59 protein-coding genes (1 of these 59 cut by a window edge) are annotated in these 54766 nt (G+C 73.1%); 33 read left to right on the top strand and 26 right to left on the bottom strand.

Going from position 1 to position 54766, the window contains the following annotated elements; translation table 11 throughout:
* On the top strand, positions 1–537 hold the 3' portion of the coding sequence (locus tag E4623_RS14110) for a mismatch-specific DNA-glycosylase (RefSeq protein ID WP_134767203.1). It extends 42 nt beyond the left edge of the window; 537 of the gene's 579 nt are visible here — the last part of the coding sequence; its start codon lies off the left edge, out of view; the stop codon is at positions 535–537.
* Positions 538–553: 16 nt separating this feature from the next.
* On the opposite strand, the gene E4623_RS14105 is transcribed toward E4623_RS14110, so the two are convergent.
* Complete coding sequence (locus tag E4623_RS14105; protein WP_134767202.1) at positions 554–1816, bottom strand: glucose-1-phosphate adenylyltransferase; 1263 nt, start codon at positions 1814–1816, stop codon at positions 554–556.
* Positions 1817–1901: 85 nt separating this feature from the next.
* On the opposite strand from E4623_RS14105, the gene E4623_RS14100 reads away from it, so the two are divergent.
* Together E4623_RS14100 and glgA are read left to right on the top strand one after the other, a co-directional pair.
* Positions 1902–2756, top strand: a complete 855-nt coding sequence (locus tag E4623_RS14100) for a family 16 glycosylhydrolase (RefSeq protein WP_167736646.1) — start codon at positions 1902–1904, stop codon at positions 2754–2756.
* A gap of 42 nt (positions 2757–2798) precedes the next feature.
* Entirely contained in the window at positions 2799–3986 is a 1188-nt protein-coding gene (gene glgA, locus E4623_RS14095) for a glycogen synthase (protein ID WP_134767200.1), read from the top strand.
* On the opposite strand, the gene E4623_RS14090 is transcribed toward glgA, so the two are convergent.
* The 5 genes from E4623_RS14090 to E4623_RS14070 all read right to left on the bottom strand — a co-directional run bounded on the left by E4623_RS14090 (position 3931) and on the right by E4623_RS14070 (position 6909).
* Complete coding sequence (locus tag E4623_RS14090) at positions 3931–4431, bottom strand: hypothetical protein (protein ID WP_134767199.1); 501 nt, start codon at positions 4429–4431, stop codon at positions 3931–3933. The genes glgA and E4623_RS14090 overlap by 56 nt on opposite strands.
* 203 nt (positions 4432–4634) lie before the next feature.
* Positions 4635–5342: a hypothetical protein gene (locus tag E4623_RS14085; RefSeq protein WP_134767198.1), complete on the bottom strand. Its 708-nt coding sequence runs from the start codon at positions 5340–5342 to the stop codon at positions 4635–4637.
* Between the two features lie 31 nt (positions 5343–5373).
* On the bottom strand, positions 5374–6039 hold the full coding sequence (locus tag E4623_RS14080; RefSeq protein ID WP_134767197.1) for a SprT-like domain-containing protein: 666 nt from the start codon (positions 6037–6039) through the stop codon (positions 5374–5376).
* A 10-nt stretch (positions 6040–6049) separates the two neighbouring features.
* Positions 6050–6721, bottom strand: coding sequence for an alpha/beta fold hydrolase (locus E4623_RS14075; RefSeq protein WP_134767196.1), 672 nt, complete (start codon positions 6719–6721; stop codon positions 6050–6052).
* Positions 6721–6909, bottom strand: a complete 189-nt coding sequence (locus E4623_RS14070; protein WP_134767195.1) for a hypothetical protein — start codon at positions 6907–6909, stop codon at positions 6721–6723. The genes E4623_RS14075 and E4623_RS14070 overlap by 1 nt, the downstream gene beginning before the upstream one ends.
* 18 nt (positions 6910–6927) lie before the next feature.
* Here E4623_RS14070 and E4623_RS14065 point away from each other — a divergent pair, with 18 nt between their 5' ends.
* Positions 6928–7551 (top strand): hypothetical protein, encoded by a 624-nt coding sequence (locus E4623_RS14065; protein WP_134767194.1) that lies wholly within the window; start codon positions 6928–6930, stop codon positions 7549–7551.
* A gap of 21 nt (positions 7552–7572) precedes the next feature.
* Here the strand turns inward: E4623_RS14065 and E4623_RS14060 are convergent, their stop codons facing one another.
* Both E4623_RS14060 and E4623_RS14055 read right to left on the bottom strand, forming a co-directional pair.
* Positions 7573–7908 (bottom strand): TraR/DksA C4-type zinc finger protein, encoded by a 336-nt coding sequence (locus E4623_RS14060; RefSeq protein WP_134767193.1) that lies wholly within the window; start codon positions 7906–7908, stop codon positions 7573–7575.
* 5 nt (positions 7909–7913) lie between these two features.
* Complete coding sequence (locus tag E4623_RS14055) at positions 7914–8903, bottom strand: NERD domain-containing protein (RefSeq protein WP_134767192.1); 990 nt, start codon at positions 8901–8903, stop codon at positions 7914–7916.
* 174 nt (positions 8904–9077) lie between these two features.
* Between E4623_RS14055 and E4623_RS14050 the strand changes: the two genes are divergently transcribed.
* Complete coding sequence (locus E4623_RS14050) at positions 9078–9755, top strand: hypothetical protein (RefSeq protein WP_134767191.1); 678 nt, start codon at positions 9078–9080, stop codon at positions 9753–9755.
* Positions 9756–9782: 27 nt separating this feature from the next.
* Here the strand turns inward: E4623_RS14050 and E4623_RS22680 are convergent, their stop codons facing one another.
* Complete coding sequence (locus E4623_RS22680; RefSeq protein WP_167736644.1) at positions 9783–11012, bottom strand: hypothetical protein; 1230 nt, start codon at positions 11010–11012, stop codon at positions 9783–9785.
* Positions 11013–11225: 213 nt separating this feature from the next.
* On the opposite strand from E4623_RS22680, the gene E4623_RS14045 reads away from it, so the two are divergent.
* Both E4623_RS14045 and E4623_RS14040 read left to right on the top strand, forming a co-directional pair.
* Entirely contained in the window at positions 11226–11792 is a 567-nt protein-coding gene (locus E4623_RS14045) for a PadR family transcriptional regulator (protein ID WP_348537297.1), read from the top strand.
* Positions 11771–13339, top strand: a complete 1569-nt coding sequence (locus E4623_RS14040; RefSeq protein ID WP_134767189.1) for a DHA2 family efflux MFS transporter permease subunit — start codon at positions 11771–11773, stop codon at positions 13337–13339. The genes E4623_RS14045 and E4623_RS14040 overlap by 22 nt, the downstream gene beginning before the upstream one ends.
* Before the next feature lie 102 nt (positions 13340–13441).
* Here E4623_RS14040 and E4623_RS14035 read toward each other — a convergent pair whose 3' ends face one another.
* Together E4623_RS14035 and E4623_RS14030 are read right to left on the bottom strand one after the other, a co-directional pair.
* Positions 13442–14038: a dual specificity protein phosphatase family protein gene (locus E4623_RS14035; protein ID WP_134767188.1), complete on the bottom strand. Its 597-nt coding sequence runs from the start codon at positions 14036–14038 to the stop codon at positions 13442–13444.
* Positions 14039–14229: 191 nt separating this feature from the next.
* Positions 14230–15261, bottom strand: coding sequence for an ADP-ribosylglycohydrolase family protein (locus tag E4623_RS14030; protein ID WP_134767187.1), 1032 nt, complete (start codon positions 15259–15261; stop codon positions 14230–14232).
* Positions 15262–15342: 81 nt separating this feature from the next.
* Here E4623_RS14030 and E4623_RS14025 point away from each other — a divergent pair, with 81 nt between their 5' ends.
* From E4623_RS14025 to E4623_RS14005, 5 genes are all read left to right on the top strand, one after another.
* Positions 15343–16092, top strand: a complete 750-nt coding sequence (locus tag E4623_RS14025) for an NUDIX hydrolase (protein WP_209020693.1) — start codon at positions 15343–15345, stop codon at positions 16090–16092.
* Complete coding sequence (locus tag E4623_RS14020) at positions 16089–17585, top strand: SIR2 family protein (protein ID WP_134767186.1); 1497 nt, start codon at positions 16089–16091, stop codon at positions 17583–17585. Before E4623_RS14025 ends, E4623_RS14020 begins: the two co-directional genes overlap by 4 nt.
* Before the next feature lie 787 nt (positions 17586–18372).
* Positions 18373–18813, top strand: coding sequence for a hypothetical protein (locus E4623_RS14015; RefSeq protein WP_134767185.1), 441 nt, complete (start codon positions 18373–18375; stop codon positions 18811–18813).
* 44 nt (positions 18814–18857) lie between these two features.
* Positions 18858–19085 carry a hypothetical protein gene (locus E4623_RS14010; RefSeq protein ID WP_134767184.1) on the top strand — a complete coding sequence of 76 codons (228 nt, stop codon included), beginning with the start codon at positions 18858–18860 and terminating at the stop codon, positions 19083–19085.
* Entirely contained in the window at positions 19082–19465 is a 384-nt protein-coding gene (locus E4623_RS14005; protein WP_134767183.1) for a type II toxin-antitoxin system VapC family toxin, read from the top strand. The genes E4623_RS14010 and E4623_RS14005 overlap by 4 nt, the downstream gene beginning before the upstream one ends.
* A gap of 446 nt (positions 19466–19911) precedes the next feature.
* Here E4623_RS14005 and E4623_RS14000 read toward each other — a convergent pair whose 3' ends face one another.
* The 3 genes from E4623_RS14000 to E4623_RS13990 form a co-directional block, all read right to left on the bottom strand.
* Complete coding sequence (locus E4623_RS14000) at positions 19912–22848, bottom strand: vitamin B12-dependent ribonucleotide reductase (protein WP_134767182.1); 2937 nt, start codon at positions 22846–22848, stop codon at positions 19912–19914.
* 172 nt (positions 22849–23020) lie between these two features.
* A complete protein-coding gene (gene nrdR / locus E4623_RS13995; RefSeq protein WP_134767181.1) occupies positions 23021–23503 on the bottom strand; it encodes a transcriptional regulator NrdR in 483 nt (160 codons plus the stop codon).
* A 241-nt stretch (positions 23504–23744) separates the two neighbouring features.
* A complete protein-coding gene (locus E4623_RS13990) occupies positions 23745–24239 on the bottom strand; it encodes a mismatch-specific DNA-glycosylase (RefSeq protein WP_167736642.1) in 495 nt (164 codons plus the stop codon).
* 86 nt (positions 24240–24325) lie between these two features.
* Between E4623_RS13990 and E4623_RS13985 the strand changes: the two genes are divergently transcribed.
* The 3 genes from E4623_RS13985 (at position 24326) to E4623_RS13975 (ending at position 26736) form a co-directional block, all read left to right on the top strand.
* A complete protein-coding gene (locus tag E4623_RS13985; RefSeq protein WP_134767179.1) occupies positions 24326–25618 on the top strand; it encodes a nucleoside transporter C-terminal domain-containing protein in 1293 nt (430 codons plus the stop codon).
* Between the two features lie 80 nt (positions 25619–25698).
* Complete coding sequence (locus E4623_RS13980) at positions 25699–26088, top strand: hypothetical protein (protein WP_134767178.1); 390 nt, start codon at positions 25699–25701, stop codon at positions 26086–26088.
* 126 nt (positions 26089–26214) lie between these two features.
* A complete protein-coding gene (locus tag E4623_RS13975; protein WP_134767177.1) occupies positions 26215–26736 on the top strand; it encodes a hypothetical protein in 522 nt (173 codons plus the stop codon).
* A 142-nt stretch (positions 26737–26878) separates the two neighbouring features.
* Here E4623_RS13975 and E4623_RS13970 read toward each other — a convergent pair whose 3' ends face one another.
* Positions 26879–27211 (bottom strand): LysM peptidoglycan-binding domain-containing protein, encoded by a 333-nt coding sequence (locus tag E4623_RS13970; RefSeq protein ID WP_134767176.1) that lies wholly within the window; start codon positions 27209–27211, stop codon positions 26879–26881.
* Between the two features lie 278 nt (positions 27212–27489).
* Between E4623_RS13970 and lexA the strand changes: the two genes are divergently transcribed.
* Together lexA and E4623_RS13960 are read left to right on the top strand one after the other, a co-directional pair.
* Positions 27490–28218: a transcriptional repressor LexA gene (gene lexA, locus E4623_RS13965; RefSeq protein WP_134767175.1), complete on the top strand. Its 729-nt coding sequence runs from the start codon at positions 27490–27492 to the stop codon at positions 28216–28218.
* A 145-nt stretch (positions 28219–28363) separates the two neighbouring features.
* Complete coding sequence (locus E4623_RS13960) at positions 28364–29959, top strand: MXAN_6640 family putative metalloprotease (RefSeq protein WP_167736640.1); 1596 nt, start codon at positions 28364–28366, stop codon at positions 29957–29959.
* Between the two features lie 120 nt (positions 29960–30079).
* Here E4623_RS13960 and E4623_RS13955 read toward each other — a convergent pair whose 3' ends face one another.
* Positions 30080–32065, bottom strand: a complete 1986-nt coding sequence (locus E4623_RS13955) for an ATP-dependent DNA helicase (protein ID WP_134767173.1) — start codon at positions 32063–32065, stop codon at positions 30080–30082.
* A 193-nt stretch (positions 32066–32258) separates the two neighbouring features.
* Between E4623_RS13955 and E4623_RS13950 the strand changes: the two genes are divergently transcribed.
* Positions 32259–33236 (top strand): sugar phosphate isomerase/epimerase, encoded by a 978-nt coding sequence (locus E4623_RS13950; protein ID WP_134767172.1) that lies wholly within the window; start codon positions 32259–32261, stop codon positions 33234–33236.
* A 63-nt stretch (positions 33237–33299) separates the two neighbouring features.
* Here the strand turns inward: E4623_RS13950 and hflX are convergent, their stop codons facing one another.
* A complete protein-coding gene (gene hflX, locus E4623_RS13945) occupies positions 33300–34799 on the bottom strand; it encodes a GTPase HflX (protein ID WP_134767171.1) in 1500 nt (499 codons plus the stop codon).
* A 124-nt stretch (positions 34800–34923) separates the two neighbouring features.
* On the opposite strand from hflX, the gene E4623_RS13940 reads away from it, so the two are divergent.
* The 3 genes from E4623_RS13940 (at position 34924) to E4623_RS13930 (ending at position 36668) form a co-directional block, all read left to right on the top strand.
* Positions 34924–35511 (top strand): nucleoside/nucleotide kinase family protein, encoded by a 588-nt coding sequence (locus E4623_RS13940; protein ID WP_134767170.1) that lies wholly within the window; start codon positions 34924–34926, stop codon positions 35509–35511.
* Positions 35512–35637: 126 nt separating this feature from the next.
* Positions 35638–36027, top strand: coding sequence for a hypothetical protein (locus E4623_RS13935; RefSeq protein ID WP_134767169.1), 390 nt, complete (start codon positions 35638–35640; stop codon positions 36025–36027).
* The gene (locus E4623_RS13930; RefSeq protein WP_134767168.1) at positions 36027–36668 is read left to right on the top strand and encodes a vWA domain-containing protein; all 642 of its coding nucleotides are present in this window, start codon (positions 36027–36029) and stop codon (positions 36666–36668) included. Before E4623_RS13935 ends, E4623_RS13930 begins: the two co-directional genes overlap by 1 nt.
* Before the next feature lie 43 nt (positions 36669–36711).
* Here the strand turns inward: E4623_RS13930 and E4623_RS13925 are convergent, their stop codons facing one another.
* From E4623_RS13925 to ggt, 4 genes are all read right to left on the bottom strand, one after another.
* Positions 36712–37488, bottom strand: coding sequence for an SDR family NAD(P)-dependent oxidoreductase (locus tag E4623_RS13925; RefSeq protein WP_134767167.1), 777 nt, complete (start codon positions 37486–37488; stop codon positions 36712–36714).
* A gap of 76 nt (positions 37489–37564) precedes the next feature.
* Positions 37565–38392: a diaminopimelate epimerase gene (gene dapF, locus E4623_RS13920; protein WP_134767166.1), complete on the bottom strand. Its 828-nt coding sequence runs from the start codon at positions 38390–38392 to the stop codon at positions 37565–37567.
* The gene (locus tag E4623_RS13915; RefSeq protein ID WP_209020692.1) at positions 38385–39038 is read right to left on the bottom strand and encodes an MSMEG_1061 family FMN-dependent PPOX-type flavoprotein; all 654 of its coding nucleotides are present in this window, start codon (positions 39036–39038) and stop codon (positions 38385–38387) included. The genes dapF and E4623_RS13915 overlap by 8 nt, the downstream gene beginning before the upstream one ends.
* Before the next feature lie 59 nt (positions 39039–39097).
* Positions 39098–40987 (bottom strand): gamma-glutamyltransferase, encoded by a 1890-nt coding sequence (gene ggt / locus E4623_RS13910; RefSeq protein WP_134767165.1) that lies wholly within the window; start codon positions 40985–40987, stop codon positions 39098–39100.
* Positions 40988–41153: 166 nt separating this feature from the next.
* Between ggt and E4623_RS13905 the strand changes: the two genes are divergently transcribed.
* Complete coding sequence (locus tag E4623_RS13905) at positions 41154–42716, top strand: M20/M25/M40 family metallo-hydrolase (protein ID WP_134767164.1); 1563 nt, start codon at positions 41154–41156, stop codon at positions 42714–42716.
* Positions 42717–42748: 32 nt separating this feature from the next.
* Here the strand turns inward: E4623_RS13905 and E4623_RS13900 are convergent, their stop codons facing one another.
* The 3 genes from E4623_RS13900 to E4623_RS13890 form a co-directional block, all read right to left on the bottom strand.
* Positions 42749–44209 carry an MDR family MFS transporter gene (locus E4623_RS13900; RefSeq protein ID WP_134767163.1) on the bottom strand — a complete coding sequence of 487 codons (1461 nt, stop codon included), beginning with the start codon at positions 44207–44209 and terminating at the stop codon, positions 42749–42751.
* 120 nt (positions 44210–44329) lie between these two features.
* The gene (locus E4623_RS13895; RefSeq protein ID WP_134767162.1) at positions 44330–44878 is read right to left on the bottom strand and encodes a dihydrofolate reductase family protein; all 549 of its coding nucleotides are present in this window, start codon (positions 44876–44878) and stop codon (positions 44330–44332) included.
* Entirely contained in the window at positions 44875–45798 is a 924-nt protein-coding gene (locus E4623_RS13890) for a helix-turn-helix domain-containing protein (protein WP_245155077.1), read from the bottom strand. The genes E4623_RS13895 and E4623_RS13890 overlap by 4 nt, the downstream gene beginning before the upstream one ends.
* Before the next feature lie 102 nt (positions 45799–45900).
* On the opposite strand from E4623_RS13890, the gene E4623_RS13885 reads away from it, so the two are divergent.
* Genes E4623_RS13885 through E4623_RS13875 form a run of 3 tightly spaced genes read left to right on the top strand, consistent with a single transcriptional unit; the run spans position 45901 to position 47751 of the window.
* A complete protein-coding gene (locus tag E4623_RS13885) occupies positions 45901–46515 on the top strand; it encodes a dihydrofolate reductase family protein (RefSeq protein WP_134767161.1) in 615 nt (204 codons plus the stop codon).
* On the top strand, positions 46512–47045 hold the full coding sequence (locus E4623_RS13880; protein WP_134767160.1) for an adenylate kinase: 534 nt from the start codon (positions 46512–46514) through the stop codon (positions 47043–47045). Before E4623_RS13885 ends, E4623_RS13880 begins: the two co-directional genes overlap by 4 nt.
* 31 nt (positions 47046–47076) lie before the next feature.
* Positions 47077–47751, top strand: a complete 675-nt coding sequence (locus E4623_RS13875; RefSeq protein ID WP_134767159.1) for a Clp protease N-terminal domain-containing protein — start codon at positions 47077–47079, stop codon at positions 47749–47751.
* Between the two features lie 68 nt (positions 47752–47819).
* Here the strand turns inward: E4623_RS13875 and miaA are convergent, their stop codons facing one another.
* Positions 47820–48764, bottom strand: a complete 945-nt coding sequence (gene miaA, locus E4623_RS13870) for a tRNA (adenosine(37)-N6)-dimethylallyltransferase MiaA (protein WP_134767158.1) — start codon at positions 48762–48764, stop codon at positions 47820–47822.
* A gap of 64 nt (positions 48765–48828) precedes the next feature.
* Here miaA and E4623_RS13865 point away from each other — a divergent pair, with 64 nt between their 5' ends.
* The 6 genes from E4623_RS13865 to E4623_RS13845 all read left to right on the top strand — a co-directional run bounded on the left by E4623_RS13865 (position 48829) and on the right by E4623_RS13845 (position 51095).
* Positions 48829–49032, top strand: a complete 204-nt coding sequence (locus E4623_RS13865) for an antitoxin (protein WP_134767157.1) — start codon at positions 48829–48831, stop codon at positions 49030–49032.
* Positions 49029–49193, top strand: coding sequence for a hypothetical protein (locus tag E4623_RS22675; RefSeq protein ID WP_167736638.1), 165 nt, complete (start codon positions 49029–49031; stop codon positions 49191–49193). The genes E4623_RS13865 and E4623_RS22675 overlap by 4 nt, the downstream gene beginning before the upstream one ends.
* Positions 49190–49723 (top strand): NUDIX domain-containing protein, encoded by a 534-nt coding sequence (locus E4623_RS13860; protein WP_209020691.1) that lies wholly within the window; start codon positions 49190–49192, stop codon positions 49721–49723. The genes E4623_RS22675 and E4623_RS13860 overlap by 4 nt, the downstream gene beginning before the upstream one ends.
* An 87-nt stretch (positions 49724–49810) precedes the next feature.
* Complete coding sequence (locus tag E4623_RS13855; RefSeq protein WP_134767156.1) at positions 49811–50086, top strand: hypothetical protein; 276 nt, start codon at positions 49811–49813, stop codon at positions 50084–50086.
* Positions 50083–50349 (top strand): hypothetical protein, encoded by a 267-nt coding sequence (locus tag E4623_RS13850; protein WP_134767155.1) that lies wholly within the window; start codon positions 50083–50085, stop codon positions 50347–50349. Before E4623_RS13855 ends, E4623_RS13850 begins: the two co-directional genes overlap by 4 nt.
* Before the next feature lie 8 nt (positions 50350–50357).
* Positions 50358–51095, top strand: a complete 738-nt coding sequence (locus E4623_RS13845; RefSeq protein WP_134767154.1) for a peptidase E — start codon at positions 50358–50360, stop codon at positions 51093–51095.
* Between the two features lie 88 nt (positions 51096–51183).
* On the opposite strand, the gene miaB is transcribed toward E4623_RS13845, so the two are convergent.
* Positions 51184–52656: a tRNA (N6-isopentenyl adenosine(37)-C2)-methylthiotransferase MiaB gene (miaB, locus tag E4623_RS13840; protein WP_134767153.1), complete on the bottom strand. Its 1473-nt coding sequence runs from the start codon at positions 52654–52656 to the stop codon at positions 51184–51186.
* Positions 52657–52887: 231 nt separating this feature from the next.
* Between miaB and E4623_RS13835 the strand changes: the two genes are divergently transcribed.
* Together E4623_RS13835 and E4623_RS13830 are read left to right on the top strand one after the other, a co-directional pair.
* Entirely contained in the window at positions 52888–53616 is a 729-nt protein-coding gene (locus E4623_RS13835) for an amino acid ABC transporter ATP-binding protein (RefSeq protein ID WP_209020717.1), read from the top strand.
* A gap of 60 nt (positions 53617–53676) precedes the next feature.
* Positions 53677–54513: a glutamate ABC transporter substrate-binding protein gene (locus E4623_RS13830; protein WP_245155076.1), complete on the top strand. Its 837-nt coding sequence runs from the start codon at positions 53677–53679 to the stop codon at positions 54511–54513.
* The last annotated feature ends 253 nt before the right edge of the window (positions 54514–54766 follow it).

The raw sequence follows: 54766 nt of genomic DNA, 5'->3' as shown, positions 1-54766 counted from the left end.
GAGGTACCCGATCTGCTCCCCGCCCACGGGACGCCGCTGCGGCTGCTCTTCGTCGGGATCAACCCCGGCCTGTGGACCGCCGCCACCGCGACGCACTTCGCCCACCCCGGCAACCGCTTCTACCCCGCACTGCTCCGCGGTGGCGTCGTCGACCGGCGGATCGACCCCGCGGCCGGGATGACCGACGCCGACCGCGACCACCTCCGGTCCCGCGGGATCGGCATCACGAACGTCGTGCGCCGGGCCACGGCGAAGGCGTCCGACCTGACCTCCGAGGAGCTGCGAGCCGGCGGCGCCGAGCTCGCCGACCTGGTCCGTCGCGCCCACCCCGCCGTCGTCGCGATCGCCGGCATCACCGCCTACCGGACGGCGTTCGGGGTCCCGAGGGCGACGCCGGGGCGCCAGCCGGAGCCGTTCGAGGGTGCCGCGCTCTGGGTGGTGCCCAACCCGAGCGGCCTCAACGCGCACGAGACGGTCGAGTCGCTCGCCGCGGCGTACGCCGAGCCGGCCCGGGCCGCGGGGGTCGCGGCCGGCTGACCCGTGCGAGGTCGGGTCAGTGCGGGAAGGCCTGGTCCTTGCCGAGCACGGTCAACCCGTCCTCGACCACGAAGCCACGGGCGGCGTCCTCCTCGCGGTCCACACCGATCCGGGCGCCGGGCGGGACGACGACGTTCTTGTCGAGGATCGCGTTGCGGACGACGGCACCCTCGCCCACGTGCACGCCGTTGAGGAGCACCGAGCCGTCGACCTGCGCGCCGCCGAGCACCCGGACGGCGGGCGAGAGGACCGAGCGGGTGACGGTGCCGCCGCTGACGACGACGCCGGGCGAGAGCACGGCCTCGTCGGTGCGGGCCGGGGTGCCGTCGGCGCCCTGGACGATCTTGACCGGCGGCTGCGGGCCGTAGGAGGTGTAGATCGGCCAGTCGAAGTTGTAGAGGTTGAAGACCGGCAGCGGCGAGACGACGTCCATGTGGGCGGCGTAGTAGGAGCCGAGCGTCCCGACGTCGCGCCAGTAGCCACGGTCGCGCTCGGTGGCACCGGGGACGACGTTGTCCTGGTAGTCGTAGACGCCGGCCTGGTCGCGGCGCACGAACGAGGGCACGATGTCGCCGCCCATGTCGTGCTTCGACCCGTCGGTGGACGCGTCGCGGGTGACGGCCTCGACCAGCGCGTCGGCGTCGAAGACGTAGTTGCCCATCGAGGCCAGCACCTCGCCGGGGCTGTCGGGCAGCCCGGTCGGGTCCTTCGGCTTCTCGAGGAACTCGCGGATCCGCGACGGGTCGTCCGGGACGACGTCGATGACGCCGAACTGGTCGGCCAGCCCGATCGGCTGCCGGATCGCGGCCACCGTGCAGGCGGCGCCGCTGTCGATGTGCTGGGCGACCATCTGGGAGAAGTCCATCCGGTAGACGTGGTCGGCGCCGACGACGACCACGATGTCGGGCTTCTCGTCCTTGATGAGGTTCAGCGACTGGAAGATCGCGTCGCCGCTGCCGAGGTACCAGTGCTTGCCGACGCGCTGCTGCGCGGGCACCGGGGTGACGTAGTTGCCGAGCATCGTCGACATCCGCCAGGTCTGGGTGACGTGGCGGTCGAGGCTGTGCGACTTGTACTGCGTGAGCACCACGATCTGCAGGTAGCCCGAGTTGACGACGTTGGAGAGGGCGTAGTCGATGAGCCGGTAGATGCCGGCGAACGGCACCGCCGGCTTCGCCCGGTCGGCGGTGAGCGGCATCAGTCGCTTGCCCTCACCCCCGGCGAGGACGATCGCGAGGACCTTCTTGCGCGGACGGGCCGACCCGGGAATGGTGCTCATGTCGGCCACCGTAACGCCCGATACCCCTCACGTGGAGTGTCCGTCTCGGGCACTTCGACCCGATCCCCCACGAAGGTGGTCCCGCGTGCTCCCTCCCCACCGGCCGGCCCGTCGCCGTCTCGTCGCCCTGGCCTGCCTGCTGGCCCTGCTCGTCGTCCCGGGCGGCGCCCCGTCGCAGGCCGGCCCGGGTGACCCGCCGCCCGCCGACGACGACTCCTTCGTCGGCGCCGGCGGCTACACCTACCCCCGGCCGACGAACGCCGCCAAGGTCTTCCGCTGGGGTGCGGAGACGTGGCGCGACGAGTTCGAGTCGGGCGGTGCGCTGCGTCCGCAGTGGAGGGTGAGCCGGCCGAAGCGGGTGCGCGAGCAGCAGGGCCAGATCACGATGGACGCCCGGGCGCACACCGGCACGGTGAGCGTCACCGCCACCGACACCGCCGCCGCCTACGGCCGCTGGGAGACGCGGGTCCGGGCCAAGCGGTACGACGCGGGGACGCCGTACCGGTTCTTCTGGGAGCTGGTGCCGGTGCAGCCGACCGGGTGCCCCGGCGGCCGCGACCAGCGGATCGTGATCGCGTCGTGGGCCCAGGACGACGCCCGGGCCGTCGGCAGCATCGGCGTCGACGCCGACACGGCGTTCACCTTCGGCGCCGACCTCGACCTGCGGATCGGCTACTTCCACACCTACGCGATCGAGGTCGCGCCCGACCACGTGTCGTGGTTCGTGGACACCAAGGTGGTGCACACCGAGCGGCGTCCCGAGGCGCTGACCGGGGTGGTCTACCGCCCGCGGCTGCGGATGCAGGCGGTGCGCGGCGCGACGATGGCGCGCTCGCGGATGCAGGCCGACTGGGTGCGCCACTACTCGCTCGACCGGCCCGGCGTGCTTCCCGTCACCGCTCCGGCGATGACACGGACGGACCTGGCCCCGCTCTGCTGAGCACGGTGCCGCCCGCGGCCGGAGTAGGGATAGGTTCCTCGCATGCGGGTCGACGTGCTGAGCAAGGAGTACCCCCCCTCGATCTACGGCGGCGCCGGGGTCCACGTGGCCGAGCTGGTGCGGGCGCTGCGGGCGCTCCCCGGCCTCGACACGCGGGTCCACGCCTTCGACGGTCCACGCTCCGAGGACGGCACGACGTCGCACCCCGACCTCGCCGAGCTGGCCGGCGCCAACGGCGCGCTGCGCACGCTCGGCGTCGACCTGACCATCGCCGACGCCTGCGCCGGCTCCGACCTCGTGCACTCCCACACCTGGTACGCCAACATGGCCGGCCACCTCGCCGGCCTGCTGCACGGCGTCCCGCACGTCGTGACCGCGCACTCCCTCGAGCCGCTGCGCCCCTGGAAGGCCGAGCAGCTCGGCGGCGGGTACGCCGTCTCCTCCTGGGTCGAGCGGACGGCGTACGAGGGCGCGGCGGCCGTCATCGCGGTCTCGGCCGCGATGCGCGACGACGTCCTCGCGTCCTACCCGGCCGTCGACCCGGCCCGGGTGCACGTCGTCCACAACGGCATCGACACCGAGCTCTGGCGCCCGGCCCCGGCCCCGGACCGCGTGCGCGAGCTCGGCCTCGATCCCGACCGCCCGTCGGTGGTCTTCGTCGGCCGGATCACCCGGCAGAAGGGGCTGCCGCTGTTCCTGCGCGCCGCGGCCGAGCTGCCGCCCGACGTCCAGCTCGTGCTCTGCGCGGGCGCACCCGACACCCCGGAGATCGAGGCCGAGGTGATGGGCCTGGTCGAGGACCTGTCCCGCACCCGCACCGGCGTGGTGTGGATCCGCGAGATGCTCCCCCGCGCCGACGTCGTCGCGCTGCTCACCGCCGCGACCGTCTTCGCCTGCCCGTCGATCTACGAGCCGCTCGGCATCGTCAACCTCGAGGCGATGGCGTGCGACACCGCCGTCGTCGCGACCGCGACCGGCGGCATCCCCGAGGTCGTCGTCCCCGGCGAGACCGGGATCCTGGTGCCGATCGAGCAGGCCGCCGACGGCACCGGCACCCCGCTCGACCCCGATCGCTACGTCGCCGACTTCGCGGCCGCGCTCAACGAGCTCGTCGCCGATCCCGACCGGGCGGCGACCTACGGCCGCGCCGGACGGCAGCGGGCGATCGAGAGCTTCAGCTGGGACGCGATCGCGGAGCGGACCGTCGGGGTCTACGGTTCCGTGACCTGAGCCGGCACGAGTCGAGGTCGACGACCGTGGCGTCCCCCGACGCTGCGAACGACGCTCCCCGGTCGGGCACCACGTGCTCGGTCACCCGGTTGCGCTCGACGACGACCTCGAGGAGTCCGCTGACCTCGACGTGACCGGCGAGCCGGTGACCGCCGCGCAGCCCGGCGTCCAGCGCCGCCTCGAGGGCCGCGGCCGAGCTCGGCGCCAGGAAGGTGCGGGACAGGAAGCGCAGCCACGGCGTGACGTCGTGCGGGGCCGCGACGGCGCGCGTCGGGTCGAGGTCGAGCCGGCGTCCGTCGGTGCTGGGCCGCCACGGCGACCTCGGCGACGGCTGGCCCGGCCAGAGCCGCCGCAGGGCACCCTCGCTCCCGAACGCGGCGAGGAAGGCGACCTCGTGGCGCTCGAGCGGCGGGTGGATGAGGAGGTGGGGCGGTGCGTCGTTCATCCGGGCCTCCCTGGGCGAGACGGGCGTCGATGAGGTGGTCTGCAACCACGCTCCGGGTCCCGCGCGGACAGCGAGTTCCCGCGTTCCGCGCCTGGGTCGTACCCGCGACCCCCGGCCGGCATGCACCGGGTCTCGACCGTGGTCCCCGGTCGCCCGGCGGCGCCCGCCCGGCGACTCCTCGCGCCCGTGGGTCGACCGGCGGATCAGTCGAGGTAGCGCCGCGTGACGATGCCGTCGGCGGTCGCGCCGAGGTAGCCGCCCTCGTCGTAGTCGTTGCTGACGTAGACCCGCACCCGGGTGCCGTCGTCGGGGCCGCTGGTCGGCGGGCCGTCGATGATCACGTGGGTGAGCTTCGCGTCCTCGACCGCGCCGAGAGCCTGCCGGCCCATCCGGACGAAGACCGCGGGGTCGACGTCGGCGAGGTCGATCCGGTCGTAGCGGGTGGAGGTGCCCTTGTCGCCGGGCTCGTCGAACTCGCCGTGCCAGCCGATCCGGACCTGCCGCCGGGTGGTCGCGTCGACCGGCACCTCGAGGAAGGCGTGGGCCCCGTGCAGCGAGACCGAGAAGACCTCGGTCGACCCCGTCCGCTCCTCCAGCGCCGCCAGCAGCGCCCGGTAGCCCCGGGCGGTGAGGACGTCGACGGGTGCCGGCTCGGACTGCTCGACCGGCTGCTGGGGCGCCGGCTCGTCGACCGGCTCGTCGACCGGGGCGCCCACGTCGACGCCCGCGGCGGGCGGGTCGCCCGGCTCGTCGCCGAGCAGTGCGGTCCCGGCCGCGCCGGCGCCGGCCAGGACGCACGCGGCGACGACGATCGCGAGCAACGGCGCGCGCCGGCGGACGACCGTGCGCTCCTCGGGCGTCCGCGGCCCGCCGCCGAGGTCGTACACCGGCCACTGCTCCTCGCCCGTCATGGCGTCATCGTAGGACCGGGTCGGCCGCAGGTCAGGCGCGCTCGACGTGGGCGAACGGCACCCGGAGCACGGTGCTCCCGGCCCGGAGGTGGTAGCTGGTGCGGCCGAGCTTGACCACCTTGCCGACCCGGCCGTGGTGCTCGCCGGGCGCGATCACGCGGGCGCGGGTGCCCGGACGCAGCAGCTGGAGGCGGCGTCCGGCGCGCAGCCGGGCGAGCTCGGCGTCGTAGTTGGGGTGCGGCTCGGCGGGCCGGCCGTGGTGGGTCCACGTGATCAGGTGCGCGAGGTCGAAGGCGCGCGAGCACTGGGCGCACGTCATCACCCGCTCGGGACGACGGTGCCGTCCGGTGGTGTGCCCGGCGGGGCACACGCCCAGCCACGGCGGCTCGACCCGCGGCGACTCCGGCGAGACGCACCGCTCCCCGCTGCTGCCGATCCTCCGCGCGACCTCGCGCCAGGTGGCGTCGTGGCCGTGCGCGGGACCGGCCAGGGCGTGGGCGATCTCGTGCAGGATCGTGTCGCGGACCTCGGCCTCGGAGTGCAGCGTGGTCAGCGGTGCGCTGAGACCGAGGACCTGCGGACCGAACCGGCAGATGCCGGCGCGCCGCTTGGCGCCGTCGAGCTCGACGGTCCAGTCGCGGAGGCCGTGGTGCTCGAGGAGGTCCTCGGCCATCGCGAAGGCGTCCCCCAGGTCCATGCCGCCAACGCTAGACGTCGCCGCCGACAGCTCCGTCGACCGAGGTCTCGCCGGCGGGCCGGTCGACCCGCGGGTCGAGCAGCGTCTCGACCACGAAGTCGGACGCCGCCCGCTCGAAGACCCGACCGTGGCGCAGCATCGCGTGCTTGCCGTCGGGCACCACCTCGAACCGGACGTCGGCGGAGCCGCTCAACCGCTCGGCGACCGCCCGGGCCCGCGCGATCGGCGCGACCCGGTCCGCGTCGCCGTGCACGATCAGCACGCGGCGCCCCGGCAGGGCCACGCCGTCGCTGGGGTAGACCCACGGGTTGAGCGCGACGACGGTGCGGACGGCGTCGTGACCGGCCGCCAGGATCGCGGCCCGCCCACCGAGGGAGTGCCCGACCAGCGCGACCGGCACGTCGCCGTACCGCTCGCGCACCTGGTCGACGGCCCAGGTGGCGTCGTCGAGGGGCGTGCGCTCGTCGTCCCAGCCGCGGTAGGAGTTCAGCAGCCGGACGACGGCCAGGCGGCCACCGCCGGCCCGCCCGATCGCGCGGGCGACCGGGATCATCCGCACGACCGACAGCTGCGTGGGGCTCACCACCGCCCGCTCCCGCCGTCGCGCTCCCCCGTGCAGCACCACGACGGCGGCGGTGGGCGAACGCGGCGTCCGGACGTCGACCAGGCGGGGACCCGCCATCAGGACGTGGCCTCCGACCCGTGGTCCGGGGTTGCGGGACCGTCGGACTCGGCGAGCCGCTCGTGCAGCCGGTCACGCACCTCCTCCGGGGTCACCTGCGCGCGCCGACGCTGGTCGCGCGCGATCACCGCACCGGTCGCCGCGACCCCGGCGACGCCGGCCAGTCCCAACCACTTCCAGAGCTTCATGCGCAAGACTTCCTCCCCATGACCACCAGCAGGTCCACCAGCCTCGGCCTCGACGAGGCCGTCGACCTCACCCGGACCGGCGATCTCTGGCTCTTCCGCGGACGCTCCGCTGCCGACCACGCTATCCGGGTGTTCACCAACGCTCCCGTCAACCACGTCGGCATGGCCGTGGTCGTCGACGACCTGCCGCCGCTGCTGTGGCACGCCGAGCTCGGGAAGGGCCTCACCGACGTGTGGACCGGCACCCGGCACCGCGGGGTCCAGCTGCACGACCTGCGCGAGGCTGTCGTGCAGTGGAGCGGCCGCTACGAGCAGCAGGCCTGGCTCCGCCAGCTCGACACCGTCGTCACGCCCGAGCAGGAGGCCGCGGTGCTGCGCACCGTCGCCCGCCTCGACGGGACGCCGTTCCCGTCGACGGCCGCGCTGGCCGGCCGGTGGGCGCGCGGCCGGGTCCGGCGCCAGGCCGGCGTGGAGATGACCTACTGCGCGGAGGTCGTCGCGGCGACGTACCAGGCGATGGGGCTGCTCGACGACGCCCGTCCCACCAACTACTACGACCCCGGCCGGTTCTGGTCGGGCGACGACCTCGAGCTGCTCGGTGGCGCCGCCCTGGGTGACGAGATCGCGGTGCGCGTGCCCTGAGCCCGGGCGCGGGTCCCGACCTCAGGCGCAGCCCACGCAGGTGCGCGCGGTCGGCCGCACCTCGAGCCGCTCGGCCGGGATCGGCCGGCCGCAGACCTCGCAGCGTCCGTGCCGGCCCGCGGCCAGGCGCTCGAGGGCGGCGTCGACCTCGGCCAACCGGTCGCGGGCCTGCCGCACCAGGGTGTCGATCTGGGAGCGCTCGAAGGCGATCGTGGCGCCCTCGGGATCGTGCTCGTCGTCGGCGTTGGTGTCGCGCGAGGCCGCGACCACCTCGTCGAAGTCGCCGCGCAGCCGGGCGAGCCGGTCGGCGGCACGGCGGCGTTCGGCCTCGAGGGCGGTGCGTACGTCGTCGGGCACCCTCCCTACGGTGCCACGCCCCCGTCCGTCCTCCCGGCCCGACGAGCCGCCTGCCGAGCCTGCTGCCTCGACGTCGTGGCATTCGAGGCCTTCGTGCCCTGCCGGGCGGGCCTCTCGACGGGGTCGGGCGCGGGCGGGAGGTCGGGCGCGACCATGTCGTAGATCCGGTCGGAGACCCAGTCGCGCGGGCCGGGGACCACCAGGATCCCGAACATCGCGACGGCCAGCACACCGCCCAGGACCCGCGGCAGGATCCGCCGCGTCGCGCCCCGCGTGCTGCTCGACGAGCCGACCGGCAGGCTCGAGCGCCGCAGCCGGGCGGCCGGCACGAGAGCTGCGCTGCGCACGCGCGGGACCGGCGGGACCGGCGGGAGTGGCGGGAGTGGCGAGAGTGGCACCAGCGGGGCGGGTGGTGCGAGCGGCGCGGGATCGGGCGGCGCCGTCACCTGCGGACGTCGGACCGGCGACCCCGCGGCCACGGCCTCCTCGAGCCGCCTCCGGGCGTCCTCGCGCCGCGTGTCGTCGAGCGAGGGACCGAACGTCGAGAGGGTCCGGACGACGTCCGCAGCGGAGGTGACGACGACCCCGTCGAGGATCCGGCCGGTCACCGCCCCGCTGAGGCAGAGGAGGGGGATCGCGGCGGTGCCGGTGACCTCGCCGACGGCGCGGGCGGCGTCCTTGACGGCGGCGACGGAGTCGTCGCGGCGCAGGCCGTTCTGGCGCAGCACGCCGCCGGCCGTCGTCACCCGCCCGCTCCACGCCTGTGGTTCGACGACGAACACGCCGGGCGGCCCGACGACGACGTGGACGCGGTGGGCGCCGGTCCGGCCGGGCCAGGTCAGGTCGTGGTGCGCCGACCACTCCGGCCCGAGCCCACCGAGCGCGGCCTCGGTCACCCGATCGCCCTCGGCGCCGCGTCCGCCGGCCGGGCGCTCCGGCCGGGCCGCCTTCTGCCGCTGCCGCGTGGCCACCGCCTCCGCCGGCTCTCCCGCCATGTCGTGCCGTCCTCCCCCGCCACCCCGGCCGGGGTGGTCGCAGGAGTCATCGGCGGCGGGTGGGCCCGGGTTGAGCACCGGTGCAGACCAGGTCCGTCGTATCAACCGGGCCGGACGTGGCCTCTGAAGGACATGACGCGGGCGCACCGCCCACGCACGGACCTGGGAGGCACCATGACCACGAGCACCACCACCCACCCCCGACGCCGCCGCCTCACCGCCGGCGGCCTCGGCCTCGTGTGCGGCGTCGCCGCGCTGAGCGTCTCGCTCGGCGTGCCGAGCGAGGCCGCGAAGCTGATCACCGGCAAGGACGTCAAGAACTCCTCGCTGACCGGCAAGGACATCAAGAAGGACTCGCTGAGCGGCAGCGACATCAAGGAGAAGTCGCTCCAGGGCGTCCTCAAGTCCGGCCAGGTCGCGGCGTTCGGGGACGCGGAGTCGGCCAGCATCGACAACTTCACGACCGGGGTGCTCACCCCGATCGTGTCGACGGCGGTCAGCGCGCCGACGTCGGGCGTCCTCTACATCACCGGCACCGTCTCGTCCGAGGACGACATCACCGTCGCCGGCGCCGGCCGGATGCAGTACGGCCTCGCGCTCGACGGCAGCCAGCTGAGCAACGGCCTGCACATCCTCGACTACGACAACGAGACGGCCGGCAACGACGAGTCGGGGTCGGCGACGGCCGTGGTCCCGGTGACCGCGGGCAACCACACGGTGGCGCTGACGGCTCGGAACCTCGCCGGCGGCAACTTCGTCCTCGGCCGGGAGATCTCGGTGCTGTTCGTGCCGAGCGGCTCCGGCTTCACCCCGCCCGCGAAGCCGGCGGCCCCGAAGTCGCAGCAGCACTGAGCCGGGACCGGCCCGGCCGGAGCGCCGTCAGGCGCTCCAGCCGAGGTCGAGGGCGTCCTCGCCGAGATCGGCGTCGGCGAGCAGCGAGGCCTGCACCGACCGCGGCCGCGGCGCCAACGCCGTCGGCTGCTCGACCTGCCCGTCGGAGACCAGCCGCAACGCCTGGCGCAGCGCGGTGAGGACGACGTCCTGGTCGAGGCCGCCGCAGTCGTGCTGACCGCTGCGGACCCGCACGATCTGTCGGATGAGCTCCAGCCGGTCGTGGTCGAAGAGACCCGCGACGGTGGCGGCCCGGGGACGACCCATGTGGCACAGCTCGAGGAGCCCGGTCAGCACGAGGTCGGCGCCGGAGTCCGGGTCGGCCGGGTGGTCGCCGGCCGGGCCGACCGGTCGACCCGGCGGCGGGGCCGGCTGGAGGAACCGGCGTCCGCCGACGCGGGCGACGAGCTCGCCGGAGAGCCGGTCGAGGTCGTCGAGGAAGAGGTCGACCAGCACCCGCAGCTGGCTGGCGACGAAGGGGACCGCCACGACCTGGTGGGTCATGACGACGGTCGTCTCGCGGTGCACGAACTTCCAGGTCGGGTGGGCGGCGTTGAGCAGCCCGGCCTCCAGCGACAGCCGGTCGGCGTCGACCGGGTCGACGACGAGCTCGGCGTACAGCTCGACGACCGGGCGGTCGGGCAGGACCCGGACGTAGAGGGCGCTCTCGCCGTCGCGGACCGGGATGTCGCCGTCGGCGTCGTGCCTGAGGTCGGGGAAGACCACCTGCATCGCGGCGTCGACGAGCCGCTGCAGGTGCTCACGGTCGCGGGGCACCTCGATCACGTCGCCGTCCGGGACGGGGTCGGCGGGGACGGCGCCCGGCCACGCGACGACGTCCGGGTCGACCTCGAGCCCGCCGGCCGTGAGGAACGCCGGGTGCGGGACGCCGTGAACCTCTCGCAGGGTGCGGACCAGCAGGACCGCGACCCGGTCGGCCTCGCGGCGCTCGGCGGTGTGGTGGACGTCCTCCCACCCGACCTGGTCGAGGGGCGCCTCCCAGTCGAGCCGCACGAGGCCCCCGCCGAACGCGCGGACCTGCACGGCGACGGCCGCCGCGCCGCCGCCGTCGTCGTCGTCGTCGCCGTCGTCGAGCAGGTCGGCCGGTGCCACGACGAGCAGGTCGCCGTCGGCCATCGCCGCCACGTGGTCGGCCACCCGACCACGGAACGCCGTCCACGCCGCCTCGGTTGCCGCCGTCAGGTCCATGTCCGTCACCGCACGCTCCGCTCTGTCGTCCTGGGTTGCGGACGCTAGCCACGACCACCGACAGTCCGTCGGCGACGCGGTCGAGCCGCCCGGCGGCCGGCCCGCGGCCGGCGTGGGCCGGGGTCGGGACGCTCCGTGGACGACCCGTCCCGAGTTGACCGAGACCGTGCGCCGCCATATATTCCACGTGGAATAATCCACCTGGACTGAGGAGGGACGGTCATCGCCCTGACCCCCCTGGCCGTCTCGGCGCTGGCCCTGCTCGCCGAGCGACCGATGCACCCCTACGAGATGTACCAGCTGCTGCTCGAGAGGCACGAGGACCGGTTCGTCAAGATCCGGCCCGGCTCGCTGTACCACGCGGTCCAGCGGCTCGAGGACGAGCGGCTGGTCGAGGCGACGGGCACCGACCGCGACGGCAACCGGCCCGAGCGCACGACGTACGCCATCACCGCCGAGGGGCGCGTGGCGATGACGGCGCGGATCCGCGAGATCCTCCAGCGGCCCGTGCGGGAGTACCCGCACCTCCCCCTCGCCCTCGCCGAGGCGCACAACGTGCCGGCCGAGCAGGTCGCCGCCGACCTGCGGCAGTACCTGGTCGCCCTGGACGACGACATCGCCGAGCTCGCGAGCGTGCTGCGCGCCGCCCGCGACCGGGGCAAGCCCGAGACCTACCTGGTCGGCGGCGACTACCTCCTGACCATGTCCACCGCCCAGCGCGACTGGATCGCGCTCCTCATCACCCGCATCGACACCAAGGACTTCGCATGGCAACCGCACCTGGCGTGAGCGCCACCCAGCCCCCCGACGAGCAGCCCGACGCGCAACCCGACCGGCAGCCCGACCTGCCCGCCGACTACAAGCCGTGGCCGGCGCTGCTGGCCATGGTGGTCGGCTTCTTCATGATCCTGGTCGACAACACGATCGTGTCGGTCGCGACGCCGGCGATCATGCGGGACCTCCAGACCGACTACAACACCGTCATCTGGGTCACCAGCGCCTACCTGCTCGCCTACGCCGTGCCGCTGCTGGTCACCGGCCGCCTCGGCGACCGGTTCGGGCCGAAGAACGTCTACCTCGCCGGCCTGGTCGTCTTCACCCTCGCCTCGCTGTGGTGCGGCCTGACCGACTCCATTGAGATGCTGATCCTCGCCCGCGTGGTGCAGGGCTTCGGCGCCGCGATGATCACGCCGCAGACGATGGCCGTGATCACCCGCACCTTCCCGCCGGCCAAGCGCGGCGGGGCGATGGCGCTGTGGGGTGCCACGGCCGGCGTCGCCACCCTCGTCGGGCCGATCCTCGGCGGCGTCCTGGTCGACTCCCTCGGGTGGGAGTGGATCTTCATCGTCAACGTGCCGATCGGCGTCATCGGGTTCGTCCTGGCGGTGCGCCTGGTGCCCGTCCTGCCGACCCACACGCACTCCTTCGACTGGCTCGGCGTGGCCCTGAGCGGCATCGGCGTGTTCCTGGTCGTCTTCGGCATCCAGGAGGGCGAGAAGTACGACTGGGGCCAGATCGAGGGCGTCGTCAGCGTGCCGCTGCTCATCGTGGCCGGCGTGGTGGTGTTCGCGACGTTCGTGTTCTGGCAGAGCCGGATCAAGAGCGAGCCGCTGGTGCCGCTCGCGCTGTTCCGCGACCGCAACTTCTCCCTCGGCAACGGCGGCATCGCCCTCGTCTCGCTCGGCATCACCTCGATGTCGCTGCCGTTCTTCTTCTACGCCCAGGGCGTCCGCGGCTGGAGCCCGACCGAGTCGGCGCTGCTGATGGCGCCGATGGCCGTCGTCCTGATGATCCTGTCGCCGTTCGTCGGCAAGCTCGTCGACCGCACCCACCCCCGCAACATCACCGTGGTCGGCTTCGGCACGGCGGCCGTCGCGATGTTCTGGCTGTCGCAGCTGATCGAGCCGACCACCCCGGTCTGGCAGATCTGCCTGCCGATGGCCCTGTTCGGCGTGTCCAACGCCTGCCTGTGGGCCCCGCTGAGCGCGACCGCGACCCGCAACCTGCCGATGGCCTCGGCCGGGTCGGGCGCCGGCATCTACAACACCACCCGCCAGGTCGGGGCGGTGCTCGGCAGCTCGGCGATCGCCGCGCTGATCCAGGCCCGGCTCACCGCCAACGGCATCGAGGGGTCCTCGCAGGACCTGCAGGCCGCCGGCGACTCGATGCCGTCGTTCATCCAGGGACCGTTCTCCGACGCGATGTCGCAGACGCTCTACCTGCCGGTCGTGGCCTTCCTGATCGGACTGGTCCTGGTGCTGTTCCTCGCCAAGCCGTCGCACGCCGGTCACGGGCGCGCGCCGGAGGCGAAGCCGGACCCGGTCCCCGCCCCGTAGCGCGGCCCGCTCGGGTCGTGTGCTTGAGACCGGTCCCTGCACCGGCCTCGAGCACACGACCCAGCACCCCGCCGCGCGCCCCGGACGCGGAGCCGCGGGCCGCTACGCCCCGGAGCGGCGCTGCTGGGCGATGATCCGCAGCACGTCGAGCGGGTTCTCCTGGCGCCAGGCTCGCAGCCGGGCGCGGCCGCGGCGGCGTTCGGAGGAGGACGCGCTGATCCGGTGGTGGTACCAGCGCAGCGCGTCCTCGGCGTAGGCCACCGCCGAGATCGGCCGCACGTCGCGGATCGCGGCGATCGCCTCGACCGGGTCGACCCCCTGCGCGAGCAGGACGGCGTACCCGAGCGACGGTCCGCGGTTGATGCCCATGTGGCAGTGGGTGAGGACGACGGCGTCGGGGTCCTCCAGCGCCTCCAGCACCCAACTGACGCCGGCCTCGAACCAGGCCGGTGGCACGCGCTGCCCGGCGTCGTCCATGCCGTGCCAGAGGTAGGTGACACCGGGGGCGTGACGCCCGACGAACTCGCGGTCGTCGGCCTCGACCCGCGCGTCGATGACATGGGTCATCCCGGCCGCGACGAGCTCGTCGAGCTGCCGCGCGGCCAGCGCGTCGTCACGCTGGTCGAGGTCGCCCCCGACGAGCAGCCGCTCGGTCACGAACACGGCGTTCGCGTGCTCGAGGTCGGGCCGGGTGTTCACGGAGTCCACTCTGCACCTCGCTGCCGACACCGCCACACCCGGCCGCGGACGACTTGTGCCGCGCCTCGTCCGGGCCTGGGAGCACGAGGACCTCGACGCTGCCGGCGGCCAGGTGCAGCGCCGCTGGGGTCAACGAGTCGCACCCCGACCGACCCGTGCCCGCCGCGAGGTCCGGGTCCTGGACGCCCGGCTCAGGGAGCACAATGGTCCGACCGGGTGGGCACCTCGGGCGCGCCGTCGTCGCCCCCGACGACCACGCTCACGGCGCGGGCGGCGAGCGCGACCAGGTCGTCACCGTCGCGGCCCGGCCAGCCGTGCACGGCGCGGCGCCACTCCTGCGGCACGGCACCGGCTCCCCAGCGGGCGCCGAGGAGCCCCCCGGCGATGGCGGCGACGGTGTCGGTGTCGTTGCCGATCCGGACGGCGGCGTGCAGCGCGTCCTGGAGCTGGCGGTCCTCGGTGTCCGCCGTCGCTGCGATCGCGGCGACGGCGGCCTGGAGCGCGGTGACGGTGAAGCCGTTCGGGTTGAACCGGTCCGCCGGGCCGGTCCCGGCGTCCTCGAGCCAGGTCGCCCACTGCTCGCGGCGCTCGGTCGGCACGAGGTCGAGGCCCGCCGGGACGTCGGTCCGGCCGTCGACGACCGCGACGCGGATCGCCTCCGACCACAGCACGCACGCATCGCCGGCCAGCGGGTCGGCGTGGGTCAGCCGGGCGACGAGGCGTGCGGCGCGGGCGAGCCGGGCACGGTCGTCGAGGTGGGCGAGCGCGACGGGCGCGGTCCGCATCAGGGCGCCGTTGCCGGCGGAGTGCGCGTGCTCGACGGCGTAGGTCGCGGCCTCGAGCGTCATCACGGCCGCGGGCCGTCCGCCGTCGCGAGCGAGGCTCCGCCGGGTGGCGCCCAGCACCGCGCTGGTCTGGACGCCGATGTCGGCCGGCCCGTCGTCGTACCAGCGCAGGAAGCCGAGCGCGACCTCGTCGAGCGCGTCGTCGCGGGTGAGGTCGGCGCCGGTCGCGGCGACCTCCGCGATCGCGACCGCCATCGCGGTGTCGTCGCTCCACTCCCCCGGCGCGAAGCCGCCGAGCCCGCCCCCGGTCATCTCGGCGAGCTCGTCGGCCGCCGGAGGACGGGCGAACTCGTAGGGCACGCCGAGGGCGTCGCCGGCAGCGGTGGCGAGCAGGACGCCGGCGGCGCGGTCGTGCTGGGCGGCGGTCAGGGGTGTCATGGGCAGCTCCGATCCTCGCTTTGCGTGCATATGCGATAACTGTAGCACCCGGCGTGCGCAGATCTGCGCTAACTTGGTCGCGTGACCGACCTCGGCGGCTACCCGCGGCCCCATCTCGCGGTCGACCTGGTCATCCTGACCGCGGGGGTCCTGCGACCGGACGACGACCGGGTCTCGCTGGGCGTGCTCGTCCAACGACGTCCCGACGGCCGCGCCGTGCTGCCGGGGCGCTTCGTGCGCGAGCGCCACACGGTCCTCGAGACCGTGCGCGAGCTGCTGGCCGAGAAGCTCGACTTCCGGCCACGCCGCGACGTCCACCTCGAGGTGCTCGACATGTACGACGCCCCCGACCGCGACGAGCGCGGCTGGGTCGTCTCGGTCGGCCACCTCACGACGCTGCGGCCCGACGACGTCGCGCGACTCTCCCCCGACCTGGTCGAGGTCCTGCCGGTCGCGGGCAACGCCGCCCGCGGCCGCCGCGTCACCCGCGAGGCGCTGGCCCACGACCACGACGCGATGGTGACGACCGCCGTGCGCCGGGCACGACGACGCTACGAGCGCTCCCCCGACCCGCTGCGGCTCGTGCGGGCGCCGTACACCCTGAGCCAGCTGCGCCACGTGCACGAGGCCGTGCTCGGGGAGCCGCTCAAGCGCGACACCTTCAACCGGCGGATGCAGCCGTTCCTCACCCCCGCGACGGACGCCGGCGGCGACCTCCTCGTCTCCGACACCGGTGGTCGGCCCGCCCAGCTGTTCCGGCCGACCGCCGCGAAGGACCGCGACCCCGAGGCCGGACCGTTCCCGCTGCCGCGGACGGCGGCAGCGCGGTGAGCGGGCACCTCTTCGTCGCGCACGGCGACCTGACCCGGCTGGCGTGCGACGCGGTCCTCGTGCCGTGCGACGGCGCCGGCAACGTCTCCGACTCGTGGTCCGCCTTGCTGCCTCCGGGGCTCCCGCGCGGCGACCACGCGGGCTGGCTGCGGGTGGGGCGCCCGGACGCTGACGGCGTCGTCGACCTCGGCACGCACGAGCAGCGACGCGTCGTCGCCCTCGACACCGTCAGCGGCTCCCTCTCTCCCGCCGAGCTCGCCGAGCGGACCTGGGCAGCGGTGGAGCGGCTCGGCTCGCGCCTCGTGGCCCGGGACGGTCGGCACCGCGCGCTGGTCGCGATCCCGCTGGTCGGCACCGGCGACGGCGGGCTGGCCGGGCGCCGCGGCGAGGTGGTCGCCGCGCTGCTCGAACGCCGACGCGACCAGCCGCCGACCGCCGACGTCGCGCTGGTGCTCCGTGACCGGAGAGACGTCGCCGCCGTCCAGCGACACCGGGTGGACGACGACTGGGCCTGCCTCCCGCCGCACCTGCGCTGCGAGGCCGACCGGCTCGGGACGCTCGCCGGCGAGGGCCGGCTCTCCCTTTTCCTCGGCGCCGGTGTCTCGATGCCGGTCGGCCTCCCCGCCTGGTGGTCGCTGCTGCGGTCGATCGCGGCCGAGGACCCGGTCGTCGACCTCACCGGCGTCGACGATCCCCTGGACGCCGCGAGCCGGCTCGTCCGATCGCGGGGCACCGAGCGGTTCCTCGACGGCGTCGTCACCCGGGTCACGACCGGCCGGCACGGCATCGGCCACGCCCTGCTCGCCGGCCTCCGCGTCCGCCAGAACGTGACCACCAACTTCGACGCCTGCTACGAGACCGCGCTGCACGGCGTCCACGGCGACGGCGTCGACGTCCTGACCCGCAGCGTCGCCGACGGCGGCCGGCCGTGGCTGCTCAAGCTCCACGGCGACGTCGCCGCGCCGGCGTCCCTGGTGCTGACGAGCGAGCAGTACGCCGCCCACGCCGCCGACCACCAGGCCCTCGACGGCGTCGTCCAGGCCCTCCTGCTGACCAGCCACCTGCTCTTCGTCGGCTTCAGCCTCACCGATGCCAGCTTCCTGCGCCTGGCCGCGCAGGTCGACGTCGTCCGCCGGGGCAGCGCCGGCGCCCGCACCACCCCGAGCGGCACCGCCCTCGCCCTCACCACCCGCGACGTCAGGACCGCCGGTTACCAGGGCCTCACGGTGCTCCCGATGAGCCAGGGCCTCGACCACCCCGCCGCGGGCCGGGTCCTCGAGATCTTCCTCGACCGCCTCGCCTGGACCGCCGCCCGCACCCACGACCTGTCCTCGGAGTACCTGCTCGACGAGCGATACACGTCAGGGTTGACCGCGGCTGACACGGCGCTCAAGCTGCAGCTGCTCGCCCTGGTCGCGCGACCCGAGGTTGGTGACAGTGCGGCCTGGCCCCACGTCGTGGAGCTGTTCGCAAGACTCGGGCGCCGGGTCTGACGCCATCGGTCAGGGCTCGACCGTGACCGGCGGTCAGCTGAAGCGTCGTCACGCCAGCTCGACCACGTCACCCCCGGCCTCGGCGTCGACGAGGTTCCGGTTGCGTCGGCGACTGTTCCGCTGGTCGCGCCACGGTCCTTCGCCTGCTCGTAGGGCAGTCGCATGCCAGCCCAGGGCGGCGGGTCACCGGCACGCATCACGCGCTTGGTCACCCGGTTCTCGCGGACCTCGATCGCGAAGAGCTCACGGTCATCGCGTCGACACCCCACGATCGTCCCGTCCAGCACGTGGTCGAAGGTGAAGTCACGAAACGCCGGGTCGTCGACCGTGCGGGCCTCGGCGGTGGGCGAGAGGAAGTGCTGGATCAGGTAGCGCATCCACTCGACCGGCGCGTAGAACTTCTCCTCCCCGTCGTAGGCCAGGCAGTCGCCCTGCCCGCACACCACCCACTGGCACCACAGCTGCGGCTGCCCCGGCGCGGGGTGGTTGTAGGCCTCCGCGCCGCCGTCCGGCCGGTCGTCCACGCAGGGATTGCCAGGCACGAAGTACGGCCCCTCGGGGCGGTCCCACCTCCGCGTCCTGGCGAACGCCGTCAGGTAGTCGGTCTCGGCGTTGTTGAGCGGCGGGGCGATCTCGATGTGACCGACGAAGTCGGTGGTGCAGCCCATGTGGTCCTCCTGGTTCGCGGAGCCTCGACCTTCGCTCCTGCCGCTCCCCGGCGCCACCAGCACTCCGAGGCCTGTGGAGGACCGCAGCAGACATCTCGCCATCCGTGCACAGTCGGCTCATGAAGCTGCAGCCCCGCGACTACCGAGACCCCGAGGCGCTCATCACCGAGGTGGCCGAGCGCGTGACCCTCCGCGCCGGGGACGTCTACCTCGTCCTCGTCGCGCATCCGTCGACCGAGCAGCGGGTCGACAAGGTCGTCCTCCTCGACCTCGACGCCGAGCAGGAGGACTGCGAGGACACCCGGGAGGAGCTGCACCGGGTCATGCAGACCTTGCCCGTTCCCGACGTCGTCCCGCCGACCCACGGCGTGATGACCGTGGTGGTCCGTCCCGGCCGCACCGTCATCAGTGCTGCCGAGGCGGCATGGTTGCGGGGGTGGCGCTACGCCAACCATGGCCGGAGCTGCTACGACACCGACCTCATCCTGGTCACCGAGCACGGCTGGACGGACCTGATGACCGACTGGGGCGGAGCCCTTCCCGCGATGGCGGCACCGTGAGGGCCACTCCTGCACACACCCAATCTGGGTGTAGCGTCGACGGCATGGTCAAGGTCATCCAGGTGCGCGGCGTCCCCGACGACACGCACCGCGCCCTGCGCGACCGCGCCGACGCGGCCGGGATGTCCCTGTCCGACTACGCCCTCCAGGCTCTCGTCGAGTACGCCGCCCGTCCGCCGATCGCCGACACCCTCCGGCGCGCCGCCCAGCGCCCGGGCCGGGTCAGTGCCGACGTCATCGCTGCGGTGCTCGACGACGCACGCGGCCCGTGATCGTCCTCGACACCTCTGCGGTCGTGAACCTGCTCGTCGGCGACGAGGCACGACCAGGGCTGACCGCCAGGGTCACCGACGCCGCCAGCATCCACGCACCGCACCTGCTCGACACCGAGGTCGTCTCGGCGCTGCGCGGACTCGTCCTCGGCAAGCACCTGTCGGTGCGACGTGCCGAAGCAGCGCTGCACGACTTCCTCGACCTGCCCGTCGTCCGCTACCCGGCCACCCCGCTGCTGAGCGACGTGTGGCGACGACGCGGCGCCCACACCGCCTACGACGCCACCTTCATCGCGTTGGCAGCCGCGCTGGGATGTCCGTTGGTGACGTGTGACGGGAAGACGCGGCGCGCTCGCGGAGTCGACGTCGAAGTGTTCTGACCTGCTGCGTTCGAGGCGTCTGCCTGTGCAAGATCCACCATGCCGCGTTCGACAACCGCATCCTCGGCATCCGACCTGACCTCACCCTCCACGTCCGGCAGGACGTCCTGGAGGAGGTTGACGGCTGGATGCTCAAGGGCGGCATCCAAGGCGTCCACAACAAGTCTCTGGCTGTCGTGCCTGCGCAAGAGCTGCTCGTCCGAGCCGGGAACGGCTCGAACAGCGGTATACCGAGTTCCTCGACGCGAGCTAGCAGTCCGACCGTCGTCCGGGACAGGCCGCGCATCTGAATGCGATTCGCAGCACCTTCACCGTGTCCGGGCGCCCCGTCAGCCTGTTCGAGAACGCCGACGCGGCTGTCGCACGTCGTCACCTACGAACGACACTCGCCACGAACCAGAACAGCCGGACACCCGAGGGTGCCCGGCCGTTCGTGGGTTGCTGGGTCAGCTGCAGCCGCTGGTGCTGCCGCAACCCTCGCAGACGTAGCAGGAGCCAGCGGGGCGCATCTTGGTGCCGCAGGTCATGCAGAGCGGGGAGTCGACGGCGGTGCCGGTGAGCTGCTCGAGGAGCTCGGCGGAGGTGTGGGCCTTGGTCGTGGTGACCTTGGCGGGGACCTCGCGCTGCTCGGCCCCGCGGGTGTCCTTGGTCTCGACGACCTCGGCATCCGTGGTCACGGGCTGGGGCGAGACGAGCTCGACGCCGGACTCGATGAGCTCGGAGGCGTTGCCGGTCTCCTCGGGCGGGAGGTCGTAGGAGCCGGTCTCGAGGTGGCGCTGGCGCTCGGTGGCGGAGTAGATGCCGAGCATCGAGCGGGCGTCGAAGTCGAGGTAGTCGAGCGCGAGCCTGCGGAAGACGTAGTCCATGAGGGACTGCGCCATCCGGACGTCGGGGTCGTCGGTGAGGCCGGCGGGCTCGAAGCGCAGGTTGGTGAACTTCGAGACGTAGGTCTCGAGCGGGACGCCGTACTGCAGGCCGATCGAGACCGCGATCGAGAAGGCGTCCATCACGCCGGCCAGGGTCGAGCCCTGCTTGCCGAGCTTGAGGAAGACCTCGCCCAGCTCGCCGTCGTCGTGCGCGCCGGAGGTCATGTAGCCCTCGGCACCACCGACGGTGAACGACGTGGTGCGCGAGACGCGCGACTTCGGGAGGCGCTTGCGGGTCGGGGCGTAGATGACCTTCTCGATGACCTTCGCCGGCGCTTCGTCGGGCGCGGCGTCCGAGGCGACGTTGGAGTCCTGGCCCTTGTTGTCGCCCTTGCCGCCGGAGAGCGGCTGGCCGACCTTGCAGTTGTCGCGGTAGACGGCCGTGGCCTTGAGGCCGAGCTTCCACGACTGCAGGTAGACGTCCTCGATCTCCTCGACCGTGGCCGACTCCGGCAGGTTGACCGTCTTCGAGATGGCACCGGACAGGAACGGCTGGCAGGCAGCCATCATCCGCACGTGGCCCATCGGCTTGAGCGAGCGGGCGCCCATCGCAGTGTCGAAGACCTCGTAGTGCTCCAGGCGCAGACCGGGCGCGTCGATGACGTGACCGTGCTCGCCGATGTAGGCGACGATCGCCTCGACCTGCTCGGGCTGGTAGCCCATCTTGCGCAGCGCCCGCGGGATCGTCTGGTTGACGATCTGCATCGAGCCGCCGCCGACGAGCTTCTTGAACTTCACCAGCGAGAAGTCGGGCTCGATGCCGGTGGTGTCGCAGTCCATCATGAAGCCGATGGTGCCGGTGGGCGCGAGCACCGAGGCCTGCGCGTTGCGGAAGCCGTTGGCCTCGCCGAGCTTCTGGACGTCGGCCCAGGCCTGCGTGGCCAGCTTGTGGACGCCGCTGTCGGCGATCGCGAGGGTGCGGATCGTGTCGTTGGCCGCCTGGTGCTTGCGCATCACGCGCTTGTGGGCGTCGGCGTTGCGGGCGTAGCCGGCGTAGGGGCCGACGACGGCGGCGAGCTCGGCCGAGCGCTTGTAGGACTGGCCGGTCATCAGCGAGGTGATGGTCGCGGCCATCGCGCGGCCACCGTCGGAGTCGTAGCCCAGGCCCATCGCCATCAGCAGCGCGCCGAGGTTGGCGTAGCCGATGCCGAGCTGGCGGTAGTTGCGGGTGGTCTCGCCGATCGGCTCGGTCGGGAAGTCGGCGAAGCAGATCGAGATGTCCATCGCGGTGATGATGAACTCGACGGCCTTCGCGAACAGGGCGGCGTCGAAGGTGTCGTCGTCCTTGAGGAACTTCAGCAGGTTCAGCGAGGCCAGGTTGCACGAGGAGTTGTCGAGCGACATGTACTCCGAGCACGGGTTGGACGCCGTGATGCGGCCCGTCTCGGGGTTGGTGTGCCAGTCGTTGATCGTGTCGTCGTACTGCAGGCCCGGGTCGGCGCAGGCCCACGCGGCCTCCGAGATCTTGCGGAACAGGCCGCGGGCGTCGACGCGCTCGATCTCCTCGCCGTTCTTGCGGCCGCGGAGCGCGAAGTCGGTGCCGTCCTCGACGGCGCGCATGAACTCGTCGGAGACACGGACCGAGTTGTTGGCGTTCTGGTACTGCACGGAGGTGATGTCGGCGCCGCCGAGGTCCATGTCGAAGCCGGCGTCGCGCAGCGCGCGGATCTTGTCCTCCTCCTTCGCCTTGGTCTCGACGAACTCGACGATGTCGGGGTGGTCGACGTCGAGGACGACCATCTTGGCCGCGCGGCGGGTGGCGCCACCGGACTTGATGGTGCCGGCGGAGGCGTCGGCGCCGCGCATGAAGGAGACCGGGCCGGAGGCGGTGCCGCCGGAGGAGAGCAGCTCCTTGGAGGAGCGGATGCGGGAGAGGTTCAGGCCGGCGCCGGAGCCGCCCTTGAAGATGAACCCCTCCTCCTTGTACCAGTTGAGGATCGAGTCCATCGAGTCGTCGACCGACAGGATGAAGCAGGCCGAGACCTGCTGCGGCGAGGCGGTGCCGACGTTGAACCAGACCGGGGAGTTGAACGAGAAGTACTGGTTGACCAGGAGCCAGGTGAGCTCGTGCTCGAAGACCTCGGTGTCGGCGTCGGTGGCGAAGTAGCCGTGGTCGGCGCCGGCCTTGGTGTAGGTCTTCACGATCCGGTCGATCAGCTGGCGCAGGCTCTGCTCGCGCGCCTCGGTGCCGACGGCGCCGCGGAAGTACTTGGTGGTGACGATGGTCGAGGCGTTGACCGACCAGGTCGAGGGGTACTCGACGTTGCGCTGCTCGAAGACGGTCGCGCCGGTCTTCCAGTTGGTCTGGACGACGTCGCGACGCTCCCAGGTGACCTCGTCGTAGGGGTGGACGCCGGGCGTGCTGAACACGCGCTCGACGCTCAGTCCCCTGCCGTGCCCCTTGCCGTTCGTGGTGCCCTGGGTCGAGCTGCTGGCGCCGCTGACGGTCTCGGTCATGGGGGTGTCTCCTCTGGTCAGTACCTGGTCTAGATGCAGTCTTGCGTCGCCCACCGACACGACGTCGTCGCCGGCGGGCCCCGATGGTCGGGGGTGGAGAGGTGGAGCTTGACGTGGGGAGAGATGGTGCGCCCGGCAGGCAGCTTCCCCACTACCTGCCGGGCGGTCTGGGTCAGCCGGTCGGTGCCGGCTGGGTCTCGAGCGACGGCGTCGACTCGGCGTGCATCGCCGCGATCTCCTTGATGAAGTCGTCGGCCGACTCGAAGGAGCGGTAGACGCTGGCGAAGCGGAGGTAGGCGACCTCGTCGAGGGCCCGCAGCGGACCCAGGATGGCGAGGCCGACCTCGTGGGCCGGAACCTCGGCGGCGCCCGTCAGGCGCAGGGCGTCCTCGACCTCCTGGCCCAGGCAGGCCAGCTGCGCGTCGGTCACCGGACGGCCCTTGCAGGCCTTGCGGACGCCGGCGACGGCCTTGTCGCGGGCGAACGGCTCACTGGCACCGGAGCGCTTCAGGATCGAGAGCTGCATGAGCTCGACGGTCGTGAAGCGCCGCTCGCAGGACGAGCACGTGCGGCGCCGGCGGATCGAGCCCCCGTCGTCGGCGACGCGGGAGTCGAGGACCCGGGTGTCGGTGCCGCGGCAGTAGGGGCAGTGCACGGTGGTCCTCCTCTCCGGCGCGCTCGAACAGACCCGTCAGGGCCTGTGGACAACTACCGGTCTCCTGGGGAGAACACCGGCCAACCTGTGGGTCTTCCGCATCCGGCTGTGAACTAGATGTGGATAACTACACCGTTGTAAGTACTAGATGTTGTGTGAACCGTACGCGGGCGGCGGACGACGCGCAACCTGAACGGCGAACTTTCCCGCAGTGGTCCGGACGGGTCGGAGAAACCGCAGGTCAGAGCGCCAGGGCGGCCAGGTCACGCCACCACGCCAGGCGTGTCGGGCGCCCGTCGTAGTCGTGACGCTGGTTGGCGCCGCTGACCCCGGGCAGCACGAACACCTGGGCGCCGCCGAGGTACCAGTCCCGCGGCCCCAGCCCCGGGCGTCGTACGCCGTCGGCCCGGGCCGCCTCGGCCGCGACGGCCTTCGAGGTGAAGGCGATCCAGTCGGGCCGCCAGGTCTCGAGCTTCGCCGCCAGCGCGTCGAGCTCGACGCTGCGCGGGTCCCAGTGCCCGACGAGGTCGGTCAGCCCGAGACCGAGGTCGGCGACGAGACGGTCCTCGTCGGGTCGCAGCCGGCGCGGCGAGAAGCCGCTGAGGTGCAACGACTCCCAGAAGCTGTTGCCGGGCGTCTCGTAGTAGTGGTCGCGCAGCGTGGTGCTCGCGGCACCCGCGAGGCCGCAGAAGACCACCCGCGGCTCCGCAGCGACGATGTCGGGCAGGACCTCCATGCCTCCACCGTCACACATCGAGGCCCCGCGGCGTGTCGCCCGCCGAGGTGACCTGCGCGGCCCGCCAGGGGTGGTGGAGTGTCGCCATGGCCGACCTGCGCGGGGTCCTCGGACTCGCCGTCCTGCTCCTCGTCGCGTGGCTGCTCTCGAAGGACCGCCGCGGCGTCTCGTGGCGCGCCGTCGGGGTCGCGCTCGCCCTCCAGGTCGGGTTCGCGGTCCTGGTGCTGCGGTGGGGACCGGGCGAGAAGGCGCTCGGCTGGGTCTCGGAGCGCGTGGAGTCGCTGATCGGCTACGCGAACGAGGGCACGGCGTTCGTCTTCGGCCCGCTGCTCGACGTCGGCGAGGAGGGGTCGACGATCTTCGCGCTGCAGGTGCTGCCGGTCATCATCTTCCTCGGGACCCTGATCGGCCTCCTGTACTACCTGCGCGTCATCCAGTGGACGACGTACCTGGTCGGCGGCGCGCTCTCGAAGCTCCTCGGCATCGGCAAGGTCGAGTCGTTGTACGCCGGCACGGTCGTCTTCCTCGGCATGAGCGAGGCCCCGCTGATGGTCCAGGGCTACCTCGGCCGGCTCCGCCAGGGACAGATCTTCACGATCATGACCGCCGGGTTCGCGGCCGCCGCCGGCTCGACCCTGGTGGGCTACTCCCTGCTCGGCGCGCCGCTGGAGTACCTGCTCGCGGCCACCGTGATGAACGCGCCCGCCTCCATCCTGATGGCCAAGCTGATGTGGCCCGACAGCGTCGCCGACCCCGAGCACGAGAAGGACGAGCACACGGGCGACGACACGGGCGACAACCTGGGCGGGGACCCGGGCGACGCCGAGGAGGTCGACGTCCGCGACGTCCGCGACGAGGAGTCGGCCAACGTCATCGACGCCCTCGGCCGCGGTGCGATGGCCGGCGGGAGGATCGCGGTCACGGTCGGGGCGCTGCTGATCGCCTTCGTCGCCCTCATCGCCCTGGCCAACGGGATCCTCGGCGGCGTCGGCGGCTGGTTCGGGGCCGACGACCTCACCTTCGAGAAGATCCTCGGCTGGGCGGTCGCGCCGCTCGCGTGGCTGCTCGGCGTGCCGTGGTCCGAGGCCCCCGACGCCGGGTCGTGGATCGGCCAGAAGACCGTCCTCAACGAGTTCGTCGCCTACGCCGACTTCGGTCCGCAGGTGGGCGACCTCTCCCCCGTCACCGTCGCCGTCGTGACGTTCGCGCTCGCCGGGTTCGCGAACTTCTCCTCCATCGCCATCCAGATCGGCGCCCTCGGCTCGCTGATGCCCGAACGGCGGGCCGTGGTCGCCCGCCTCGGCCTGCGCGCGCTGCTGGCCGGCAGCCTCGCCAACCTCGCGAACGCCGCCATCGCGGGCGTCGTCATCGGCTTCTAGGGCCACACCGGAGGGGCCCACGACGCCCGAGTGCGCACCCGAGGACGCCACGGCGGCGCACCGTCACGCACAATGACCCCGTGGCAAACGGCAAGCGCGCAGGGGCGAGGACCAAGCGGCGCTTCCGACCTGCCCTGCTCGCCCTGGCGCTCGGCGTGACGCTCGCCGTCGTCGCCTGGGGCTACCTCGTCTACGCCGCCATCGACTTCGGCACGTCGGCCCGCGGCGGCGACTCCACCGCCTGGTGGTTCCTCGCGCTCGCGGCCCTCGGCGCGGTGGCCTGCCTGTTCCTCGGGCTCGTGCTGGTCACGCGGATCAGCCGGGCGATCGGCCTCACGCGCGGACCCGAGCCCCGGACCCCGCCGGGACCGACCGGACTGGCTGGATCGGACGGACCGACCGGACCGACCGGACCGACCGGACCGGCCGCACCGCCGCCGACGCCCGGCGGGCGCCGCGCTGCCCGCTGACCCGTCCACGGTCGGGGCCGAGACCGGTGTGACGCCGACACCCCGGCGGACCGCTTCGCGGCAATCACTCCCCTCCGGGCCTCGCGGGACCTACGCTGCCCCCAACGAGGAGGCCGAGGCGGACCGGTGGCGACCAATCACGACGTGCGGGTGACAGGTGCGAGCGTCCTCGACGGGCGCTACCGCACCACGTGCGCCTGCACGTGCGGATGGACCGGCGAGTCGGACGAGGCCCGCCAGGCGGGCGCCCTCGCCGAGGCGGCCAGGATCCGGGTCGACCACCTCCTCGAGGCCCACCCGAAGCAGACGCCGTCCTCCTTCTTCCGGCCCCGGGCCGCCGCGCGCTACCGGCACCCGCGCTCGCTCAGCGCCGCCACGCAGCAGGGACGACGGTGGGTCCGGTACGCCGGGTGCGCCTGTGGCTGGACCCACACCGTGCACGGTCGCTCGGCCGCCGCGACGGCGCGGATCGCGCGGACGCACCACCTCGAGCACGTCAACCTGCAGACCGGGCGGACGCCGTGGCGCGACTACGTCGTGCTCGTCGCACTCCTGGTGCTCGGCGTCGCGGTGGTCGGCGTCCTGGCCGCGATCGCGATCAGCAGCGGCGGCGGCGACCCGACGGACCTCGGCTCCCTGTTCGGCTGACCCGCCCCACATCTCGGCCCGGCGCCGGGCGTGGTCCGGACGCGGAACGGGGGCGAAGCCGTCTTCCCTCGGCTCCGCCCCCGGTGTTCCCCTTGATGAATCGCCCGCCGGGGTCGAAGCGGCGGACGACGTCGGTGCGGTCTCAGTCGACCGGGACCTCGAGCCGCTGGCCCGCGTCGAGGGAGACGTCGGCGAGGTCGTTGAGCTGGACGAGGTGGTCCATCGTGTCGCGGACGTCGTCGCCGTCGCTCACGTCGGAGGCGATGCTCCACAGCGTCTCGCCGGGCGCGACCACGATCGTCTCGGTGGCCTCCCGCTCCGCGGTGGCCATGGAGTTGCCGGCGAAGGCGACCCCGACCGCCGCCAGGACCAGGAGGGCCAGCACGAGGACCGCGAGCCGACCGCGGCGGGTCAGCCGGTAGTCGGGCAGCCGAGCAGCCGCCGGCGCGGTGGGTGCGATCGTCGTGGTGCTCATGGGTGCCTCCTGGGGACGTGGCCGTGCTGGTGGAGCCGGGGAAGTTCGCTGTCGATCCGATGTCTAACGGGGAGCACCGACAGTCCTGCCGGTGCGCCGCTCTCGATCAGACGTTCGATCGAACACATGAGCGAGACTAGATCAGGTGTTCGAACGACGCAACCCCCGTCTCGAACAGGTGTTCCCACGATGCGCTCCGACCGCGGACCCGTCCGGACCGCGACACGCCGTTCGAACACCTGTTTGAACTCGGTGCCGATCGATGGCACGCTGCAGCCATGCCCCGGACACGCACTGGCACCCCGAAGATCACCGAGCTCCCGGACGGTCCCGCCGACGCGACCGGCCTGACCCCGCGCCAGCAGCGGGTCCTGGCCACCATCAAGGACAGCATCGAGATGCGCGGCTACCCGCCGAGCATGCGCGAGATCGGCGAGTCCGTCGGGCTCACCAGCACCTCGAGCGTGGCCCACCAGCTGCGCACGCTGGAGCAGAAGGGGTTCATCAAGCGCGACCCCAACCGCCCGCGGGCCCTCGAGGTGTTCCTGCCCGAGGTGATGGCCGCGCGGCGCTCCCTGGGCAGCAGCGACGACTCCTCGGTCGACGAGACCGGCATCGGCGACACCGCTCCGCCGCCCACGAACGTCCCGCTCCTGGGGCGGATCGCGGCCGGCGGTCCGATCCTCGCCGAGCAGACCTACGACGACGTGTTCCCGCTCCCCCGCCAGCTGGTCGGTGACGGACAGCTGTTCATGCTGGAGGTCTCCGGCGAGTCGATGATCGAGGCCGCCATCTGCAGCGGCGACTACGTCGTCGTCCGCCAGGCGCAGACCGCCGAGAACGGCGACATCGTCGCGGCGATGATCGACGGCGAGGCGACGGTCAAGACGTTCCAGCGCAAGGACGGCCAGGTCTGGCTGCTGCCGCACAACCCGGCGTTCGACCCGATCGACGGCACCCACGCCTCGATCCTCGGCATCGTCACCGCGGTGCTCCGCAAGGTCTGACGCTCGCCCGCCCGCAGGGCCGCGCACGACTCCGAGACCGCCACCGGCACCACGCCGGTGGCGGTCTCGTCGTGCCCGCCTCGGCGGCTCGGCAACTGTCGGTGCCCCGGGTTAGGTTGTGGCCCCACTCACGAACGGAGCCTCCATGCGCTTGCGCACTCGTCCCCGACCCCAGGCCAGCGTCCGCGCGCTGGTCGTGCTGGGCGCCGTCGGCGCCCTGCTGATCGGCATGCTCGCGGCCCTGGCGAGCCCGTCGGTGGCCCGGGTCCCCTCGGGTGACACCGACTCCAAGCAGGCCACGGCGGCCGACCCGTCCGCCCGCGAGGCCTCCACCGCGCTGCGCCGCGCGGAGAGCATCCGCGACGACGGCGCCGCGGGCCGCGACGCCACGATGGTGCTGCGCGACCTCGCCAACACCCGCGCCGACCTCACCGACGCCGAGCGCGAGGCCGCCGACGCGCTGATGAGGCGTCCGACGAGCTCCAACGGCGACGGCTACCTCGACTACGGGAACGTCGAGGAGGAGACCCCGGTCTGCACCACGACCCTGTGCGTCCACTACGTCACCAGCGGCCAGCACGCCTCGACCCCGGAGTACGTCACCACGGCGGTCAACACGCTCACCAGCGTGCAGCAGGCCTTCCTGACCTCCGGCTACCGCGCCGTGAAGAGCGACGGCTCGCTCGGCGGCAACGCCCTGCCCGACGTCTACCTCGGCAACATCGGCGTCAACGGCCTCTACGGCTACTGCACCTCCGACGACCCGAGCCAGAGCACGCAGCGCTGGGACCGCTGGGCCTACTGCGTCCTCGACAACGACTACAGCGCCTCGGAGTTCCCGACGAACACCCCGACCGAGAACCTCCAGGTCACCGCCGCGCACGAGTACTTCCACGCCATCCAGTACGCCTACGACCGCTACGAGGACTCCTGGCTCCTCGAGGCCACCGCGGCGTGGGTCGAGGACGAGCTCTACGACGGCGTCGACGACAACCTCCAGTACCTGCGCAGCAGCCAGCTCCGCTCGCCGGGCACCCCCCTCGACACGTTCGACTCGTCCACCGGGTTCCACTACGGCACCTGGAGCTTCTTCCGCTTCCTCACCGAGAGGTTCCCGGAGAAGAAGGGCTTCCTGCCGCGGCTCGTGCTCGACGTCTTCACCAAGGCCGACGGCGGCCCCGGTGGCCCCGACCAGTACTCCTGGAAGGCCGTCAACACGGTCCTGAAGAAGAAGCGGACCTCGGGCGCGGCCATGCTCGGTGCCTACGCCGTCGCCAACCGTCGTCCGGGTCGGGCCTACGACGAGGGTGCGGCCAACCGCTACCCGAAGGCCCCGGCCGGCCGGATCACGCTGTCGGCCGGCAAGGCGCGCACGGTCAAGGTCCGCCTCGACCACCTCACCACCCGCACCACGCGACTGACGCCCCGGCGTCTGGCCACGAAGAAGGCCAAGGTCCGCCTGGCCTTCGACCTGAGCCCGAAGGCGACCGGTGCCTTCGCGCTGGTCACCACGACACTGCGCTCCGGCAAGGTGCGCACGGTCAGGGTCAAGCTCAACAAGCAGGGCAACGGCGCCAAGGCCGTGCCCTTCAGCTCCAAGAAGGTCGCCAACGTCGAGGTCACCCTCGTCAACGGCAGCGGCCGGTTCAAGTGCTGGCAGGAGAGCTACTTCTCCTGCCAGGGCCGCCCGCGCGACGACAACGCGGCGCAGCAGTTCACCGCGCGGGCGGTCAAGCGCTGAGCTGACGCCACGCCCGCTCGACGCCCACCCCGCCGGACCACGGCGGGGTGGGCGTCTCGCACTCCGGCTCCCACATGTCGGCGACGGGCCCGGCCGGGGACCGGCCGAGGCGCGCCGGGCTCACCCCGAGACGGCGAGGCGGGCGAGGGCCTTGCGCACCACGGCCGGGTCGGAGGTGGTCCACATCGGCGGCAGGCTCGCCTTGAGGAAGCTGCCGTAGCGGGCGGTGGCCAGGCGCGGGTCGAGGACGGCGACGACGCCGCGGTCGGTCGTGGTGCGGATCAGCCGGCCGGCGCCCTGCGCCAGCAGCAGCGCGGCGTGCGTGGCCGCGACCTGCATGAAGCCGTTGCCGCCGGCGCGGTCGGCTGCCTTCTGACGCGCGCTCATCAAGGGGTCGTCGGGGCGCGGGAACGGGATCCGGTCGATGAGGACCAGCTGGCAGGTCTCGCCGGGCACGTCGATGCCCTGCCACAGGCTGAGCGTGCCGAACAGGCAGGTGTGCGGGTCGCCCACGAACTGGGCCGCGAGCTCGGGCAGCTGGGCGTCGCCCTGGGCCAGGGTGGTCAGGTGCGGCAGCCGGGTGCGCACCTCCTCGGCGGCCGTCTCGGCCGCGCGCCGGCTCGAGAAGAGCCCGAGGGTGCGACCCTCGGCGGCGTCGACCAGCTCGACGATCTCGTCGAGCTGAGCCTGGACCAGGCCGTCGCGACCCGGCGGGGGCAGGTGCCGGGCGACGTAGAGGATCGCCTGCTTGCCGTAGTCGAACGGCGAGCCGACGTCGAGCCCGACCCACGGCAGCACGGTGTCGGTGCGCTCGGGGGTGGCGTCGTCGTGGGCGCGCTCGCCGGGCTTGAGGCCGACGCTGGTGGCGACCGAGGCGAAGTCGCCGCCGAGCATCAGGGTGGCCGAGGTCATCACCACGGTCTTGTCGGAGAGCAGCTTGTCGCGCATCGGTCCCCACACCTGGAGCGGCGCGACGCAGAGCCGCGGCGGGATCCGTTCGCCCCCCTCGGTGAGCCACAGGACGTCGCCGTCGGAGCCGGCCGCCATCCGCTCGGCGTGGGCGAAGACCTCCTGGACGGTGCCGCGCGCCTGGGTCATGCCGGCGTCGGGCTCGTCGCCGCCGCCGCTCTGGGCCTTGGGGTAGGCGGAGAGACAGGCTCGCGCGGCGTCGCGCACCAGCTCGAGGGCGTCGGACAGGTCGGCCGGCACCGTCTCGAAGCGACCGGGCCGGGCCTCGGTCATCGCGTCGCGCAGCGCGTCGGCGGCGTCGGCGAGGTCGTCGGCCTCGGGACCCTCGACGTGGCGCTGTGAACGGCGGGCGGCGCGCTCGACGTCGGGCGCGCTGAGCTCGTCGGTCGCCGCCTGGGTGACCCGGGCGACGAGCTCGTGGGCCTCGTCGATGACCGCGACGTCGTAGTCGGGGATCATCGGGACGCCCTCGATCGCGTCGATCGCGAGCAGGGAGTGGTTGGTGATCACCAGGTGCGAGCGGTGCGCCTTCTCGCGTGCGACCTCGACGAAGCACTCCTGGCCGAAGGGGCACTTGCTCGCGCCCAGGCAGTCGCGGTGGCCCACGCTGACCTGGCGCCACTCCCGGTCGGTGTGCCGCGGCGCGCTGTCGCGCTCCCCGGAGCCCCGGGACTCCGCCTCCTTCTCGGCCCACGACCGCAGCTCGAGCACCTTGCTGGCCATCGAGCCCTGCGGGACGTCGACGAGCACGCCCTGGTCGTCGGGGACGCCCTCGCGGATGCGGTGCAGGCAGGCGTAGTTGGAGCGTCCCTTGAGCACGGCGTACGACGTGTCGAGACCCTCGACGCCCTGGACGGCGTCGATCAGCCGCGGCAGGTCACGCTCGACCAGCTGGTGCTGCAGGGCGAGCGTCGCGGTGGCCACCACGACCCGCTTGTCGTGCACCAGCGCCGGCACGAGGTAGGCCAGCGACTTGCCGGTGCCGGTGCCGGCCTGCACGAGCAGGTGCGCCTCGCCCGACAACGAGGCGGAGACCGCCTCGGCCATCGCGACCTGCCCCTCCCGCTCGCTCCCGCCCAGGGCCGTGACGGCACGCTCGAGCACCTCGCGGACGGCGGGCGCAGGGGTTCTCGGCACCCGAGCACCCTAACGACGGTCGCCGACACGTGTCCGACCGCCCGGCCCACCTGTGGACGGCCCCGGAGATCGAGGAGCCCGCCATTTCAGGCAAGCATCTTAATTCTTTTGAACAGCCCTCGACAGAAGCGAGTGACCGGTGCCACAGTGGCGCAACAGGTCTATACAGGCTCCACGACGACAGGAGATCACCATGTGCTTCGGGTTCAACGGCGAGGAGGCGCTCCGGCGCTCGCTGGCCGAGCGAGGAAGCTCGCGACGTCAGATGCTCCGCGGTGCCGCAGTCGGAGCCGGGGCCGTCGGCCTCGGCACCCTGGGTGGCACCGCCGTGGCTGCCCCGGCGCTGCAGGCGGGCCGCCACGGACACGGCCACGACGGCGGCCACGGTGGCCGCCAGGTGCCGACGGACCGGATCAGCATCCAGCTCTACACGCTGCGCGCCGCCCTGGGTGGCACGCCCGGCTTCGACACGGTGCTCACCCGGCTCTCGCAGTACGGCTACACCCGCGTCGAGCTGGCCGGCTACTACGGCCGCACGGCGGTGCAGCTGCGCGCCTTCCTCAAGGGTCTCGGCATCTCCGCGACGTCGAGCCACGACGGGATCAGCGCGACTCCGGCCGAGCTGCAGACCAAGCTCCAGAACGCCGCCACCCTGCGCCAGACCTACATCAACGTGCCCTACCTGAACTCCAACAGCTTGTCTGACTGGCAGAAGTGGGCCGACCAGATGAACAACGAGGCCCGCCAGGCCAAGCGGTACGGCCTCAAGTACGGCTACCACAACCACGCCCACGAGTTCACGATCGACCTCGGGGGCGGCCTCACGCCGTGGGAGGTCCTCACCGACCGCCTCGACCCGCGTCTGGTGCACCTGGAGGCCGACCTGTACTGGGTCTACACCGGCGGCGTCCAGACCGGTCAGAGCGACCCCGACCAGTTCGTCATCGACACGCTCCGGGCCGCGCCGCAGAAGGTGCTGCAGTTCCACGTGAAGGACCGCGACGAGGCCACGGGCGACATGAGCGACCTCGGCACCGGTGTCGTCGACTTCGCGCGGATCTTCCGCCGCCACCGTGTCGACGAGTACATCGTCGAGAACGACACCCCCGACGTGTCGCCGCTGACGTCGGCGGCCGTCGGGCGCTGCTACCTCGACCACCTCACCTTCTAGGGAGGTGTCGCCGCGCGGCCGGGTCTCCCCCGGCCGCGCGGCCACGACGTGGCGCCGCGTGCCTCAGACGGCGTAGGGAGCGAGCTCGCCCGCGAGGTCGGCGTTCGCCCGACCGCGGACGACGGTGCCCTCGCCGGTGTGCTCCATGGCGTCGATCTCGCCGTGCTGGTGCAACCGGTTGACGAGGTCGCCGCGCTCGTAGGGCAGCAGCACGTGGAACTCCACGCCCGGGCGGGGCAGCTCGCCCTCGATCATCGCGAGCGCCTCGGCGATGCCCGCCCCGGTGCGGGCGCTGACGACGACCGAGTGCGGCTCGTGCGTGCGCAGCCGCGCCAGCACGAGCGGGTCGGCGGCGTCGGCCTTGTTGACGACGACGATCTCGCGGACGCCGGCGGCGTCGATGTCGGCGAGGACCGCGCGGACGGCGGAGAGCTGGCCCTCCGGGTCGGGGTGCGAGCCGTCGACGACGTGCACGATCAGGTCGGAGTCGGCGACCTCCTCCAGCGTCGAGCGGAACGCCTCGATGAGCTGGTGCGGCAGGTGCCGGACGAAGCCGACGGTGTCGCTCATCGTGTAGACGCGGCCGTCGGAGGTCGTCGTGCGCCGCGTGGTCGGGTCGAGGGTCGCGAAGAGCGCGTCCTCGACGAGCACCCCGGCGCCGGTGAGCCGGTTGAGCAGCGAGGACTTGCCCGCGTTGGTGTAGCCGGCGATCGCGACCGACGGGATCTGGTGGCGGTGCCGGTCGGCCCGCTTGGTGTCGCGGGTGCCCTTCATGTGCTTGAGCTCGCGGCGCAGCTTGGCGATCTTGTCGTTGATCCGGCGCCGGTCGGTCTCGATCTTGGTCTCACCGGGACCACGACCGCCGATGCCGCCGCCGTCGGCGCCGACCCGGCCGCCGGCCTGGCGCGACAGGTTGCCGCCCCAGCCGCGCAGCCGCTGCTTCATGTACTGCAGCTGGGCCAGCTCGACCTGCGCCTGGCCCTCGCGAGACTTGGCGTGCTGGGCGAAGATGTCGAGGATCAGCGCGGTCCGGTCGACGACCTTGACCTTGACGCGGTCCTCGAGGTTGCGCAGCTGGCTCGGGGCCAGGTCGCCGTCGCAGATCACGGTGTCGGCGCCGGTCGCGGCGACGATCTCGGCGAGGCCCTCGACCTTGCCGCGGCCGATGTAGGTCGCCGGGTCGGGCGTCTGACGGCGCTGGTAGATCGCCTCGAGCACCTCGGAGCCGGCCGTCTCGGCGAGCGCGGCGAGCTCGGCCATCGAGTTCTCGGCGTCCTGGACGCTGCCGTCGGTCCAGACGCCGACGAGGACGACGCGCTCGAGCCGCAGCTGGCGGTACTCGACCTCGGTGATGTCCTCGAGCTCGGTGCGCAGCGACGCCACGCGACGCAACTGGTGGCGCTCGGCGAGCTCCATCGCGCCGACCGTGGGCTCGGTCTCCTCCGGGTCGGGCTCGTCGACGTAGCCCGACACGAAGTCGTCGGACTCGTCGGTCTCGGTCTCGTCCCAGTCGTCGGTCTCGGAGAGCTCGGCGTCGAGGGTGAAGTCAGGTGCGTTCGTCATATGCCTCCAGGGTAGTTCCGACTCAACGCCCTGACGAACGGCTTTCATCCTTGCTGCCCTGGTGGAGCTCATCCACCCTTCGTACCCGAGTGCCGGGCCTCCGCCCTCCCCCTACGGTGGGGCCATGGAAGTCCCGGCCGTCCCCGACGTCCGCCTGCTCGGTCTGACGGGTGCCCCCGGCGTCGGCAAGTCGACCCTCGCGGCGGCGCTGGCCGCCGGGGCCGGCGCCGGGATCGTGCCGATGGACGGCTTCCACTACGCCGACGTCGAGCTGGTACGGCGCGGGCTGCTCGACCGCAAGGGCGCCCCCGAGACCTTCGACGCCGAGGGGTACGCCGCCCTCCTGGCCCGGGTGGCCGCCGGCGGGCCGGACGAGCCCGAGGTGGTGGCGCCGGCGTTCGACCGTGGGCTGGAGCAGCCGCTCGCCGGGGCGATCGCGGTGCCGTCGTCCGGGCTGGTGGTGACCGAGGGCAACTACCTGCTCCTCGACGAGCCCCGCTGGCGCACGGTGCGCGAGCGCATCGACGTCGTCTGGCACCTGCACCTCGACCCCGCCGTCCGGCTCGAGCGCCTGGTCGCGCGCCACGTCGCCTTCGGCAAGTCCCCGGCCGAGGCCCGCGCCTGGGTCGCTCGCGTCGACGAGCCCAACGCCCGCCTGGTCGAGGCCGCCGCCGTCCGCGCCGACCTGGTGGTCGACCTCCCGGTGCGGTAGTCCCGGCCGTTTGGGCCCTCGAACCACGAGATCAGGGGCCCGAACAGCCGGGACTACCGCACCGCCGCAGCAACAGCGGATCCGCACATGGTGCGCATCCGCAGTTGGTGCGGTACCGTACGGCACATGACTTCTGACACCCGCGCCCTCGACGACGTCCGGGCCTCGCTCGACGCGGCGGCCGGGCTGGAGCCCGACGCCGCCCTGCCGCACCTGCGGGAGGCGGCCGAGCGGCTCACCGGCCTGATCGACGAGACGATGGCCGAGGCGGTCGTGCGCGGCGGATCGTCGCTGCGCTCGGCCGGGATGAGGGCGGGGTTGTCCGAGAACGCCGTGGGGCCGCGCCTGGCCCGCACCGCGGCGCTCGGTGCCTACGCGAACGACGACGGCCGGGTCACCGCCGCTGCCGTCGAGCGCGCCCGGTACGACGCCGAGACGGGCGCACCAGCACCGGCGAAGCCACCCGCAGCACCGATGCGGTTCAAGGCCCGCCGACCGACGAAGGGAACCAGCTGATGACCGACCAGACCCTCACCCACGTGTACTTCCTGCTCGACCGGAGCGGCTCGATGCAGTCCATCAAGGCCGACACCGAGGGCGGGTTCGCGGCGTTCATCGACGAGCAGCGCGCCGCGCCGGGCACCTGCCGGGTCACCCTGGCCCAGTTCGACAACGTCTACGAGGAGGTCTACCGCGACGTCGACGTCGCCGACGTCGCCCCGCTGGTCCTCGCCCCGCGGGGCAGCACCGCCCTGCTCGACGCCATCGGCCGGCTGGTCAACGACGCCGGCGCCCGCCTCGCCGCGCTCCCGGAGGGCGAGCGACCGGGCACCGTCGTCGTCGCGATCATGACCGACGGCCTCGAGAACGCCAGCCGGGAGTGGACCCACCCGGCGGTGAAGGCGCTCGTGGAGCAGCAGACGGCGCAGTACGGCTGGGACTTCATGTACATGGGAGCCGACCAGGACGCCGTCGAGGTCGGCGCCTCGATCGGCGTGTCCGCCGAGCACTCCCTGACCTACGGACGCGGTCGCAGCCGCGAGGCGATGGCCACCAAGGGCGGGAAGATCCGCGCCATGCGGTCGGCGCGGATGACCGACGCCGGCGCCCCGATGCCGGCCTACACCGCCCAGGAGCGCGCGGGCCTGGTGGACTGACCCCCGCCGCACGCCGACCCGTCAGCGATCGCTGACGGGTCGGTCACTTCGGGGGCATCCGGATGCCGCCGTCGAGGCGGACGGTCTCGCCGTTCATGTAGGAGTTCGTCAGGCACTCCACGACCATCGAGGCGAGCTCGTCGCCGGTGCCGAGACGTCGCGGGAACAGCACGCTCTCGCCGAGCTTGGACTTGAACGCCTCGGCGTCCTCGCCCTCGCCGTAGATCGGGGTGTCGATGAGACCGGGGGCGACGGTGTTGAGGCGGATGCCGGACGCCGCGAGGTCGCGGGCGACCGGGAGGGTCATGCCGACGACGCCGCCCTTGGACGCCGAGTACGACGCCTGGCCGATCTGGCCGTCGAAGGCCGCGACGCTGGCGAGGTTGACGATCGCGCCGCGGCAGCCGTCGGCGTCGGGCTCGTTGCGGCTCATGACCGACGCGGCCTGGCGGACCATGTCGAAGGTCCCGACGAGGTTGATGTTGACGACGCGCTTGAACCAGTCGAGGTCGTGCGCGGACTCGATCTGGCCGTCGCGGCCGATCGTGCGCTGGGCGAAGCCGACGCCGGCGGAGTTCACGACGGCGCGCAGCGGGGCGATCTCGGCGGCGGCGTTCACCGCGCCGGTGATCTGCTCGGTGTTGGTGACGTCGACCTGGGCGAAGACGCCGCCGATCTCGGCGGCCAGGGCTTCGCCCTTCTCGGCCTGGAGGTCGGCCACGACGACGGTGCAGCCGAGGGCGGCGAGGCGCCGCGCAGCGGCTGCGCCGATGCCCGAGGCGCCGCCGGTGACGATGGCAGAAGATCCGGTGAGGTCCATGCTCGCGAGCATAGGCCGATGGTTGGGCGTCCGAGCGGATGGGCCCACCTGGTGAGTCAGTCGACTGAAACCTCGGTCAGAGGGTGGTCGTGCCGCCGGCGACCACGACGGCGGGACCGGTCATCAGCACCCGGTCCTGCGCCGTCCAGCGGATCGTGACCGTGCCTCCGGGCTGCTCGACCGCGAGGTCGACGTCGCGCTCCAGGCCGAGCACCCCGGTCGCCGCGACGGCCACGGCACACGCGCCGGTGCCGCAGGCCTGCGTCTCCCCCGAGCCGCGCTCGTGCACCCGCATGGCCACGTGCGCCGGCCCGCGGCGGACGACGAACTCGACGTTGACGCCGCGCGGGTACGTCGCCGCGTCGTGGCTCGGCGCCGTGGTCAGCGCCCCGGCGTCGGCCAGGTCGTCGACGAACGCGACGGCGTGCGGGTTGCCCATGTCGACGTGCGTCGCCGACCAGGTGCGCCCGCCGACGCCCACGGTCGTCTCCCCGAGCAGTCGCGGCGGACCCATGTCGACCTGCACCCCACCGGGCCCGTCGAGGACGACGACCTGCTTGGTGCCGGCACGGGTGTCGATGTCGACCGGCCGGCCGGCCTCGACCAGCCCCTCGTCGACGAGGTGCCGGGCGAAGACCCGGATGCCGTTGCCGCACATCTCGGCGACCGACCCGTCGGCGTTGCGGTAGTCCATGAACCACCGCCCGCCCTCGGACTCCGGCCGCCGGACGACGCGCAGCACCCCGTCGCCGCCGATCCCGCCGCGCCGGTCGCACAGCGCGCGGACCCGGTCGTCGGCGAGGTCGCCGTGCAGCGTGCCGTCGTGGTCGGGCAGCAGGACGAAGTCGTTGCGGGTGCCGTGCCCCTTGAGGAAGGGGTAGCCGCCCGCGGCGCGGTCAGGCATACAGGCCCCGCTCGTAGTTCTCGGGCCGGTAGTACTCGTCGAGCTCCGCGACGCTCTGGCCGGTCGGTTCGACCTGCTCGGCGATGACGGCGCGCCGCGGCACGACCGACTCGGGGTCCCAGGTCTCCGGCTTCCAGAGACCCGAGCGCAGGAACGCCTTGCCGCAGTGGAAGAAGAGGTCCTCGATCTCGACGACCAGGGCGAGCACCGGCCGGTGGCCCTTGACCACCAGCTCGTCGAAGAACGGCGCGTCGGCGACCAGGCGGGCCCGCCCGTTCACGCGCAGGGTGTCGGTGCGGCCGGGGATGAAGAAGTCGAGGCCGACGTGCGGGTTGCCCAGGACGTTGCGGTACCCGTCGACGCGACGGTTGCCGGGCCGCTCGGCGAGCGCGATGGTGCGCTCGTCGAGCACGTGGACCAACGAGCCCGCCGGGTCGCCCTTCGGCGAGGCGTCACACCGCCCGTCCGCGCCCGCGGTCGCCACCACGCAGAACGGCGACGCCGACAGCCAGGCCCGGTCGACGTCGAGCAGGGCCGAGCGGCTCTTGTCGCGCGCCCGTTGCGTCGGCTCGCCGAGCAGCGCCACCAGGGCGCCGATCGAGGTGATCTCGGTCCAGCCGTCGCCGGCCGCGGGGGTCTCGTCCACGACTCCACGGTACGGCGTGCGCGCACCCCTCGCGGCGACCCCGCGGCTCCGTGCGTCGCTCAGCCCGGCTTGACGACGGCGGCCGCTCCCCCGCCGCGCCGGACCGGCTCGGCGACGACCTTGAGCCGCCCGTTCGGTCCGAGCTCGATCGCGGTGGCCGCCCCGATCTCGGCGGCGCTGGTGAACGCGTCGCCGGCCGGCACCAGGTCGTGGCCGAGCGCCTCGAGCACCGTCTCGAAGCGCTCGAGGAACAAGGGCTCCGCACTGACCGTGGCGTTGTTGCGCGGCGAGGCGCGGGGCGCGCGCACGGCCTGCGGCAGGCCCATCCCGCGGTCGATCCGGTTGTGCAGGATCTGCAGCACGGTGGTGATGATCGTCGAGCCGCCGGGCGATCCCAGGGCCAGGAACGGCTTGCCGTCGCGGAGCAGAATCGTCGGCGCCATCGAGCTGCGGGGCCGCTTGCCGGGCTCGAGCCGGTTGGGGTCGGCCGGGTCGTAGGTGAGGCTGAAGTCGGTGAGCTCGTTGTTGAGCAGGAAGCCCCGCCCGGGGACGACGATGCCGGAGCCGCCGGTCTGCTCGATCGTCAGCGTGTAGGCCACGACGTTGCCCCAGCGGTCGGCCACCGTGAGGTGCGTGGTCGAGACGTTCTCGTGGTCCTCGAGCGAGGTCGGTCGCGGAGCCGGGGTGGCGCAGTCGCCGTCGTAGTCGTCGACGTCGCCGGCCGGGACCGGCTTGGGGGCGGCCTGGGCCGGGTCGATCTCGCACGCCCGCTCGTCGCCGAACTCCTGCGACAGCAGGTCCTGGACCGGGACGTCGACGAAGGCACCGTCGCCGACGTAGGCGCCTCGGTCGGCGAACGCGAGCGCGCCGGCCTCGAGGTAGTGGTGCAGGGACTGGGCCCGGCTCATGCCGCCCAGGTCGTAGCCCTCCAGGATGTTGAGCGCCTCGCCGACGGTGGTGCCTCCGCTGGAGGAGGGCGCCATGCCGATCACCTGGTAGCCGCGGTACCTCGTGCGGGTCGGTGCCTGCACGCGCGCCTCGTAGCGGCGGAAGTCACCCGGGCGCAGGTAGCCCCTCGGCACCGGGAGGTCGGTCGTGCGGGTCGTCGGAGGCGTGCGCACGGTCTGCGAGATCTCGCGGGGCACCGAGCCGCGGTAGAAGAGGTCGGGGTCCTTCGCGAACGCGCGGTAGGTGGCGGCGAGGTCGGGGTTGCGGAACCGCGAGCCGACCTTCGGCAGCCTGCCGCCGGGCAGGAAGAGCTTGCGCGTGGTGGTGAAGGCCGCGAACCGCTCCCGGTTGTCGTCGGTCTGCGAGCGGAAGGTCGGGTCGACCACGAACCCGCGCTCGGCGAGCCGGGCGCTCGGCGCGAGGACCTGCGGCAGCGAGCGGGTGCCCCAGCGCTCCAGCGCCGTCGTCCACGTGGCCGGCGTGCCGGGCACGCCGACGGAGACGCCGCTGGTGACGAGGTCGGGCGTGAACGGGTAGGGCTCGCCGGTGGCCGGGTCGACGAACGCGTTGCGCGGGATCGCCTTCGGGGCCGTCTCGCGGCCGTCGATCGTGCGGGTCCTGCCGGTCCGGGCGTCGTGGTAGACGAAGAACCCGCCCCCGCCGACCCCGGCGCTGTAGGGCTCGGTGACCCCGAGCGCGGCCGCCGTCGCGACCGCGGCGTCGACGGCGTTGCCGCCGCGCCTGAGGATGCGCAGCCCGATCCGGGTGGCGTCGGGGTCGACCGAGGTGACTCCGCCACCGCGTCCGACGGCGGTGGCCCGTTTCGGCACCTGCGGATCACGCTCGGCGGCTGCTCCGGGCGCGACACCGGGCACAGCACCGGGAGCAGCACCGGGCGCGGCACCGGACAGTGGTGCGGCCGAGCCGGGCGCGACGACGAGCAGCGCCGGCGCGAGGGACAGGGCCACCAGGGCGGCCAGGGGGCGAAGGGGACGGCGCATGGATCCTCCCGAGGACGAGTGCTTCCCCCGCACCCTGCCACACCTCACCGACCACGGCCCCCGACCGGCGCGAGGAGGACGCCGGTGGGAGCACCACCCTGGCGCGACGGCGTCCGGTGCGTGATGGTGGGAGGTCACCACTCACTCCATCTCGGGAGGTTCCACCATGCGTCCACCACGTAGTCGCGCGGCGATCGCCGCAGCCATCGCCCTCGGCGTCGTCGCCACCCTCGGCGGCTCCACCGGCACCCTCGGCTCCGCCGCGGCGGCGCCGTCCGGGCTGTCCGGGCTGTCCGAGCGCGACCAACCACGACCGTCCGGGGTGAAGGACAAGGACAGCAGGCGGCTGCAGCAGGCCGTGCGGACCGGGGCGATCATGGGGCACCTCGAGCAGCTCCAGGTCGTCGCCGACCGGTACGGCGACCGCGCGGCCGGCCAGCAGGGCTACGCCGCCTCGTCGCGCTACGTCGAGCACGTGCTGCGCGAGGCCGGCTACCAGCCGAGGCGGCAGTACTTCCCCTTCACCTACACGCGCGTCAACGCCAACACCTTCACCGCCGGCGGCGACGACGTCGCCAACCACGTGCTGACCGGATCACCGAGCACGCCCGCCGGCGGGGTCGCCGGCGAGCTGGTGGCGCCGGCCGACCCGCTCGGCTGCACGGCCGCTGCCTGGTCGGGCATCGACGCGACCGGCAAGATCGCGCTGGTCAACCGCGGCACCTGCCCGTTCGCCGACAAGTCGCGCGTGGCGAAGGCGGCCGGCGCGCTCGGCGTCGTCATCTGGAACAACGTCCCCGGCGAGTTCACCGGTGGCACGCTCGGCGAGACCACCGACGACCTCGCGCCCACCACCGGCGTCAACCAGGACGTCGGCCAGGCGCTCCTCGCCGACCTCGCGGCCGGGCCCGTCCAGGCCACGCTCGACCTCGACATCCTCGTCGAGGAGCGCCAGACCTGGAACGTCGTCGCGGAGACGAGGAGGGGCCGCTCCGGCAACGTCGTCATGGCCGGCGCCCACCTCGACGGCGTCCAGGACGGGGCCGGGATCAACGACAACGGTTCCGGCAGCGCGACCCTGCTGGAGACCGCGGTCCAGCTGAAGAAGATGGAGGGGAAGCTCAAGAACAAGGTGCGCTTCGCCTGGTGGGGCGCCGAGGAGGTCGGCCTGCTGGGTTCGACGCACTACGTCAACGACCTCGTCGAGAACCGGCCCGCCGCGCTCGACGACATCGCGACCTACCTCAACTACGACATGGTCGGCTCACCGAACTACATCATCGGGGTCTACGACGCCGACGAGTCGAGCTCCGAGGCCAGCGCCCCCGTCCCGGCCGGGTCGATCGAGACCGAGCGCGCCTACCGCCGCTACTTCCGCGCCGTCGGTCAGCCGGTCGTCGACACCGCGTTCTCCGGGCGGTCCGACTACCAGGCGTTCATCGCGAACGGCGTCGCCGCGGGCGGCCTGTTCAGCGGCGGCGACGGCGTCAAGACCCCCGAGCAGGCGAGGCTCTTCGGGGGCACGGCCGGCATCACCTACGACCCGAACTACCACACGCCGGCCGACGACCTCGACAACGTCAACCGGCGCTCGGTGACGATCATGTCCGACGCGATCGCGCACATGACGATCACGCTCGGCAAGAGCACCGCGGTCATCGACGTCCCGGGTGGGAGGTCGACACCGAAGCGCGTCGTCGTCCCGCGCACCGACGAGCCGCGGCGCTGAGCCGCTGAGCAGCTGACCTGTGCCCGCCGCCGTCAGTGGACGGCGGCGGGCGCGGGGGCGTCGTCGCGGCTCGGGAGGCGCGACGGCATCAGGAACGCCAGGGCCAGGACGACGACCGCCAGCACCGCGCCGACGCCGAAGCCCCAGCGCATCCCGCCCACGTGGGCGGCGACCGCGTCGGCGCCGCCGGCGAGCAGGGAGTCCTCGCGGGCCGAGAGGACCGCGACGACGATCGCGGAGCCCATCGCCGCCGCGACCTGCTGCAGGGTGCCGAGCATCGAGCTGCCGTGCGAGTAGAGCTCGGGCGGCAGCGCGCCGAGGCTGAGGGTGAAGACCGGTGTGAAGACCGCCGCGAGCGACACCATCAGCAGCACGTGGACCGGGAGCAGCGTCCACACCGAGCGGGTCGCGTCGACCTGGGTGAAGAGCGCGAGCGCGACCAGCACGCCGAACGAGCCGGGGATGACCAGCCGCCGGCCGCCGTACCGGTCGAAGGCCTTGCCGACCTGCGGGCCGAGCAGGCCCATCGCCAGCCCGCCGGGCATCACCAGGAGGCCGGTCTCGAGCTCGGAGAGCCCGCGCACGCCCTGGAGGAACAGCGGCAGCAGGATCATCGACCCGAGCATCGCCATGAAGGCGACCGACATCAGCAGCAGGCCGGTCGCGAAGGTGCGGTGCCGCAGCACGCGCAGGTCGAGCAGCGGGCTGCCCGAGCGCTGCAGCGAGAGCTGCCGGACGACGAAGGCCGCGATGGAACCCACGCCGACGGCGAGCATCGACCAGGGCAGGTACGCCGGGCCGCCGTCGGCGCCGAGCTGCGAGAGCCCGTAGACCAGCGGGCCGAAGCCGAGCGCGGCGAACACGACGCTGGTCCAGTCGATGGCACCCGGCCGGGGCTCACCGACGTCGGTGAGCCGGCGCAGCCCGACGAGCGCGATCACCACGGCGACCGGCAGCACCAGCCCGAACATCCAGCGCCACGAGGCGACGTGCAGGATCACGCCGGAGACGGCAGGGCCCATCGCCGGGGCGACCGACATCGCGAGCGTCACGTTGCCCATCACGCGCCCCCGGTCGGACGTGGCGACGATCGTCATGAGCGTGGTCATCAGCAGCGGCATCATCACCGCGGTGCCGGCCGCCTGCACCACGCGGGCGACGAGGAGCACCTCGAACGTCGGCGCCAGGGCGGCGATCAGGGTCCCGGTGGAGAACACCGCCATCGCCGTGCCGAAGGCCTGGCGCGTGGTGACGCGCTGCAGGAACCAGCCGGTGATCGGGATGACGACGGCCATCGTGAGCATGAAGCCGCTCGTCAGCCACTGCGCGGCCCGCTCGTCGACCTCGAACTCGGTCATCAGCCGCGGGATCGCGTTGACCATGATGGTCTCGTTGAGGATCACGATGAAGGTGGCGGCGACCAGCCAGCGGAGCACGGCGTAGTCGGCCGGTGCGGCCTCGGCGCTCGGGGCGGTCTCGGGAGTCGTCGTCATGGCGGGGTGGACTCTGTCATCGTCGGGGACTCATCGTCGACCCGTTTCCGGTCCGCGCCGGAGGTTCTCGCCGACGCCACGTCAGCTCGCCGGCCGCCGTCGCGCCGGCGTCCTGCCGAGTCACCACGTGGTGGGCGGCCCGACGACGTCGTACGTCGCCACCGCGAAGTCGCCGTTGCGGCCGAGGTCGGTCAACCGCAGCGCGAACCGCCGCGGGAGGAGTGGCCGTCCCGCGCCGAGCGTGACGGGCGCGATCGAGACCAGGAGGTCGTCGAGCATGCCGGCCTCGGCGAAGTCGGCCGCGAGCGCTCCCCCGCCGACCATCCAGACGTCCCTCGCCCCGGCGGCCTCCTCGAGGGCGGCGCGGTGGTCGGCGGGGGCGCCCTGCAGGAAGGCGACCTGCCCGCCGAGCGGCTCGAGCGTGCGGTGGGTGAACACGAAGCAGGGGATGTCGTAGCTCCACGTCTCGCCGGTGGCTCGCAGGTGGTCGCCGATCCACTCGTAGGTGGTCGCGCCCATCACCATCGCCCCGATCCCCTCCATGAACGCGCCCTGCGAGCCGTGGCCGTCCTCGTCGTGGTCCTGGACGAAGAGCCAGGCGAGCGAGTCGTCGGTGTCGGCGAGGAAGCCGTCGAGGCTGGCGGCGGTGTAGTAGCGGTAGCGGGTCACGCGGTGGGTCCTTCCTGGTCGTGGCCGCGGCGCAGCCACACGATCGGGTCGCCGGCGGCGAGGTCGACGCCGAGCAGGGTGCGCGCGAGCTGGCGCCGGTGGGCGGAGTAGGTGACGACGTGGGCGAGCACGCTCGCGAGCTGGAAGCTCTCGGGCGGTTCGCACAGGGCGTCGACGACGCGGTCGTCCCACGCGCCGCGGCGGTCGACGTCGCGCCAGGTCGCGAGCCACCGCGGCGCGACCGCGTCGTGGCGCTCGAGCAGCGTGGCGGGGTCGTCCGCCCGGGCCGGCGGGACGTCCTCGCCGACCAGGGCGGCGAGCCACACCTCCTTCGACCGCACGAGGTGGTCGAGGACGGCGGCGAGCGACTCCTCGGGGCCGTCCCACTCCAGCACGGCGTGGCCGGGCAGCCGGGCGCGTCGGTAGTCGTCGTCGGGGACGCCCGTCGCGGCGTCGAGCAGCACCCGGGTGTCGTCGAGGTCGTGACCGACGAGCTGCTGGGCGAGGGGGTTCACGGCATGCTCCTGGGCGTCGATCCACAGCGAGGTGGGTGGGTGGAAGTGGATGCCGTTCGGTGCCGGCAGCCACGGCGGCCGCTCGGCGTCCTGCTGGCCGGCGGTGGCGCTCGGCGGGTGGCCGAAGGCCCGCGCGAACGCCCGCGCGAAACCCTCGACCGACTCGTAGCCGGCCCGGAACGCCGCGTCCGTCACCGAGGTGCCGCCGCGCAGCTGCCAGGCCGCGCGCTCGAGCATCACGCGGCGCCGCATCGCCACCGGGGGCTCACCGGCGTCGCGGCGCAGCCGACGGCTGAAGTGGAACGGCGAGGAGAAGGCGTCGCCGGCCATGGCGCCGAGCGTCGCGTTGTCCTCGTCGAGGACGGCGTCGAGCAGCTCGCGCAGGCGATCACGTCCGGTCTCCACGCGGACCAGTCTGGACGGCGCGCGCCGCGGGCGCCCGACCGTTCTTGCCCTGCCCAGGGCGCTCGCCGATGAGTCCGACGCCGGTGACGGGTCGACCTCCTCGTGGCCACCGTCATCGTCGACATCTCGATCTCGCTCGACGGCTACGTCACCGGCCCCGAACCGGACGCCGAGCACGGCCTCGGCCGCGACGCCGACGTCCTGCACGCCTGGGCCTTCTCCGACGACCCGGTCGACCGGGCCGCGCTCGACCTCGGCGCCGCGACCGGCGCGGTGGTGATGCCCCGCACCCTCTTCGACGTCGTCGACGGCCCGGGTGGGTGGACCGACGACCTAGGCTACGGCGCGGGCCGCGACGCCCGGCCGCCGTTCTTCGTGGTGACGAGCAGCCGGCCGAGCGCGGTCCGGCTCGCCGACAGCCACGACTTCACCTTCGTGCTCGACGGCCCGGCCGCCGCCGTCGAGCGGGCCCGGGCGGTCGCCGGCGACGGTCCGGTCGTCGTCATGGGCGGCGGCGCCGTCGTCCGCGGCTGCCTGGACGCCGGCGTCGTCGACCGGCTGCAGCTCCACCTCGCGCCGGTGGTGCTGGGCGCCGGGACACCGCTGTTCGGCGCCGGCCGGGTCGAGCGCCTGCAGACCGACGTCCGGGTCTCCTCGACCGCCACGCACCTGGCCTACGACGTCGTCCGCCGACGCGTTCCTACGATGGGGCGGTGACCTACCGGCGCGTGCTCCTCTACGGCGTCACCGGATCGGGCAAGTCGACGGCCGCGGCCCGGCTCTCGGAGGTCACCGGGATCCCCTGGCACTCGGTCGACGACCTCACCTGGCAGCCCGGGTGGGTGGCCCTGCCCGAGGACGAGCAGCGCGCGCTGTTCGTGGGCATCTGCGCCGGGGAGCGGTGGATCCTCGACTCGGCGTACAGCACGTGGCTCGACGTCGCGATGGGGCGGGCCGACCTGGTGGTGGGCCTTGACTACCCGCGCTGGCTGTCGTTCTCCCGGCTGGTCAGGCGCACCGTGCGGCGGGCCGTGCGGCAGGAGGTCGTCTGCAACGGCAACCGGGAGCGATGGCGCAAGATCGTCTCGCGCGACTCGATCCTCGTCTGGCACGCGCAGTCGTTCGCGCGCAAGCGCGACCGGATGCGGGCCGCGCTGGCCGATGGCGGCGGACCGGAGGTGCTGCTGTTCCGTCGTCCTCGCGACCTGGCCCGGTGGCTCGAGCAGCAGGCGTCAACCATCTCTTGACGTGATCGCATCGTCAAGCGATGCTTGACGCATGGCCCACTTCTCCCTCGAGCAGCTCGTCGCCCAGATCGACGCCGCCTCCCCCGGCGAGGACCCGGTGCGGCGACTGTCGCTCGCGGTGCTCGGGTCGGAGGAGCTGAACCGCACGGCCGACGACCTCGTCGGTCACTACGTCGAGCGGGCACGCGCCGACGGCGCATCCTGGGCCGACATCGGCGCCGCCATGGGCGTCACCAAGCAGGCCGCGCAGCAGGCCGACCGTCAACGCGGCGGGCGCTCGCACGACGTCGACGAGCTCGACGGCCTCGACCCGGGAGCTCGCGCTGCGCTCGGGCGGGCGCGCGAGGAGGCACGCGGGCTGCGACACCACTACGTCGGCACCGAGCACGTCCTGCTCGGTGTGCTCCGTCTCGACGACGACCTCGCCACGAGGCTCGGCGTGACGCCCGACGACGCCGCGGAGACCCTGCTCGCGATGGTCGGTCGCGGCGAGGTCGAGGTGGCGCGGGCGCCGCTGCTCACCGCCCGCGCCCGCAAGACCGTCGACCTCGCCGCAGCCGAGGCGACCGCGCTCGGGCACGACCTCGTGACCCCGGCCGACCTCCTGCGCGGGATCCTCCGCGAGGGGCGCGGCATCGGCGCGCGGGTGCTCGACCAGCGCGGGGGCGGCCTGGCCCGGGTGCGCGAGGTCCTGACGGGCACCTGAGACGTCGCGACCGGGATCCCGGCGACTCGCCATCCGTATCCCCGTCACTGCCATCCGGATCCCGGACGTCAGCGATCCGTCGTGACCCTGGTCTCGACGGCCCGCACCGCGGCGAGCGCCCGCTCGACGCGGTCGTCGGCGTCGTGGGGCACCCACACGATCCGCGGGTCCTTGCGCCACCAGGACAGCTGGCGCCGCGCGAACTGTCGGGTCGCTACGACGGTGCGCTCGCGCGCCTCGGCCAGGGACAGCTCGCCGGCGAGGTGGGCGGCCGCCTGCTGGTAGCCGATCGCCCGCGACGCGGTCCGCCCCTCCGCAAGCCCCTCGCACAGGAGCCGGGCCACCTCGTCGACCAGGCCTCCGTCGTACATCTGCGCGACCCGCCGCTCGATCCGGGCGTCGAGCGTCGGCCGGTCGATCTCGATGCCCACCTGCACGGTCCGCGGGTCGACGTGGACCAGCTCGGGCAGGCTCGCGGTGTACGAACGGCCGGTGATCTCACCGACCTCCAGCGCCCGCACGACGCGCCGCCCGTTGTCGGCGGGGATGCTCGCGGCGGCCGCGGGGTCGGTCGCGGCGAGCCGGGCGTGCAGCGCGGCCGGGCCGACGGCGTCCAGCTCGGCCTCCCAACGCGCCCGGACGCCGACGTCGGTGCCGGGGAACTCGAAGCGGTCGAGGATCGCGCGGGTGTAGAGCGCCGAGCCGCCGACCAGCACGGGCGCGGCACCGCGGGCGCGGATGTCGCGGATCGCCGCCCTGGCCCACGCCTGGAACTGCGCGACGGTCGCCACGTCCCGCACGCTCTGGGTGTCGAGCAGGTGGTGCGGGATGCCCCGCCGTTCGGCCGGCGGCAGCTTGGCCGTGCCGATGTCCATGCCGCGGTAGACCTGCATCGCGTCGGTGTTGACGACCTCCCCGCCGAGCCGCTCGGCGAGGTCGAGCGACAGGCCCGTCTTGCCCGAGGCCGTCGGACCGATCACCGCCACGACGGGCGGGGCGAGAGGCTCGGACATGTGGCTAGTCTGACAACCACGCGGCCCGACTCGGGGGCCGACCCAGCTCAGCAGGGAGGGTGTCATGGGTTTCCTGGACGACGCGAAGAACAAGCTCACCGGTGCCGTCGACGACCACGGCGACAAGATCGAGTCCGGCATCGACAAGGCCGCCGGCCTCGCCGACAGCAAGACCGGCGGCAAGTTCCACGACAAGATCGAGACCGGCACCGACAAGGCCCTCGACGCCCTCGACGGGCTCGACGGCAAGAACGACGACCTCCGGTGACGGCCCCGGTCCCCGAGGAGTCCAACGAGGCCTTCGACGTCACCGAGCCGCCCCCGGGCGAGCACGCCAGCGAGGCGCCGGGCGGCGCCGACGGTGACCAGGCGGCCGAGGCCGCGCAGGAGGAGAACGCCGAGACCTCCCTGGACCAGCCGTCCCAGTGACACCAGCAGTCACCCCAGCAGCCACCCCAGAGGTAGCCGGCGCCGACACCCCGGCCCACGGCCGCTTCGTGGTCGTGCCGGCGGCGTACGTCTTCCTGCTGCGCGACGGTGCCACGCCCGACGGCGCGTCGGAGGTGCTGCTGCAGCTGCGGCAGGGCACCGGCTACATGGACGGTCACTGGGCCGCCGCGGCGGCCGGGCACGTCGAGGCCGGCGAGACGGCCTACGACGCCGCGCGGCGCGAGAGCGCCGAGGAGATCGGCGTCTCCGACATCGCCCTGCGCTTCGTCACCGCGATGCACCGCACCCGCCACGACCTGCCGATCGACGAACGCATCGACTTCTTCTTCACCGCCCGCTCGTGGAGCGGCGAGCCACGCATCGTGGAGCCCGCCAAGTGCGCCGCGCTGCGCTGGTGCCCGCTCGACGCGCTCGACGACCTCCCGCAGCCGGTCGTCCCGCACGAACGGGTGGTGCTCGCGGGTCTGCACGACGGCACGATCGAGAGCTACACGACCTTCGGGTTCTGACCGTCCGGTCCCGACCCCCGCACCACCACCGCACCACCACCGCACCACCACCGCACCACCACCGCACCACCACCGCCAGGAGGCGTCATGACCGAGGACCTCGGACCCCAGCCGGACCCGCAGATCGAGCCCGGCGAGCCCAACCCCGGTGGTGCTGACGCCGTCGCCCACGGTGACGGCGTCGACGGCGAGGCGTCCGACGGCGACCCCGTCGCCCGCGACCTCGGCCCCGACGACAACCCCGCCGTCGAGGACGTGCTGCCCGACGAGATGCGCGAGGGCGAGGACACCTCGACCCAGGCGACCAGGGGCGACGGCAGCGGCGACGGCGACGTCGAGCCCACCGAGGAGTCGCCGGTATGAGCGACGACGGCACGCCGGGCGACGACTACGACCCGACTGAGTCCGACCAGGACACCGCAGGGTCGATGGGCGTCAGCAGCGAGCGCGAGGGACCCACCGGCCCGGGCCAGCACGGCACGACCGGCACCCGCGACGTCGGCCCCGACCGGCGCGACCCGGACGACGACGTCCCGCCCGAGCAGTCCGCCGGCGGGCCGGAGACCAATCCCGACCCGCCGATCCCGCCGGTCGCCGGCTACTCCTCGACCGACCCGCGCGGCTAGGGACGACGATGGCCGCCGAGCAGCCCACGATCCTCGCGACCTCGGGCGGCGTGGTCGGCGGCGTCCGCTCGCACTGGTCGGTGGGCCCGCTGACCCACCACGCCGTCGAGCTGGCCGGCGTCACCGGCCGCGCCCCCCGCGTCTGCTTCGTCGGGACCGCGTCGGGCGACGCGGCGTCGTTGACGGCCGGCTTCTACGACATGGCGATCGAGGCGGGCTTCGCGCCGTCGCACCTGCGGCTGTTCACGATGCCTAACGTGCCCGACATCCGCGAGCACCTCCTCGCCCAGGACGTGATCTGGGTCTTCGGCGGCAGCGTCGCGGGGCTCCTCGCGATGTGGGAGCTGCACGGCGTCGGCGAGGCCATGCGCGAGGCATGGCAGGCGGGCGTCGTCCTCACCGGCGTCTCGGCGGGCTCGCTGTGCTGGCACGTCGGCGGCACCACCGACTCGTTCGGACCCGACCTGCGCCCGATCACGAACGGCCTGGGCTTCCTGCCCTACTCCAACGGCGTCCACTACGACTCCGAGGACCAGCGCCGCCCGCTCTACCACCGCCTGATCGCCGACCAGACCCTCCCCGCGGGCTACGCCACCGACGACGGCGTCGGGCTGCTCTACCGCGGCACGGAGATGGTCGAGGCCCTCGCCGAGCGCGACCGGGCCGGCGCCTACTGGGTCGAGCGGAACGCCGGCGGCGCGGCCGTCGAGACCGCGCTCGACGTGACGCGGCTGCCCGCCGGCTGAGCGACCGCGGTCGACCTCGGACGCCGGGCGGGCCTGCCGGGGCCGGCACGATCGGCGCAGCCGCCCCTCCACAGGCGGCGGCGGTCACTCAGCCGCAGGCGGGACCGGACGCGACCGGCAACGGTGCGGGGACGCCGACGCCCGGCATGCCGAGCGTGACGCCGGCCGGCGCGGGCGCCGTCGTCCGGGCCTCCCAGGCGTCGCCGGAGCGGGTGCGACGCACCGCCAGGACGCGGTCGGCGACGAGGTGGTGCGGCGCGGCGTAGGTGACCTCGACGACCGCGCGGTCGCCCGGTCGGACCGGGCCCACCGTCGCGTCCGGGGCCACGAAGTGCACGAGCCGGTTGTCGGGCCCCCGGCCCGAGAGACGCCGGGTGGCGGCGTCCTTGCGACCCTCTCCCTCGGAGACCATCAGCTCGACGGTGCGGCCGACGAGCGCCTTGTTCTCGGTCCAGGCGACGTCGTTGACGAGCGTGACGAGCCGGTCGTAGCGGTCGCGCAGGACGTCGGCCGGCACCTGGTCGGGCATCGTCGCGGCCGGCGTGCCGGGTCGCTTGGAGTACTGGAAGGTGAAGGCGCCGGCGAAGCGGGCCTCGCGGACGACGTCCATGGTGGCGAGGTGGTCGTCCTCGGTCTCGCCGGGGAAGCCGACGATGATGTCGGTGGTGATCGCGGCCTCGGGCATCGCGGCGCGGACCCGCTCGATGATGCCGAGGAACCTCTCGCGCCGGTAGGAGCGACGCATCATCCGCAGCAGCCGGTCGGAGCCCGACTGGAGGGGCATGTGCAGCTGCGGCATCACGTTGGGGGTCTCGGCCATCGCCTCGATGACGTCGTCGGTGAACTCCGCGGGGTGCGGCGAGGTGAAGCGCACCCGCTCGAGCCCGTCGATGGAGCCGCACGAGCGGAGCAGCTTGGAGAAGGCCTGGCGATCGCCGAACTCGACGCCGTAGGCGTTCACGTTCTGCCCGAGCAGGGTGATCTCGGAGACGCCGTCGGCGACGAGCGCCTCGATCTCGGCGAGGACGTCGCCGGGGCGGCGGTCCTTCTCCTTGCCGCGCAGCGCGGGGACGATGCAGAACGTGCAGGTGTTGTTGCAGCCGACCGACACCGACACCCAGGCGGCGTACGCCGAGTCGCGCTTGGTCGGCAGCGTCGAGGGGAAGACCTCGAGCGACTCGAGGATCTCCACCTGCGCCTCCTCGGCCACCCGCGCCCGCTCGAGCAGCACCGGCAGCGACCCGATGTTGTGGGTGCCGAACACGACGTCGACGTACGGCGCCTTCTGCGTGATCGTCGCGCGGTCCTTCTGCGCCAGGCAGCCGCCGACCGCGATCTGCATCGACGGGTTCGCGGCCTTCACCGGCGCGAGGTGCGACAGGTTGCCGTAGAGCTTGTTGTCGGCGTTCTCGCGGACCGCGCAGGTGTTGAAGACGACGACGTCGGCCTGCTCGCCCGTGGGCGCCGCGGCGTAGCCCGCGTCCTCCAGCAGGCCGGTGAGCCGCTCGGAGTCGTGGACGTTCATCTGGCACCCGTAGGTGCGGACCTCATAGGTGCGCATGACGCCGTCCAGCGTACGGCGCCGCGACCCGCGCCCGGAATCAGCGCCCGCCCCGGGGACACCGCCGCGGCACCTCGGACGGCCCGGCTCCCCTGGCCCGATCGGGTCACGGTCGGGACTCACTCGGGTGTCGCTCGTAGCCCCCCGGGACCGGGTGCTACTAGGGTCCGCCCCATGACGTTGCTGGACAAGGGCGAGAAGCCCACAGGGGGCGGCCGCATGGGCGAGCCGCTGGTGGTGCTCGACGGCGTGAACAAGTGGTACGGCGACCTGCACGTGCTCCAGGACATCAACCTGTCCGTGCGGGCGCGCGAGGTCGTGGTGGTCATCGGGCCGTCCGGCTCGGGCAAGTCGACCCTGTGCCGCACCATCAACCGACTCGAGACGATCGACAAGGGCTCGATCACGCTCGACGGCCAGCCGCTCCCGGAGGAGGGCAAGGCCCTGGCCAACCTCCGCGCCGAGGTCGGCATGGTGTTCCAGAGCTTCAACCTGTTCGCGCACAAGACGATCCTCGAGAACGTCACGCTCGGGCCGATCAAGGTCCGCAAGCAGAAGAAGGCCGAGGCCGAGAAGACCGGGCGCGAGCTGCTCGACCGCGTCGGCGTCGGTCACCAGGCCGACAAGTACCCCGCCCAGCTCTCGGGCGGCCAGCAGCAGCGCGTGGCCATCGCCCGCGCCCTGGCCATGAACCCTAAGGTGATGCTCTTCGACGAGCCCACCTCCGCGCTCGACCCGGAGATGATCAAGGAGGTGCTCGACGTCATGGTCGACCTCGCCGAGGGCGGGATGACGATGATCGTCGTCACCCACGAGATGGGCTTCGCCCGCACCGCAGCCGACCGCGTCGTCTTCATGGCCGACGGCGCGATCGTCGAGGAGAACGACCCGGAGTCGTTCTTCACCAACCCGCAGAGTGATCGGGCCAAGGACTTCCTCGGCAAGATCCTCAAGCACTGAAGGAGAACGAAGATGCGATCGACCAGGATCAAAGCGGCCGGAGCGGCCATCCTGCTGTCCATGAGCCTCGTGGCCTGCGGCGGCGGTGACGACGAGGGCGGTGACGCCGAGGTCGTGGAGGACGCCGAGTTCGAGGCGGGGACGACGATGGCCGAGATCGCCGACGCCGGCACGATCAAGGTGGGCACCAAGTTCGACCAGCCCGGGTTCGGCCTGCTGAACCTGGAGGACGAGCCCGAGGGCTTCGACGTCGAGGTCGCCAAGATCATCGCCGGCGCGCTGGGGATCAGCGAGGGTGACATCGAGTGGTCCGAGGCCACCTCGGACATCCGGGAGCAGGTCATCGAGGACGGCGCCGTCGACATGGTGGTGGCGACCTACACCATCAACGACGAGCGCAAGCAGCGGATCACCTTCGCCGGCCCGTACTACGAGGCCGGCCAGATGATCATGACCCTCGCCGACAACGACGCCTACGAGGGCCCGGAGGACATCGCGGAGAACCCCGACGACAAGGTCTGCTCGGTCACGGGATCGACGCCTGCCGTCAACATCGAGGAGTACCTCGCGAGCCCCGACCAGCTGGTGCTCTTCGACATCTACGACAAGTGCGCCGACGCGCTGGCCAACGGCCAGGTCGACGTGGTGACGACCGACAACGTGATCCTCGCCGGGTTCGTCAGCGAGTCCGACGGCGAGTTCAAGCTGGTGGGCGAGCAGTTCACCGAGGAGCCCTACGGCATCGGGATCGCCAAGGGTGACGTGGAGTTCTGCGAGTTCATCAACGAGACGCTGAAGGAGAACGAGGACCGCTACAACGAGGCGTGGGAGGAGACCGCGGGTCAGGTCGAGGGCAGCGAGGCCCCGACCCTGCCCGAGGCCGAAGCCTGCTCCTGATCGTCCCGATCCCCTGATCGTCCCGATCCCCTGACGGTCGCGGGGGGGGGCGGGGGGGGCCCCCGCCCCCCCCCCGCGGGGGGGGGGGGGGGGGGGGGCCCCGGCCGGGGGGGGGGGGGGGGGGGGGCGGGGGGGGGCCCCCGGGGTCTCGACGACCGGCTCGGCCGCGGGGGCCGGGGCCTTCGGACCGGGCTTGGGGCCGGGACGGGCGCCCGGCTTCGGGCCGCTCGTGGGGGCGCCACCGGACGACGCC

Source organism: Nocardioides sp. 1609 (assembly GCF_004522105.1).
Lineage (GTDB): Bacteria > Actinomycetota > Actinomycetes > Propionibacteriales > Nocardioidaceae > Nocardioides.
This window is presented reverse-complemented; position numbering and strand designations above follow the sequence as displayed.

Coding starts and splice junctions, on each gene's coding strand:
- E4623_RS14105 (WP_134767202.1), bottom strand. CDS start 1,816: ATGAGCACCATTCCCGGGTCGGCCCGTCCGCGCAAGAAGGTCCTCGCG.
- glgA (WP_134767200.1), top strand. CDS start 2,799: ATGCGGGTCGACGTGCTGAGCAAGGAGTACCCCCCCTCGATCTACGGC.
- E4623_RS14090 (WP_134767199.1), bottom strand. CDS start 4,431: ATGAACGACGCACCGCCCCACCTCCTCATCCACCCGCCGCTCGAGCGC.
- E4623_RS14085 (WP_134767198.1), bottom strand. CDS start 5,342: ATGACGGGCGAGGAGCAGTGGCCGGTGTACGACCTCGGCGGCGGGCCG.
- E4623_RS14080 (WP_134767197.1), bottom strand. CDS start 6,039: ATGGACCTGGGGGACGCCTTCGCGATGGCCGAGGACCTCCTCGAGCAC.
- E4623_RS14075 (WP_134767196.1), bottom strand. CDS start 6,721: ATGGCGGGTCCCCGCCTGGTCGACGTCCGGACGCCGCGTTCGCCCACC.
- E4623_RS14070 (WP_134767195.1), bottom strand. CDS start 6,909: ATGAAGCTCTGGAAGTGGTTGGGACTGGCCGGCGTCGCCGGGGTCGCG.
- E4623_RS14065 (WP_134767194.1), top strand. CDS start 6,928: ATGACCACCAGCAGGTCCACCAGCCTCGGCCTCGACGAGGCCGTCGAC.
- E4623_RS14055 (WP_134767192.1), bottom strand. CDS start 8,903: ATGGCGGGAGAGCCGGCGGAGGCGGTGGCCACGCGGCAGCGGCAGAAG.
- E4623_RS14050 (WP_134767191.1), top strand. CDS start 9,078: ATGACCACGAGCACCACCACCCACCCCCGACGCCGCCGCCTCACCGCC.
- E4623_RS14040 (WP_134767189.1), top strand. CDS start 11,771: ATGGCAACCGCACCTGGCGTGAGCGCCACCCAGCCCCCCGACGAGCAG.
- E4623_RS14030 (WP_134767187.1), bottom strand. CDS start 15,261: ATGACACCCCTGACCGCCGCCCAGCACGACCGCGCCGCCGGCGTCCTG.
- E4623_RS14015 (WP_134767185.1), top strand. CDS start 18,373: ATGAAGCTGCAGCCCCGCGACTACCGAGACCCCGAGGCGCTCATCACC.
- E4623_RS14010 (WP_134767184.1), top strand. CDS start 18,858: ATGGTCAAGGTCATCCAGGTGCGCGGCGTCCCCGACGACACGCACCGC.
- E4623_RS14000 (WP_134767182.1), bottom strand. CDS start 22,848: ATGACCGAGACCGTCAGCGGCGCCAGCAGCTCGACCCAGGGCACCACG.
- E4623_RS13990 (WP_167736642.1), bottom strand. CDS start 24,239: ATGGAGGTCCTGCCCGACATCGTCGCTGCGGAGCCGCGGGTGGTCTTC.
- E4623_RS13985 (WP_134767179.1), top strand. CDS start 24,326: ATGGCCGACCTGCGCGGGGTCCTCGGACTCGCCGTCCTGCTCCTCGTC.
- E4623_RS13970 (WP_134767176.1), bottom strand. CDS start 27,211: ATGAGCACCACGACGATCGCACCCACCGCGCCGGCGGCTGCTCGGCTG.
- lexA (WP_134767175.1), top strand. CDS start 27,490: ATGCCCCGGACACGCACTGGCACCCCGAAGATCACCGAGCTCCCGGAC.
- E4623_RS13960 (WP_167736640.1), top strand. CDS start 28,364: ATGCGCTTGCGCACTCGTCCCCGACCCCAGGCCAGCGTCCGCGCGCTG.
- E4623_RS13950 (WP_134767172.1), top strand. CDS start 32,259: ATGTGCTTCGGGTTCAACGGCGAGGAGGCGCTCCGGCGCTCGCTGGCC.
- hflX (WP_134767171.1), bottom strand. CDS start 34,799: ATGACGAACGCACCTGACTTCACCCTCGACGCCGAGCTCTCCGAGACC.
- E4623_RS13940 (WP_134767170.1), top strand. CDS start 34,924: ATGGAAGTCCCGGCCGTCCCCGACGTCCGCCTGCTCGGTCTGACGGGT.
- E4623_RS13935 (WP_134767169.1), top strand. CDS start 35,638: ATGACTTCTGACACCCGCGCCCTCGACGACGTCCGGGCCTCGCTCGAC.
- E4623_RS13930 (WP_134767168.1), top strand. CDS start 36,027: ATGACCGACCAGACCCTCACCCACGTGTACTTCCTGCTCGACCGGAGC.
- E4623_RS13925 (WP_134767167.1), bottom strand. CDS start 37,488: ATGGACCTCACCGGATCTTCTGCCATCGTCACCGGCGGCGCCTCGGGC.
- dapF (WP_134767166.1), bottom strand. CDS start 38,392: ATGCCTGACCGCGCCGCGGGCGGCTACCCCTTCCTCAAGGGGCACGGC.
- ggt (WP_134767165.1), bottom strand. CDS start 40,987: ATGCGCCGTCCCCTTCGCCCCCTGGCCGCCCTGGTGGCCCTGTCCCTC.
- E4623_RS13905 (WP_134767164.1), top strand. CDS start 41,154: ATGCGTCCACCACGTAGTCGCGCGGCGATCGCCGCAGCCATCGCCCTC.
- E4623_RS13900 (WP_134767163.1), bottom strand. CDS start 44,209: ATGACGACGACTCCCGAGACCGCCCCGAGCGCCGAGGCCGCACCGGCC.
- E4623_RS13875 (WP_134767159.1), top strand. CDS start 47,077: ATGGCCCACTTCTCCCTCGAGCAGCTCGTCGCCCAGATCGACGCCGCC.
- miaA (WP_134767158.1), bottom strand. CDS start 48,764: ATGTCCGAGCCTCTCGCCCCGCCCGTCGTGGCGGTGATCGGTCCGACG.
- E4623_RS13865 (WP_134767157.1), top strand. CDS start 48,829: ATGGGTTTCCTGGACGACGCGAAGAACAAGCTCACCGGTGCCGTCGAC.
- E4623_RS13855 (WP_134767156.1), top strand. CDS start 49,811: ATGACCGAGGACCTCGGACCCCAGCCGGACCCGCAGATCGAGCCCGGC.
- E4623_RS13850 (WP_134767155.1), top strand. CDS start 50,083: ATGAGCGACGACGGCACGCCGGGCGACGACTACGACCCGACTGAGTCC.
- E4623_RS13845 (WP_134767154.1), top strand. CDS start 50,358: ATGGCCGCCGAGCAGCCCACGATCCTCGCGACCTCGGGCGGCGTGGTC.
- miaB (WP_134767153.1), bottom strand. CDS start 52,656: ATGCGCACCTATGAGGTCCGCACCTACGGGTGCCAGATGAACGTCCAC.
- E4623_RS13830 (WP_245155076.1), top strand. CDS start 53,677: ATGAGCCTCGTGGCCTGCGGCGGCGGTGACGACGAGGGCGGTGACGCC.